This is a genomic window from Stenotrophomonas sp. 01N47 (genome assembly GCF_056399165.1).
Map to the genome: position 1 here is coordinate 1 of NZ_JBFTQU010000014.1, position 55,149 is coordinate 55,149.

A 55,149-nucleotide genomic window follows, 5' to 3' on the forward strand; every position below is an offset into this window, starting at 1 on the left:
GCCGAATCGACGGCAATGGCAACAGCAACAGCAACAGCAACAGCAACAGCAACAGCAACAGCAACAGCAACAGCAACAGCGGGCATACCGTGGGATGGCGGGGTGGGTCCGGTTGCGGGGGACGCCGTAAACCCATCCTTGGGGGCTTGGCCGCGGCATCCATGCCGCGGACACCCCGCAATCCGACACCGCCCCGCCTTCGACAGGTTCCCGGTGACGGTTGGATTTGTTCCGGTAGATCCACGCCATGCGTGGATGGATCTCATTCGAAGTCGAATATTTCGACAATTGAACGAAGAGCATCCACGCGTGGCGTGGATCTACGTGTCGACCAAGGTCGACACCCACCAGGAGCAGGCCATGCCATTCCGACAGATCGCGGAAACCTGTCGAAGGCGGGGTGGGTCCGGTTGCGGGGGTGTCCGCGGCATGGATGCCGCGACCGAGCTTACATGGACGTACTTGCAGCGGCCCCTGCAACCGGACCCACCCCGCCATCCCACGGTATGCCCGCTGTTGCTGTTGCTGTTGCTGTTGCCATTGCCGTCGATTCGGCGGGTGCAGGGCGCAGCCCTGCCGACCCCCCAACCTGAACAGCCTGTTTTGCGTCAGGTCTCATCCTTCCGCTAGACTATGTGGGTCTGCAGCGGCCGTCCGTTTCCCTCCGGGATCGCCGGCGACCGGGGTTCGCCCCATCGCCCGCCCCCACTCCGACGCCGTTCGTCACGCATTCCAGCCTGCGCTTCGCGCCGGCTGCACCCAATTCTCGCAGCGCGGTTCACGGGAACGCTCCGAGTCAGCCGATCAGTTTGATCTGCCCCCGTCTGTCCGTTCGGACAGGCGTTAACTGTACTTGGAGCAATCTCGATGTCTTTTGAATCCCTGGGCCTTGCGCCCTTCCTGCTGCGTGCGCTCGCCGAGCAGGGCTACGAAACCCCGACCCCGATCCAGCAGCAGGCGATCCCGCTGGTGCTGGCCGGTCGCGACCTGCTGGCCGGCGCACAGACCGGCACCGGCAAGACCGCCGCGTTCGGCCTGCCGCTGCTGCAGCACCTGGGCACCGCTTCGCAGGAAGTGCGCACCGGCCCGCGCAAGCCGCGCGCGCTGATCCTGGCACCGACCCGCGAACTGGCCACCCAGGTGCATGACAGCCTGCGCGGTTACAGCAAGTACCTGCGCATCCCCAGCGCCTGCATCTACGGCGGTGTCGGCATGGGCAACCAGCTGGACATCCTGCGTCGCGGCGTGGACCTGCTGGTGGCGTGCCCGGGCCGCCTGATCGACCACCTGGAGCGTCGCAGCATCGACCTGTCCGGCATTGAACTGCTGGTGCTGGACGAAGCCGACCGCATGCTGGACATGGGCTTCCTGCCCTCGATCAAGCGCATCCTGGCCAAGCTGCCCAAGCAGAACCGCCAGACCCTGCTGTTCTCGGCCACCTTCGAGGACAACATCCGGCAGTTGGCGCTGGAGTTCATGCGCAACCCGGAACAGATCCAGGTCACGCCGAAGAACACCGTGGCCGAGACCATCACCCACAAGGTGCATCCGGTCGATGCCAGCCGCAAGCGCGACCTGCTGCTGCACCTGTTGGCGCAGGACAGCCGCGAGCAGACCCTGGTCTTTGCCCGCACCAAGCATGGCAGCGACAAGCTGGCTGCGTTCCTGGAAAAGTCCGGCATCAAGACCGCGGCGATCCACGGCAACAAGAGCCAGGGCCAGCGCCTGCGTGCGCTCGGCGACTTCAAGGCTGGCCGTGTCACCGTGCTGGTGGCCACCGACATCGCCGCGCGCGGCATCGACATCAACGAGCTGCCGAAGGTGATCAACTTCGATCTGCCGATGGTGGCCGAAGACTACGTGCACCGCATTGGCCGTACCGGCCGCAACGGTGCAACCGGCGAAGCCATTTCGCTGGTTGCGCAGGATGAAGTGAAGCTGCTGCGCGCGATCGTGCGCCTGCTCGGCCGCGACATGGACATCCGCGATGTGCCGGGCTTCGAGCTGCAGACGCCGATCCGCTGGGGCAACAGTGCTCCGGGCAAGGCCGAGGCCGATACCGGCGAGCGCGTGCCGCGCAAGACCCATGCGCGCCGTCCGCACGGCGATGCGCCGCGTCATGCCCATGCAGGCCCTAAGAAGGCCGGCGGTGGCCGCCGCGAAGGCGGTGGCAACGGCCAGCAGCGCGCAGGCGCAGGTGCCGGTCAGGGCCAGCGTCGCGGTGGCGGTGCCAATACGGGTGGCGGTCGTGGCCGCGGCCAGGGTGGCGGTGGCGGTCGCGCCAGCTGATCCCAGCTGACAGGGATGGCGTCTCCCGCTGCGCGGGGGCTGCTTATCGGGGGACGACGCTTACGCGTCGTCCCTTTTTTGTTGCGGGCTACCGGATGGTTTGAAAGCTGGCGGTGGGTTGCGTCGAGGGCGGATGGGCGTAGGGGCAGCGCAAAACACGCCGTAAACCCATCCATGGGGGCTCGATCGGCGCATCCATGCGCCTCACGGTTTTGCGCTGCCCCTACGCCCATCCGCTTCAATCATCACCAGCGCCTTCTTGTACCGCCGGGTAGCCAGGAGAAGAAGGATCAAATTCAAAGACAAAAGCAAAAGCCGGAATTGCAGCCTTTGCTTTTGCTTTCGCCCTTGCTCCCGCCTTGGGTTTGATGCGTCCGCGCCCGCGGGAAACCATCGAGGGGAGGCCGGGCGGGGTGCGCAGGACCGTTGGCGCCATGGATGGCGCCATCGAGCCCCCAGGGACGGGTTTACGGCGTGTCCTGCGCAGCCCGCCCGGCCTCCCCCACACGCATCAATCGAAGCGCGTAATGCCTCAACCCCGCGCTTTCGCCGGATTCACCAGATTCCCGAAGAAGATCGCGTTGATCAGCATCCGATCAGTGCCATGCCAGTACTTGCGATGCGCCGGATCATCAGCAAACAGGATCACATTGCCCTGCCCCTGCGCCGACACCAGCAGCCACGCACTGCCAGCCACGCGACTGCGGTTGCGCTCGGACAGATACCCGTTCACGCGCGGCGTGTCGTCGATCCGCACCACCGTGGAAAACCCGTTCGTGCTCGGCTGCAGGATGACCGTGTTCTCCTTGTTGATCGCCAGTTGCCGGCGCGGCACGCCGAACGCCAGGGGATGGCTGGGGTCGACGTCGGCACTGAGGATGTTGCCGCTGACACGCTCGATCGCGGCGATATCGCGCTGGTCACCGAAGGCGCGGCGCGCGGTGTCTGTTGCTTCCTCGTCCTTGCCCAGCTTCTCGCCGTCGGCAAGTTTCTGTTCGATCGCCCACTTCGATGCGCTGCCATAGGTGACCAGCGACCCGCCGGCCTGGATCCAGCGCTTCAATGCCGCTACCGCGGTCGCGTCGATGCCCGTATAGGTGCCGCCGGACAGCACGATCGTGGTGTAGCGATCCAGCGATACCTTGCCCAGCTGCTGCGGGTCCAACTTGCTGGCCGGCAGGCGCAGCTGCTGGTCGAGCAGGAACCAGGCCGAACCGATTTCGGTGGCGGCCACGCCCTCGCCCATCACCAGCGCGACGGAGGGCTTGCGCAGTGCCTTGACGCCATCACTGCCAAGATCGATGCCATCGCGGCTGCGGCCACTGGACAGCGCATGCACCTGCACGCCAGCGACGCGCGCGGCGGCGGCGACCGCCTCCTGCAACGCCGCGCCCTGCAGCGGCTGCCCGGCCACCGGTACCACGATGCTGCCGCCGGCAAAGGCCACGTCTCCCTGCGCAGTGCTGGCGGTGAACGGCTGGAAGGTGGCACGCGTGGACAAGCCCTTGGCCTGCAGGCCCGCCAGTGCGCGGCCCGCGTTGTAGTCGCGCCAGTCGATCACGTAGGCAAAGCCCGCCTCACCGCCAATCACCCCGCCCTGTACTGCGGGAACCTCGACTACGCGGGCGCCGCCATCGATGCGGCTGCGGCTGCCGGCAAAGGCCACGCCGTAGGCAGGGGCGATCGCGTAGCTGGTGCTGCCGTAGAACACGTCGCCCTTGATCGGCGGGGTCTCGGCGAAGATCGAATGGACCAGGCGGAACTGCGCCTGCTGCACCGGCACCACGTAGGCGCTGCCCGCTTCGAAACGCTGGCCATCTACGCTGACGGCGCGGTCCAGTGCATGCACTTCAATCCTGTGCAGCAACAGCAGTTCCAGCAGGCGTCGGGTCAATGCCGGATCATGCGCGTCGCCGAACACGAAGCTCTTCACCGGCTGTTGTGCGGCCTGCTTCAGCGCGCTCTGGAAGAAACTCTTCTGCAGATCGAACAGGGCGCTGCGCTCGGTCACCGCACCGCGCACCGTGCCCAAGCCGGTGGCAACCTGGTTGCGGATGGTGAACGGGAACGTCAGCAGGCCATTCACCGATTCCTGCACGCGACCGCGCGAGCTGGCCTGCTCCACGGTGACGCCGACCGCGCCGTGGAAATCCGGATAGGTCGAGCCGTACACGGGCGAGAAATTGTCGAAATTCTCACCGGTGTAGTACAGAGAACCCAGCGCATCGAGCGCCTGGGCGTGGTACTTGGCCAGGGTCTTGTTGAACTCGTACGACGCTGCCGGGATCAACGGACTATGCATGCTCTTCGGCGATGGCTCGAAGTAGTACGTGCTGTCCTTGCCCATCTCGTGGAAGTCGATCTGCACGTTCGGGTACCACTGGTGGAACTGCGCCACCTTCGGCTGCGAATCCTGCTGCGTCAGTGCCAGCCAATCGCGGTTGAGATCGGTGAAGTAGTGGTTGGTACGGCCCTGCGGGAACGGTTCGACGTGTTCCTTGTCGGCCGGATCGGCCGAGGCCGGATCGGACGCCCAGGCGTTGTGCCAGTTGGCGGCGCGATCGCGGCCGTCGGGATTCTGCGCCGGGTCGAACAGCACCACTGCCTGCTGCAGCCACTGCTGCGTTTCCGCGCTGCGGTTGGCCACCAGGTAGTAGGCGGTCAGCATCGCCGCTTCGCCACTGGAAGTCTCGTTGCCGTGCACGCTGTAGCCCAGCCACACCACCACCGGGCTGTCACCGGCAGCGCTGCGCGGCTGCGCCGGGTCGGCCAGGGTCGCGTGCTGCTGGCGGATCTGTTCCAGCCGCGCGTGGTTGCCTGCAGCAGTGACCGTGGCGATCAGCAGCGGTCGGCCCTCATAGCTGCGGCCGATCTCGCGCACGCTGATCTTGTCCGAGTGCTTGGCCAGCTCCTGGAAGTAAGCGACCAGCTGGTCATGGCGGGTGTAGCGGCTGCCGATCGGATAGCCGAGGAACTGCTCCGGCGTGGGAATGGCGGTATCGAATGTCGCGGCATCGGTGGTCTGCGGGAAGAAATAGGCGCTCTGCGCATGTACCGCAGGCGGCAACGATACGGCGGTGGCGACGGCGAGCAACAACGGGAAAACGGCACGGCGGTGGAAGGACACGGTGACTCCCCTGGAACATGGCAACACGGCCGGCCACACAGGGTGGCCGGCCGCGGCGGGTGGATCAGAAGCGGTAGTCGAAGCCCAGCGTGAAGTAGCGGCCACGCAGGTCGTACTGGCTGAAGTCGTACGGCGCGCGGATGCCCGGGAACGAGGCGTCGTACGGCGGCGTCTTGTCACCCAGGTTCTGCACCTTGGCGTACACGGTCAGGTTCTCGATGCCGGTGTAGCCCAGGTAGAGATCGAACTGGTTGTAGGCGTCGACGCGGCTCTGCACCGCAGCTGCAGCGGTGCTGGCCTTCTGGTCGTAGCCACTGGTGTAGTACCAGGTCACCGCGGCGGTGTAGTCGCTGTACTTCCAGTCCAGGGTGGTGGTGGCCTTGTTCTTCGGCAGGGTGGCGCCGAGGTTGCTGCCGGCATAGTCCACCAGCGGGCCACCGACCACGGTCGGGCGCCGGTAGTCGCGCACGTGGGTGTAGGCCGAGGTCACGGTGAAGTCACCGAAGGCGGTGGTCGGGATGCGCTGGCGCAGCTCGACGTCGATGCCCGAGGTCTTCAGCTCGCTCAGGTTCTGGTAGCGGTTGTAGACCGCCTGCAGCTTGCCGCGCTCATCGCGCTGCACGGCACCGGCGACGTTGTCGTTGACCAGGGTCTGGGTGTTGTTGGTACCGACCAGGTTGTCCAGCTGGATACGGTAGTAGTCGATGCTCAGGTTGGTGTTCGCCCACGGCGACAGCACCACGCCGAAGTTCACGCTCTTGGTGCGCTCCGGCTTCAGGTCGCTGTTGCCGACGGTGAAGAAGGTCGGGTTCTGCCGCGAGCCCGGCACGTCCGGATCACGCGGGTCGACCACGCTGCCGTAGGCGATGCTGGTGCTGTTGGAGTTCTCCGACAGCGACGGGGCACGGAAGCCCTTCGACGCCGAGGCACGCACCAGCAGGAAATCCAGCGGCTGCCAGCGCAGGCCGAGCTTGGGTGAGAACGCGTCGCCGAAATCATCGTAATGATCGGCGCGGGCGGCGGCGGACAGTTCCAGGGTCGAGGCCAGCGGCACGTTGACCTCGGCGTAGGCGGCGCTGACCTTGCGCTCGCCATGCACTTCGGCGATTGCCGGGCGCACCTGCAGGCCGGCATCGATCTGCCACGGGTTGTTCGAATCAAGCTTCTCGCGGCGCCATTCGGCACCGGCGGCGAAACCGATGTCGCCGGCCCAGGTGTGGCCGAGACTGCCGGAGATCTTCGCATCGATGCCCTGCAGCACCGACTCGGCCGGACGCAGGGTGGCGATGTTGATCGAATCGCGCACCGACTGCGGCGTCGCGGCCGGGTTCAGCAGGTTGTAGCTGCCGGTGGCCAGTGCATTGGCCAGTGCCCAGCGGTTGGCGAAGCCGCCGGAGACGGTTTCGCGCTCGCTGCTGCGCGCGCCGAACGCGGCCACTTCCCAGTCCCACTTCTCGGTGTTGCCACGCAGCCCGAACACACCGCGATAGGCGGTGGACCGGTTGGTCTTGATGGTGCCGCCGAGGTCGAAGAAGGTGTATTCGATGGGGATCGCGCGGCCGTACGGGTTGTACGGGTTGCTGGCCGGCAGGTTGGACGACACCGGCTCGGCCAGGCCGGTCTGCGCGTTCAGCGCGAAGCGACCGCTTTCCAGGGTGAAGAACGGGCTGCTGCCGAACCAGGCAGCACTCTTGATCTGGCTGTACAGCACTTCGCCGAACGCTTCGACGTTGTCGCCGAGGCGGAACGTGCCGTTGGCGTAGGCCTGGTAGCGCTTGGTGGACGGAATCAGGGTGGTGTACGGGGCCTGGTTGAAGCCGCAGGTATCACCGGCCAGACCGTCGATCGGCGCGCTGGCCACGCGGGTGGTGCCGGTGGGGCAGTTGCCGTTGGCATCGAGCATCGGCACGGAGGTGCCATTGACCAGATAGCGTGCGCCCTTGGCCGACCAGCCGTTCCAGCGGCCGCCGGGCTGGTCGCTGTAGATACCGCTCTTGGTCAGGTTGCGCTCGTCCTGGTCCAGTCGCTCACGGTTGTAGGCCTGCAGGCTGAAGAGGATGTTGTAGCCGTCCTTGTCGATGTCGCCCAGGCCACCAACGAACTTCAGGTTCTGCTCGTGCAGGCCGCCCTGGTCGGCGCCGCCGAAGCTGCCGCCGATCTCGGCGCCTTCGAAGTTCTGCCGGGTGATGATGTTGACCACGCCGGCCACCGCATCGCTGCCGTACACCGCCGATGCACCGTCCTTGAGCACTTCGATGCGTTCGACGGCCACCAGCGGCAGCGCGTTGAGATCGACGAAGGTGTCCGACAGGCCGCCGGCCGGGAAGCCGTAGTTGGCCAGGCGGCGGCCGTTGAGCAGCACCAGCGTGTTCTTCTGCGAAAGACCGCGCAGGCCGATGCCGGCCGAGCCCGAGGCCCAACCGTTGTTGGTGGTCTCGTTGCTGGCATTGCCGGTGTTGGCCGAGATCGAACGCAGCACATCGGCCACGGTGGCCTTGCCGGTCTGTTCCAGCTGCTGGCGGCCGATCACCTGCACCGGGTTGGAGGCTTCGGTATCGGCGCGTTTGATGTTGGAACCGGTGACGCGCACGGCAGCCAGGGTGCTGGCTTCGCCGCTGGCGTCGGCGGGGGTTTCGGCGGCGGCAGACAAAGGCGCGGCCAGAGCGACGGCCAGGGCCGCCACGAGCAGAGTGTGCTGGGGCATGACGATGTGGGGGAGGTAGTGGAAGGACGAGGTAAGTTCCGCAGTAATCCATGCCTGGCCGGGGTGCGGCCAATAACATCTCTTCATACGGATATAAGAGAAACTATCATCTCTTCATCCGGATGGAAAGAATTTCTTCACAGGAAGGCAACGCAAAGCCGGGCTGATCGGCCGCCCGCGGCGTACAATCGCGCCATGGAAATCTTCAAAGTCTTCATGCTCGAGGCGGCGCACCGCCTCCCCAACGTGCCGCCGGGGCACAAGTGCGCGCGCCTGCACGGCCACTCCTTCCGGGTGGAACTGAAAGTCGAGGGCGAGCCGGGCGCGCAGACCGGCTGGATCATGGATTTCGGTGACGTGAAGGCGGCTTTCCAGCCGATCTACGACCGCCTGGACCACCATTACCTCAATGACATCCCCGGCCTGGAGAACCCGACCAGCGAGAATCTGGCCGTGTGGATCTGGAACGAGCTCAAGCCCACCCTGCCGGCATTGAGCGAGATCACCGTGCACGAAACCTGCACCTCGGGCTGCCGTTACCGCGGCCCTGCCGCCTGATCAACCCATTGATCTGAAAGGCCTCAAGGCGCCGGAGACGGTGCCTTCGTGATTTTTGTTGCATTGCCGCATGATCGGCGTATGCTGCATTGCATCAATACAAATGCACGGCGGATGCGACTGGCAGGCAACAGCCACCGGCGCGACGCCCACGCTCATTGCATGGGTCCCTCCCCCCATGCAATCCGGACCCGGCAGATCCCTCCCTCTGCCGGGTCTTTTTTTGCCTGGCGTCTGGATTCCAGAGCGCTCCTTCGTCTGGAAGCTCTGCGAACTGATGGGCCCCGCCGGGGCAGGTAGGGGTTTGGGCAAATGTCCCCCGGCGCCGGCCGTTGGCCGCCACCTCCTCCTTTACTTTGCCCAGACCCCTACCTGCCCCGACGAGGCTCGGCTTGCGGCACCAGATGCGCAGATCGCTGCTTTCCTGAGGCCACCGAAGATCTCCCCACGCAGGGCGGAGGCCCTTGCGTGCGAAGTAAAGGGGGAGGCGGTGGCCGCAGGCCGGCGCCGGAGGACATTCGCACGCAAGGGCCTCCGCCCTGCGCCGCGCAGATGTGCCGCGCAGAATCGATCGGCCACGCAAGGAGCGCTCAGCGCCCGCGGTTGCCGTGCCAGTGCTGGTACCACGCCTGGAACATCAACACGTTCCACAGGTGCGTATGCCATTTGCGCTCGCCGCGCAGGAACGCCTCCCAGATCGCGCGCACGCGTACTGCATCGAAGCACCCCTGGTTGCGCAGCAGCTGCGGGTCGAGCAAGGCTTCCGCCCAGTCGCGCAGCGGGCCGGCCAGCCAGCGTGCCATCGGTGGGCCGAAACCGCGCTTGGGGCGATAGACCAGCGGCGCGGGCAGATAGCGCGCCAGCAGATGCTTGAGGATCCGCTTGTGCTCACCGTCGTGGTACTTCAGGTGCTGCGGCAGGCGCCAGGCCAGGCGTATGACCTCCATGTCCAGCAACGGCGAGCGCGTCTCCACGCCGGCCGCCATGCCGGCACGGTCAACCTTGGCAAGAATCCCCTCGGCCAGGTCCATGCGGAAATCCAGCAGCTGGATGCGCGCTTCTGCCGGCAGTGCGGTGTCCTGCTGCTGGAAGATCGTCGCTGGCTCGCGTGCGCCCAGTACCACCTGGGTCGGCTGCCGCCAGCGGGTGACGCGCTGCAGGTAATGCCCCTCCACGTCGTTGGCGGCCACCTCGGCCACCAGTGCCCGCCAACCGCCAAGCCGACCACGCTCGACGTTCAAGCGGCTGCTGCCACGCCGTGCAAGATCACGTACCCAGTCCGGCAGGCCACCGCACAGGCGCGCATTGCGCAGTGCGCGGCCATAGCTGGGGTGGCCGAAGAACAGCTCGTCGCCGCCGTCGCCGGTCAACGCCACCGGCTTGCGCGCGCCGAGCAGCTCGCTGGCCAGCAGGGTGGGCAGCTGCGAGGCATCGGCGAACGGTTCGCACCAGACCTGCGGCAAGCGCTGCAGCAGATCCAGGCCCTGCCGGCTGTCCATCCTGTGCAGGTGGTGATGCACGCCCAGGTGGCGGGCCACCTGCGAGGCCCAGTCGCTCTCGTCGTGACCGGGGTCGTCGAAACCTACCGTCCATGCTTCTACCGGCAACGCCGACTGGGCCTGCATCATCGCCACCACCAGCGACGAATCGGTGCCACCGGACAGGAACGCACCGCAGGCCACGGGTGAATGCATGCGCGTGGCGATCGCCTGCTGCAGCACCACCTCCAACTGGTCGGTGGCCTGCTCCAAGCTGGGCGCCGGCTGCAACGGCTGCTGCAGCGCGGATTGCATCGCATCGCGCGCGCACCAGTAGCGCAGGCCGCCCTGCGTGGCCTGCGTTGATCCGCCGGCGGCATGATCGTTGAGGTCCACGCGCAGCATCGCCCCGGCCACCAGCTTGTGGATGCCGCGATAGATGGTGTGCGGCGCCGGCACATAGTCATGGCGCAGCAGCAGGCTCAATGCATCCTGGTCGATGCTGGGAGCGAATCCGGCAAAGGCCTGCAGCGCCTTCAACTCCGAGGCAAACAGGAACTGGCCCTGGTACCAGCCGTAATACAGCGGCCGTTCGCCGACCGGGTCGCGCGCCAGCCAGAGCTCGTGCGCGTGGCGGTCCCAGACGCTGAACGCAAATGCCCCTTCGATGCGCGACAGCGCACGCTGCACGCCCCACTCGACGATGGCCTGCAGCAACAGGCGTGCATCGGTGCAGCTGCGTGGCAGGTCGCGCAGCTGCGACTGCAGGGCCGCCCGGTTGTAGATGCGGCCATCCAGGCACAGCACGTAGCGCCCGCAGCTGGAGCTGAGCGGCTGCAACGGCATGGCGGTCGGCGCACGGCAATGACCGAGGGCCAGCCCTGCGTCGGCATCGGTCCAGTACCCGATGCGACCACGGCCGCGCTGCTGCAGCGCCCGCAGCATCGGCGCCAGCTGCTGCAGCAACTGCTCATCATCGGCAGGCGGCAGCCAGGCCCCGACCACGCCGCTCATCGCTGGCCTCCATGGCAAGGGCAATCAAGGAAAAGCGCGGGACAGGAGGCGGACGGCATGAGGGCGGCACGCGGATGGGGAGAGCTGCCATGCTCGGCCCCGCCGAGCGCCACGTCAGTCGTAGCGCTGTCAGCGACCGTCACCGCAGGCGCGGCTTACGTAACGTTTTGTAACAACGCGATTGCTACCGTGCAGCCAAGTCGTTGCCCGGCCTGAGGCCCGGCCCGTGCGCCAGCAACCCCGGCTGAATGGCGCCCGCTCCCTGGACCCGAGCGGCCCGACAGCTGGGATAGCATCGCCGCGCTCGTGCCACGGCGGTACGGAAGCACCCCGGAGGCCTTGTAGATGCTGGATATCGTACTGGTTGAAGACGACGCTCGGCTGGGCACGATGGTCAGCGACTACCTGAAGCGCCACGGTTACCAGGTCGCCCACGAACGCTGCGGCCAGCGCGCGATCGCCCGGATCCTCAGCGAGAAGCCGGCGCTGGTCCTGCTCGACATCGGCCTGCCGGGCCAGGATGGTTTCGAAGTGTGTCGGCAGATCCGGCCCCACTATGACGGGATCATCTGCGTGCTGAGCGCCCGTACCGACAACATCGACCAGGTGCTGGGGCTGGAACTGGGCGCCGACGATTACATCGGCAAGCCGATCGAACCACGGGTGCTGCTGGCGCGGCTGCGCGCCCACCTGCGCCGCCACCGCCGGGTCGAGCCACGCGATGGCGCCCTGCGTTTCGGTGAATTGAGCATCGACCCGTCCACACGCAACGTGCACCTGCAGGGCCGCCTGCTGGAGCTGACCACTGCCGAGTTCGACCTGCTGTTCCTGCTGGCCGGCAACGCGGGCCAGATCCTCGACCGCGATGCGCTGCTGCGTGGCCTGCGCGGCATCGCCTTCGATGGCCTGGACCGCTCGATCGACGCACGCATCTCGCGCCTGCGGCGCAAGCTCGGCGACAACCCGGAACAGCCCGAGCGTATCAAGACCGTGCGCGGCCGTGGTTACCTGTTCAGCCGATCGGCATGGGGATGAAGCATCCGTCGTCGGCCATGCGTGGCCATGCCTTCCACTTCCTGCGCTACGGCATCGGTTTCCTCACCGCCCATCTGCTGCTGATCGTGCTCGGGCTGTGGGCCTGGGATGCGCTGCTGGAAGACCGCACCGAGGCCAGCCTGCAGGCGGAAATGCGCGGCCCGCACGCCATGCTGCAACATCGCTTCGCCGAAACGCCGCCGGCGCAATGGCCAGCCCTGGCACAACAGTTGGACAGCGATTTCGCCTATCCGCTGCAGCTGATGCCGCTGACCGAGGCTGCCGCGATACTGCCGGCGAAACAGCGCAAGGGCTTGCTCAACGGACACGTGCAGATCGAGCTGGACAGCATGCGCAGCCTGCAGCGCGTCGGCAACAGCAGCAGTGCGCTGATCCTGGGGCCGCTGGACCAGGCCCTGCCCGAAGAAGGCTGGCAGGACAGCGAAGCGTCCGGCGTGGCCATCATCCTGCTGATCCTGATGGTGGCGGTGGCATTGCCGATGTACGTGATGGTCTACCGGTTGTGGCGCGATGTCTCGCAGCTGGCGCAGACCGCACGACGGATGCGCGATGGCCAGCTCGACAGCCGGGCGCCACGCGCCGGTACCGCGCTGGTGCGGCCATTGGCCAAGGCGTTCAACCACATGGCCGAACAGCTGCAGCTGCTGCTGGACAGCCAGCGCGTGCTGGCCCAGGCGGTGGCGCACGAAGTACGCACACCGCTGGCACGCATGCGCTTCGGCCTGGCCGACCTGGAAGACACCGGACTGGACGACGCCCAGCGCGATGCGCTGTCCGGCCTGCGCATCGACATCGACCGGTTGCAGCACCTGACCGATGCGGGTGTCGAGTACGCCGCGCTCGGCCGCTGCCATCAGGTCACCCGCCAGCGCCTGCAACTGGCCGCGCTGGTACGCGGTGTGGTCGAGCAGTTCGCACCACTGACGATACCGGTGCAGCAGGACCTGTCACCGGCAGGGCTGGTCAACGTCAACCGGCACATGCTGGAACTGGCGCTGCGCAATCTGCTGGGCAACGCGCTGCGCTATGCGCGCCGGCAGATCCGCATCGTCAGCACGCTCAACGAGGGATGGCTATGCCTGCAGGTGGAGGACGACGGGCCCGGCATCGCCGTCGAACTGCGCAGCCAGGTGCTGCAGCCCTACGTGCGGCTGGACCTGGCCAGCCCGGGCTTCGGGCTGGGCCTGGCGCTGGTGCAGGTGGTGGCGGACAAGCACCGCGGCCACGTGGAAGTGGCCGATTCGGTGCTCGGCGGTGCCTGCATCCGGCTGCTGCTGCCGATGGAAAGCGGTGTTCCGCCACCGGCAGACAACGTCTAGTTCGCCTCGGCATCGGCACGCGGCAAGGCGAACACGAACAGCGCGCCCTGTTCGCTGTCGCGCAGTTCGATACGGCGGCCATGCAACTGCACGATGCGCTGCACGATCAGCAGGCCGAGCCCGCCGTTTTCGCCACGCCGCGCGCCCAGTGCCGCCGGCGCCTGGAACAGTTGCCCACGCAGCGCTGGCGGCACTCCGGGACCATCGTCCTGCACCGCCACCTGCACACTGTCGGGCAGCGCCGACAGCTGCACCTGCACGCGGCCCCCGTCCGGCGCATGCCGCAGCGCGTTGTCCAGCAGATTGGTCAGCACGCGCTCCACAAGACCCAGGTCGGCGCGCACCAGCGGCAGGCCCGGCGGGAAATCAGCGTGCAGGCGCTGCCCACGTGCCTGCGCGGCCAGCTCGAACTTCTGCAGTACGTCCTGCAGCAGTTCCGGCAGCGCGAACACTTCCCACTCCAGCCGCACTTCACCGTGCTCCAGCCGCGCCAGTTCGAACAGTGCCCGGGCCAGACGGCCGACCTTGGCGCTCTGCGCCAGCGCGATACCGAGATAGCGACGACGCTCCTGCGGCGACAGCGTGGCTTCTTTCAGCGCCAGCGTTTCCAGGTAACCGTGCAGCGAGGACAACGGCGTGCGCAGGTCGTGCGAGATGTTGGCCACCAGTTCGCGGCGCTGCAGGTCCTGCTGGCGAAGCTGCTGCCACTGCTCGCCCAGCCGTTGCGCCATCTGCGAATGGGCATGTTCGAGGATCTTCAGTTCATCGCGCTCGCCCGCGCGCAGCGGTACCGGCGCTGGCAGTGGCGTCGGTGCGTCGATGTCGAAGGCCTGTATGCGCCGGGTGACCTGGCGCAGGGGCCGGGTCACCCAGTAGAAGGCCACCAGGCCGGCAAGCAGGCCCAGCCCGCCGATCAGCAGCACCGACCACAGCGTGGTGTGCCATTGGCTGCCGGCGGCCAGATCGTCGGCCAGCATCTGCCGGTGTTCGCCCACCAGCACCACGTATACGTAACCCGCCTGCCGCCCCTGCACCACCAGCGGCGCGACACTGAACACCTTGCGGCCATCGGCACTGCGGGGATCGTCACCGAGGATCGGCAGCGGTGCACCGGACAGCAGGCGCCGCAGCGGTGCCACGTCCACCCGGCTGCGCACCAGGTGGCCGCTGGGCGCATCGTGGCCGAGGATGCGACCCTGCTCATCCAGCAGGTACACCTCGACACTGGGGTTGACCGCCATCAGCTGGCCGAACAATGCGCGCACCGCCGCATCGCGCATGCCGCTGGTGTCCATCAGCTCGCTGCGCTGGGCGATGTGCTCGGCCAACCCAAGCGACAGGCGCTGCACCACTTCCTGCTCATGCCGGGTATTGGTGCGCATCTGCCAGGCCAGCAGCGCCATGCAGCACGTCAGCATCAGCGCCGACATCACCAGCGCCAGTTTCTGCCACAGGTTCGGCTTGATCATGTGGCCGCCCCGGCCGGGTCGACCAGTTTGTAACCGCGCCCCCACACCGTCAGCAGGCGCCGCGGGTTGCCCGGGTCGGTCTCGATCTTGCTGCGCAGGCGGTTGATGTGGGTGTTGACCGTGTGCTCGTAACCGTCGTGCTGGTAGCCCCAGACCTGGTTGAGCAGTTCCATCCGCGCAAACACCTGGTCCGGGTGGCGGGCAAAGAACAGCAGCAGTTCGAACTCACGCGGGGTCAGTTCCAGTGCATTGCCATCGACGGCGGCAGTACGGGCGACCGGGTCCAGCCGCAGCCCCCCGAGTTCGATCGCCCCGGCATCGATGCGCGCGTTCTGTGCCATCGCCTCGGCGCGGCGCAGCAGCGCACGCACGCGCGCCACCAGCTCCGGCATCGAGAACGGCTTGGCCAGGTAGTCGTCCGCGCCCAGTTCCAGGCCGACGATGCGCTGGGTTTCACTGCCACGCGCACTGATGATGATGATCGGAACGTAGCGCGCCATCGCCCGTGCGCGCTGGCAGACCTGCAGACCGTCCACGCCCGGCAGCATCACGTCCAGTACCAGTGCATCCCACGGACCTTCCTGTTCGATCAGGCGCAGGCCGGCATCGCCGCTGGCGGCGTGTGCGACTTCATAGCCCTCATCACCCAGGTGCATGCGCAGCAGGTCGGCGATATGGGCATCGTCTTCAACGATCAGGACACGTTTGGCGGACATCGGCAGCTTCGGGCCAGTGGGGAGGCTGCCGGCATTGTGGCGCGGGAGCGGCGTGGATACCTCACGAAAAATTGAATCCTGCGTGAGGATTCGTTGACCGGAGGGGGCGCAGCATGGCCCCGTCGCCCCTTCCCGGAGTCCACCATGACCCTCACCCGCCGCCATCTGCTGGGCCTGGGCGGTGCTGTCACCGCCGCCGGCCTGCTGGGCTTGGGCGCGTGCAGCCGCGCGGCGCCAGCCGTTGCCGAGGCACGGCCTTCGCGACAGTTCGAGGTGGTCCGCAGCGATGCCGAGTGGCGCCGGCTGCTGAGCCCGGCGCAGTACGCCGTGCTGCGCCAGCAGGCCACCGAGCGCCCCTGGAGCAGCCCGCTGAACAAGGAACATCGGCAGGGCACGTTCGCCTGTGTCGGCTGTGCGTTGCCGCTGTTCTCTTCGTCCACCAAGTTCGAAAGCCACACCGGCTGGCCCAGCTTCTGGGCGCCGCTGCACAACGCCATCGGCGAGGACCGTGACACCACCTTCGGCATGTTGCGGGTGGAAGCACATTGCCGCCGCTGTGGCGGCCATCTCGGCCATGTGTTCAACGACGGCCCGCGGCCGACCGGACTGCGCTACTGCATGAACGGCGCCGCGATGGCGTTCATGCCCGGGACTGCGCATCAGAACGCCGCTGGCGGCTGGCGCGTGCCGGTCGGTTCTTCCCCTGCTTCTGGAGCCTGATGATGCTGCTGTTGCTGCTTGCCTATCTCGGCGGCGTGCTGACCCTGCTCAGCCCGTGCATCCTGCCGGTGCTGCCGTTCGTGTTCGCACGCGCTGATCGTCCTTTCCTGCGCAGCACCCTGCCGCTGCTGCTGGGCATGGCACTGACCTTCACCGTGGTCGCCAGTCTGGCGGCGGTCGGCAGCCAGTGGGTGGCGCAGGCCAACCAGGTCGGCCGCTGGGTGGCATTGGTACTGATGGCGGTGTTCGCCATCGCGCTGCTGTGGCCGACCCTGGCCGACCACCTGCTGGCGCCGTTCCAGCGCATCGGCGCGCGCCTGAGCGCACGTGCCGACGCCGCGGATGCGGCTGGCCGTGGCGGCGCCTGGACCTCGCTGCTGATCGGCATCGCCACTGGCCTGCTGTGGGCCCCCTGCGCCGGTCCGATTCTCGGTCTGGTGCTGACCGGTGCCGCCCTGAACGGCGCCAGTGTCGGCACCAGTTCGCTGTTGCTGGCCTACGCGCTGGGCGCCGTCACCGCGCTGGCGCTGGCGGTGTGGGTGGGCGGCCGTGTGTTCCGCGCACTGCAGGCCCGGCTCGGCCTGGGTAATGTGGTGCGCCGGGTGCTGGGCGTGGCCGCGTTGCTGGCGGTTGTGGCGATCGGCCTGGGCTGGGACACCGGCCTGCTGACCCGCCTGTCCGCGGTCAGTACCGCACGCATCGAACAGGGCCTGCTCGATGCCGTGCCCGGCACGCAGCCGGCAGCACCACCGATGATGATGATGGCAGCCGGCCAGGCAGGCGCGCCGCTGCCGGTGGAAGGAACGCTACCCACGCTGGACGGCGCCACCGGGTGGCTCAACAGCCCGCCGCTGAGCCGCGAGCAGCTGCATGGCAAGGTCGTGCTGATCGACTTCTGGACCTATTCCTGCATCAACTGCCTGCGTGCGATGCCGTTCGTGCACGAGTGGGCGCAGCGCTACCGCAACCATGGCCTGGTGGTGATCGGCGTGCACACCCCGGAATTCGCGTTCGAGCGCGACCCGCGCAACGTGGTGAAGGCCGTGCAGCAGCTGAAGGTCGAGTACCCGGTCGCACTCGACAACCAGTATGCGATCTGGCGCGCGTTCAACAACCGCTACTGGCCGGCGCACTACTTCGTCGATGCGCAGGGCAACATCCGCGGGCATCAGTTCGGCGAGGGCAACTACGCGCACTCCGAACAGGTGATCCGCCGCCTGCTGGTGGAAGCCGGGCAGACCGAGCTGCCGCCGCCTGCTGATCCGGCCGCGGCTGACCTGCAGGGCGTGGCCACGCAGGCCGACATGGGCAACCTGCGCTCGCCGGAAACCTACCTGGGCCACGCACGTGCCGAGCAGTTCGCCTCGCCGGGCGGGCAGCGCGCCGACGCAGCATTCGGCTACACGCTGCCGTCCACCCTGGCGCTGAACCAATGGGGCCTGTCCGGACAGTGGCGGGTTAACGATGAGGCTGCACAACTGCAGCAGGCCGGCGGCCGCATCGCGTTCCAGTTCCACGCCCGCGACCTGCATCTGGTGCTGGCACCGGGCGAGGACGGCAAGCCGGTGCGCTTCCGCGTGCTGCTCGATGGCAAGCCACTGCCTGCGGCCGATGCCGGCGCCGACGTGGCCGCCGATGGCACCGGCACCGTCAACGAGCACCGCCTGTACCAGCTGATCCGCCAGCGCGGCACGATCGGTCCGCATCGTTTCGAGATCGAATTCCTCGACGCAGGCGTGCGGGCCTACGCCTTCACCTTCGGTTGAACCGGGAGCACACGATGAAACTCTCCTTCGAACAGGGCATTGCCGCCGGCGTCGCCGGCCTGGTCGCCACCGCGCTGGTCGCGGGTGTGCTGCTGGTGGACCACAGCGCGATCGCCGCCCCGGCCGAGCCCACCGCACAGCTGCAGGCCCTGCCTGCGCCCAGCGGTGATGCGGCGTTCCGCGATGACGCCAGCCACGCCAGCGTGGTCTTCGCCGGCGGTTGTTTCTGGGGCGTGCAGGGCGTGTTCCAGCACGTCAAAGGGGTGAGCAACGCGGTGTCCGGTTACATCGGAGGCAGTGCCGCCGACGCCCGCTATGAACGCGTCAGCGGTGGCCGCACCGGCCACGCCGAAGCGGTGAAGGTGGACTACGACCCGCGCCAGGTCAGCTATGGACAGTTGATGCAGGTGTTCTTCTCGGTGGTGCACGACCCGACCCAGCTCAACCGCCAGGGGCCCGATCATGGCAGCCAGTACCGCTCGGCGATCTTCGTCGAAGACGCGCGCCAGCAGGCAGCAAGCCGTGCGTACATCGGCCAGCTCGGCCAGGCGGGGAGCTACCGCGCGCCGATCGTGACCCAGGTGAGCAGCGGCCAGCGCTTCTACCCGGCCGAGAGTTACCACCAGAACTACATGAGCAACTACCCGCAGGCCGCGTACATCCGCTACTACGACGCGCCCAAGCTGACCGCGCTGGGCAAGCAGTTCCCGGCGCTGTACCGCCGCGATCCCGCGTTGGTGCCGATGCGGTGACACCCCGGGTAGTGCCGGCCGCCGGCCGGCAACCGCACCCTTCCGCAGCCGGGGATTTCCGGCCAGCGGCCGGCACCACCAAGGCATGAAAAAAGACGCACGGCCACAGGGCCGTGCGCTTGGGAAGTATCGACCCGGCCCCGATCAGGCCCGGCCGACAACGACATGCTAGGCTCGTCGGCATCATGGGTACAGAACCAGATGCGGGTCGAGTCGATGGATACAGAAGACACCACCACGATGATCCCACCCCGCTACCAGCGGCTGTCGGACGAGCTGGCTGAAGCCATCCACGGCGGGCGCCTGCCGGTCGGCAGCCGGTTGCCGTCGCTGCGGCAGATGGCATCGCAGCGCCAGCTCAGCCTGAACACCGTGATCGCGGCCTACCGTCAGCTGGAAGACGCCGGTCTGGTCATTCCGCGGCCGAAGGCGGGCTTCGAAGTGGCGCCGCGACTGTCGGTTCCGCAGCGCTCGCTACGTGATGCGCCGTCCGCGCCCACCGCCCCGCTGCAGCAGGTGCTGATGGCGCGGGTGCTGGAAGCGCAGCGGCGCCCCGGCGTGATCGACCTCGCCTTTGCCGGCCCGCGTGGGCGCCAGTTCTACCCGGGTGCGCAGCTGGCCCGGCACACCGCGCAGGTACTGCGCCATGGCCAGCAGACCGTGGAAACCTACGCCCGCCCCAATGGTTCGCCACGCTTGCTGGCGCAGATCGTGCGGCGTGGCCCGCGGATGGGCCTGCATACCCACCCCGAACGCCTGCTGCTGACCCATGGTGCGATGGAAGCACTGCAACTGGCACTGCGCGCGGTCACCCAGCCCGGCGATGCGGTCGGCATCGAAGCACCCTCGTACTTCAACCTGTATCCCCTGCTGACCACGCTGGGCCTGCAGCCGATCGAACTGCCCACCCATCCGCAGCGCGGCCTGGACGTGGATGCGCTGGAAGCGCTGCTGCAGCACACCCCTCTTGCGGCGCTGGTAGTGATGCCGACCGTGCACAACCCGCTGGGCTGCACGATGCCGATCGCCGACAAGCAGCGCTTGGCCGAACTGGTCAATGCACGCGAGTTGCCGCTGATCGAAGACGCGGTGTATGCGGAACTGCAGTTCAGCGAGCCACCGGCGCCCTTGCTGAAAGCGTTCGACCGCAACGGTTGGGTGATGGTGGTCGGTGGCTTTTCGAAGACACTGGCACCGGACTACCGCATCGGCTGGCTCGATGGCGGCCGCTTCGCCGAACGCATCGCGCTGCTCAAATTCCAGTCCACCGGCGGCGAACCGCAGCTGCTCGGTGATGCGGTGGCGGCCTACCTGGAAGCCGGCAGCTACGAGCACCACCTGCATCGCATGCGCCGGTTGTACCGCGAACAGGTCGGTCGCCTGCGGCAGCTGGTGGCCGAACATTTTCCGGCCGGCACCTGCGCCACCGAGCCGCAGGGAGGGTTCCTGCTGTGGCTGGAGTTGCCTGGCGTGGACACCCGGGAGCTGTTCGAGCGCGCGCTGGCAGAGGACATCGTGTTCATGCCGGGCCAGGTGTATTCGCGCGGTGCGCGCTACCGGCATTGCCTGCGGTTGTCGTGCTGCCAGACCCTGGACGCGCGCTTCATCGCTGCGGTGGAACGGTTGGGTGCGATCGCACGGGAGCTGGTGGCGGCAACACGGTAGTGCCGGCCAGCGGCCGGCGACCTCGAGGTAGTGAGTGCGTGCAGTTGCCGGCCAGCGGCCGGCACTACCCGTGGTCGTCGTGCAGGTGCGCGCTCAACGCTTCACCATCGGCGCCCGGCAGATACGGCATCCGGCCCCAGCAGGGCATCGGCAGGCGCTGCTGCAAGGTCGCGAAATTCTCATCCTGGCGCTGCATCGAAGGATCGATGTGGTTGCCGATCCAGCCCAGGCACTCCACGCCACTGGCCTGCAGCGAGTGTGCGGTCAACCGCGCGTGGTTGACGCAGCCCAGGCGCATGCCGACCACCAGCACCACCGGCAGCCGCAGCGCACGTACCAGGTCAAGCTGGTCCAGCTGCGCCGACAACGGCGCCAGCCAGCCGCCCACGCCCTCGACCACCACCACGTCGGCCTGTGCGCGCAGGCGTTCGAAGGCCGCCAGGATCGGGGACAGTTCGATGCGCACGCCATCTTCTGCGACCGCCAGCTCGGGCGCCAACGGCTGGCGCAATGCGTAGGGGTTCAGATCGGCATAGTCCGGCATCGGCAGGCTGGCGGCCTGCAGTGCCAGCGCGTCGTCGTTGCGCAGCCCCTGCCCCGCGTCGTGGCTGCCGCTGGCCACCGGCTTCATGCCCACCGCGCGCAGGCCGCGCCGGCGCAGCGCGTGCAGCAGCGCGGTACTGGTGGCGGTCTTGCCGATCTCGGTATCGGTACCGGTGACGAACAGGGCCGTCGGCAACGTGGCAGGGAGGGACATCACAGGCTCCAGCAGGGCAACAGAGCCCCCATTATCGCTGGCCCGGCACGCTTGCTAGACTGCGGCCATGTTCGCCAACGCCTCGCTCACCGGCAGCAAGCCGGAACAATACGCCCAGCTGCTGGAACAGGCCCGTGGCCTGGTCTACGGCGAGTCCGACCGCATCGCCAATGCGGCCAACCTCGCTGCACTGGTCTACCACGCCCTGACCGACCTGAACTGGGTGGGCTTCTACCTGTACGACGGCAAGGAACTTGTGGTCGGTCCGTTCCAGGGCCTGCCGGCCTGCGTGCGCATTCCGCTGGACAAGGGCGTGTGCGGTGCGGCCGCCAGCCAGCGCGTCACCCAGCGGATCGAAGACGTGGACGCCTTCCCCGGCCATATCGCCTGCGATGCCGCATCGCGCTCGGAACTGGTGGTGCCGTTGCTCCGCGGTGAGGAGCTGATCGGCGTGTTCGATATCGACAGCCCGGTCGTCGGCCGCTTCGATGCCGAGGACCAGGCCGGCCTGGAAGCCATCGCCGAGGTGTTCGTCGGGGCGTTGGCGTGAGCGCGGTCAAGCTGCGCAACATCGGCCCGAAGAGTGCGGCATGGCTGCGCCAGGTAGGCCTGCGCAGCCGCGAGGACCTGGTCGCGATCGGTGCAGTCGGTGCCTTCGTCAAGGTCAAGCGTGCCGGCTTCAAGCCCAGCCTCAACCTGCTGTATTCGCTGGAAGGTGCGCTGCTGGACTGCCACTGGCAGGAACTGAGCGAACCGCAGCGCACAGCGCTGGTGCAGGACTACGAAGCACGTATCGCAGTGCATCCGTTGAAGGCGGCAGGCCCAGCATCGGGCCCGGTGCATGAGCAGCGCTTCGACGCCGAGGATGATGGCGAAGAAAGCACGGCCGAAAGCGCCGGCGAGGATTGACTGTTTGGTAGTGCCGGCCGCTGGCCGGCAAGCTCAGGAACGTTGCGAAGATCGTGCAGTTGCCGGCCAGCGGCCGGCACTACCGTCCGATCAGGGCTGCTGCAGCTCCAGCAGCTCGCCCACCAGCCCCGCTTCACCGCGCTCGACCCACACGCGCAGGCGCGTGCCGTGGTCGATGCGCAGCGCCCAGCACAGCGACATCGGCAGACCACACACCTGCGACAGCACCATGCGCAGCGGGCCGCCGTGGCTGACCACGACCGTCGGCGGAGGGTCGTCGTCATCCAGCAGTCGATCCAGCGCGCGTGCGATGCGCCGTTCGAAGTGGCCCCAGCTCTCGCCATGCGGCGGCGGGAATGCGTGCGGATCTGCGTGGAACGCGGCCAACGCCTCTTCCGGCAGGTCGAACAACGATTGGCCGTCCCAGTCGCCGAAATCCAGCTCTTCCCACTCCTCGTCCGCCTCCACGTCCAGCGCGCGCGGTGTGGCCAATGCCATCGCCGTATGCAACGAGCGCAGGCGCGGCGAACTGATCACCCGTTCCCACGATTGTCCGGCATAGGCATCGACCAGTTCCTGCGGCAGGCGGGCCAGCTGCGGCGGATCGCTGCGGCCATCGAGGAACTCATCACGACCGTTGCCGGCATGGCGGACCAGGTCGAGGATCATGCGCGTGCCCAGTCAGGGCGGCGCGGGAACAGCGGAAAACAGACGGACATCGGCAACGGCACCACGATAATTCGAACTGCATTCTAGGCGCTGGCGCAGGTCTGCTGCACCGTGCAGGTGCATCCGCGCCTGCTCAGTCGTGCAGGTTCGACGCTACGGGCCGGCCGCGATGCCGTAGACTGCGCGCACTTCCAGGTGACCTGCGGCCCTGCCGGCAGGTTGAAACGGGAAGCCGGTGACGCGTGACAACACGCCATGCCGGCGCTGCCCCCGCAACGGTAAGCACGTCAGTTCCAGGCAACCCGCCACTGTGCCGCAGGCATGGGAAGGCGCCTGGACGGTGGCCTCGGGCCACCCGGCGGCGAGCCCGGAGACCGGCCCGGAAGCCTCAGGTCGCGATGCGGTGGGCATGGCGCTGGTTGTCCGCGGCGATGGCCGCGGCATCGGCGCGTGCCTGCCTGTCGTGACTCCTCCCCTTCGCTGCGCGGGCGTGCGCGGCACCTGGAGTCCCCCGATGAAACTGCAGTCCCGAATGCTGTCCCTGGCCGTGCTGGCCGCGCTTCCTGCATTGGCCCTGGCCGATGATGGCGCCGCCGACCTCGACCAGGTGCTGGTCACCGCTACCCGTACTCCGATCGCCCTGCAGGACAGCATTGCGCCTGCGCAGGTGATCGACCGCGCGCAGATCGAATCCAGCCAGGCCACCTCCCTGCAGGAACTGCTGCAGGGCCGCGCCGGCATCAACCTGACCAACGCCGGTGGCCTGGGCAAGCAGAGCTCGCTGTTCCTGCGTGGCACCAATTCCTCGCACACCGTGGTGCTGGTCGATGGCGTGCGCATCAACAGCGCCGACCTTGGCCTGGCGATGTACCAGGATCTGCCGCTGGCACAGATCGAGCGCGTGGAAATCGTGCGCGGCCCGCAGTCCAGCCTGTACGGTGCCGACGCCATCGGCGGTGTGATCCAGATTTTCACCCGCCGCAACCAGGGCGATTTCGCTCCGCACTTCCAGCTGGGCGGCGGCAGCAATGGCCTGCGTGAAGCCAGCGGCGGCATCGGTGGCGGCACCGAACGCGGCTGGTTCGGCGCCGACATCGCCTACCAGCATTCGGACGGCATCGATGCCTGCCGCGGTTCGGCTACGCTGTTCACCGGCTGCTTTGCCGATGAACCCGACCGCGATGGCTACCGCAACCTGTCCAAGAGCCTGCGCGGTGGTTACAACCTGAGCGACCAGTGGACCGTGGAAGGCAGCGCCCTGCGTGCCGACGGCAAGAACCACTACGACGGCTACTACAACTACTCCGAGACCCGCCAGCAGGTGCTGGCCGGCAAGGTGCGCTACACCCCGTCCGAGCAGTTGACGCTGACCGCCAACGTCGGCCGCAGCGACAACGAGTCCGACAACTTCGGTGATTTCGGTGCACGCGGCAGCGCACAGACGCACCGCGACAGCGCTTCGCTGCAGGCCGACATCGGTATTGCCGAAGGCCAGCTGCTCAGCGCCGGCGTGGACTGGAGCGAGGACAACCTGGATGGCAGCAGCGCCGGTTACCTGGTCGACAGCCGCCGCAACACCGGCGTATTCCTGCAGTACCAGGCGCGCTTCGGCCGTCACCAGCTGCAGGCCAGCGCACGCAATGATGACAACCAGCAGTTCGGCAACCACGCCACCGGCAGCCTCGGCTGGGCGATGGAGCTGGGCCACGGCCTGCGCGTCAACGCCAGCTATGGCACCGCGTTCAAGGCACCGACCTTCAGCGACCTGTATGACCCGTGGAGCGGCGTGCCGACGCTGGACCCGGAGAAGTCCAAGAGTGCCAACCTCGGTATCTCGCAGCAGGGCCAGGGCTGGCGCTGGGGCCTGGACGTGTACGAAACCCGCATCGATGACCTGATCACCTACGACGCGGCCACCTTCCGCATGCAGCAGGTCGAAAAGGCACGCATCCGCGGTGCCGAACTGACCGGCGGCGCCACCGTGGCCGGCTTCGACATCAACGCGCAGCTGAGCTTCACCGACCCGCGCAACCGCACCAACGGCAGCGCGCAGTTCGACAACTGGCTGGCCCGCCGTGCGCAGCAGACCGCGCGCCTGGACATCGACCGCCGTTTCGGTGATTTCCGCACCGGCCTGACCGTGCAGGGCGCGGGCAAGCGCTATGACGATGCCGCCAACGCGGTGAAGGTCGGCGGCTACGGCGCGCTGGATCTGCGCGCCGAATACGCACTGACCCCGGCATGGTCGGTGCTGGCGCGGGTGGCCAATGTGTTCGACCGCGAGTACGAAACCGTGGCGTGGTTCAACCAGCCAGGCCGCGAGTATCAGCTGAGCGTGCGTTACCAGCCGAAGTGACCGCAGCGGTCACGGTGGTGCCGGCCGCTGGCCGGCAACATCATGACCTTCGGCAGCGCGTCACGGGGTGCCGGCCAACGGCCGGCACTACCGTTGCGTCAGCCCTGCAGCCCCGGCAGCTCGCGCAGGTCGTCAATCACCGCTACCGCGTGCGCCTTTTCCAGGTCCAGTCCTCGCGGATAGCCGTAGCGCACCAGCGCGATCGGCATGCCGGCGTCCTCGGCAGCACGATAGTCGGTGAGCGAATCGCCAACCATCAGGCACGCATCGACGGGCACTTCGAAGTGCGCGGCGATATGCCGCAACGGCTCACCACTGGGCTTGCGCTGCGGCAGCGAATCACCACCCAGCACCAGCGCAAAGGCATCGGCGATACCCAGGTGCTGCAGCAACGGCGGCACCAGCGCGGCCGGCTTGTTGGTGCAGATGGCCAGCGGCACCTTCAACGCACGCAACTGCGCCAGCGCGTCCACTACGCCAGCGAACAGCTGCGGGCTGCGCAGCAGGCATTCGCGGTAATGGACCATGAAGGTCGGCATCACCGCTGCCAGATCGATCTGACGCCCGGCGGCCTGCACGGCCTGTTCGACCAGCCGGCGCACGCCATCGCCGATCCAGCCCAGCACGGTGGCTTCGGGTACGCGCGCCAGGCCGATGTCTTCCAGCGTGCGGTTCAGTGCTTCGGCGATATCGGCGGCGCTGTCGACCAGCGTGCCATCGAGGTCGAACACGACCAGCGGATAGGGATACGACAAGGGACGGCTCACTCGTGCAACGTGGGGCCGTCCATTGTACGCCCGCGTCTTCAGCCGATCCGGCGTGCGCGGGTGGCCAGGAAGGTCGGCAGGTAACGGTCGATCAGGAAGCGCGGCTGCGGCTGCCAGTCTTCCATGAAGCGGTCGATGACGAACCCGGCATCCAGCTGCCCGGCGATCAGATCCCCCAGGCTGTGGCCGAATGTCAGCGCTTCGCCACGGGCCAGCTTGGCCTCGCGCGCGGCGGGCTCCAGGTCTTCCAGGTCGGAATAGGGAATCGCGTACTGCGGGCGGATCAGGCCCTGCTCGCTCAGCTGTGCATCACGCGCAGCAACGAACACCACCGGATTGTAGAAGCTGGCCATCAGCAGGCCATCGCGTGCCAGCACCCGGCGGCACTCGGCCCACACCGGACGCACGTCGGGCACGTACAGGTTCGAGATGGGATGGAACACCACGTCGAAGCTGTCGTTGGCAAAGGCCTGCAGATCACGCATGTCACCCTGCACGGTGCGCAGCGACAGACCGTCGCGGTCGGCGACGGCGCGGTCCTGCGCCAGCTGCCCGTCGGAAAGATCGAACACGGTCACCTCAGCGCCCGCCGCGGCAAGCACGGGTGCCTGTTGGCCACCGGCCGAAGCCAGGCACAGGATGCGCCTGCCACGCACATCGCCCAGCCAATCCAGCGGCAACGCACGCGGCGTCAGGTGTACCTGCCAGCGTCCTTCGCGTGCGGCGGCAATCGTTTCGGCATCCACCGGTCGCGACCACTCGCGCACCTCGCTGGCCTGGCGGTCCCAGGCAGCACGGTTGTGGTCGATCAACGCCTGTCCATGGTTCATGTGTTCTCCTTGCCCGAAGGGCGCCAGTCCAGATCCTGGAAGGCCGGGCTGGCGAAGCACTCGGCGAGGAAATCCAGGAATCGCCGCATGATAACGGGCTGTTGCCGGCGCGAGGCGTACACGGCATGAATGCCCAGCTCGTCCAGGCTGTACTCGGGCAGCAGTTCGATCAGTTCGCCACTGCGCAGCAACGGTGCGACCTGGTAGGTCGGCAACATGGCAATACCGGCATTGGCGCGCACCGCCTCCAGCAACAGCGATGCTTCATTGGCACTGATGTTGCCGCCCACCGCCACCGACAACGAGCGTCCTTCGCGATGCAGCTGCCACAGGCTTTTGCCGACGTAGTGATGGGTCAGGCAATTGTGCGCGGCGAGATGTTCGGGCGCGGTCGGCGTGCCACGCGCCTGCAGGTAGGCCGGCGTCGCGCACAGCACCGAACGGCAGATCGCCAAACGACGTGCGATCAGGCTGGGGTCGATCTGCCGCGCGATGCGCACAGCCAGGTCGACGCGCTCCTCCACCAGGTTGACCATACGGTCGACCAGCAGCAGTTCGATGCGTGCGGCCGGATGGCGCTGCACGAAGGCGGCCACCGCACGCGCCAGATGGCTCTGCCCGAACGACACGCTGGCGGTGATGCGCAGCGTGCCGTGTGGCTCGGGATCGTCGCTGGCCAGCTCCCCCTGCAGTTCCTCGCCGATCGCCAGCATCTGCCGGAAACGCGCCAGCGCGGCTTCACCGGCCCCGGTCAGGCTCACCCGCCGCGTGGTCCGGTGCAGCAGCCGCGCACCCAGCCAGCCCTCCACCTCGGCCAGGTAGCGGCTGACCATGGCCCTGGACATGTCCAGCACCTCGGCGGCGGCGGTCAGGCTGCCGCGCTCGGCAACTTCGACGAATACGGTCATGGCGGTCAATCGGTCCATCTGCTCGATCCATGCAACAAACAAGCGCGTTATACGCTGTTTTTCGAGCGAATGCAGCGACCTACAGTGGCCCCATTCCCAACCACCACCCCCACGGAGTCCTGCCATGAAGATCGCCCTCGTCGGTGCCACCGGCAACATCGGCCGCCAGATCGCCCGCCACGCGCTGGCCAACGGCCATCAACTGACCGTCATCGTGCGCAGCGCGCAGGACCTGCCGGCCGAGCTGGCAGGCGCCCATCCGGTCATCGCCTCGCTGGATGACCAGGACGCCCTGGTCGCCGCCATCACCGGCCACGATGTGCTGGCCAGCGCCTACGGCCCGCGCCCGGGCGACGACATCGGTCGCGTCGGCGAGGTTGCCGCACAGCTGGCCAACGCCGCCCGCAAGGCCAACGTGCCGCGCCTGGTCGTGGTCGGCGGCGCCGGCAGCTTGGAAGTCGCCCCCGGCGTGCAGCTGGTCGACACCCCCACCTTCCCGGAGGCCTACAAGCCCTACGCGCTTGCCCACCGTGAAGCGTTCAACCGCCTGCAGGCGGTGGATGACCTGGACTGGACCTTCTTCTCGCCGGCGGCCGAAATCGGCCCGGGTGAAGAGCGTGGGCAGTACCGCGTGCAGCCCAAGGCGTTCCTCGCCGATGCCAACGGCCACAGCCGCATCAGCTACGCCGACTACGGCGCCGCGTTCGTCGCCGAACTGGAAGCGCGCAAGTACCCGAAGCAGATCATCACAGCGGCGTACTGATCACGCACTCGCCGGCCTGACCGCCCGCCGGGCATGGCCCGGCATTACCCACCTGTAAAGCCGAAGGCAACGGCAGGAGCCGTTGCCAACGTCGCTTGCGACGGCCCGTAGGGGGCCGGGCAAGGACGCCCGGCATAGCCAACGCTCGGCTCGACACCCCAAGGACACCTCCCATGCGTACTGCTGCCCTGCTGCTTCCCCTCGCGCTGGCTGCCAGCTTCACCAGCGCCCCGCTGCTGGCCGCACCGGCCGCGCCTGCACCCGCCAGCGCTGCCAAATCCCAGCTGCGCCTGCAGACCTTCCATCCCGGCCCGCAGGCAATGTTCTCGGTGTCCTCGGTGCTGATCGAAGGGCGCAACGACGCGATCCTGGTCAACGCGCAGTTTGCTGCCGGCGATGCACGCCGGCTGGTCGAGCAGATCCGTGCCAGCGGCAAGCGGCTGACCACCATCTACATCAGCCATGGCGATCCGGACTATTACTTCGGCCTGGCCACCGTGCAGGATGCGTTCCCGCAGGCGCGCATCGTCGCCACCGCGCAGACCGTGGCGCACATCCGTGAATCCCAGGCCGGCAAGCTGGCGTACTGGGGGCCGAAGATGGGTGCCGACGCTCCCGCACGCATCGTGGTGCCCGCAGTACTGGAAGGCGATGCACTGCAGTTGGAAGGCCAGCGCCTGCCGTTGATCGGCCTGGATGGCCCGACGCCGGACCGCAGCGTGCTGTGGGTGCCGTCGCTGCGCGCGATCGTCGGTGGCATTCCGGTGGTGGCCGGCGAGCATGTGTGGATGGCCGATACGCAGACGCCGCAGTCGCATGCCGATTGGCTGCGCACGCTGCAGCAGCTGCAGGCGCTGAAGCCGAAGGTGGTGGTGCCCGGTCATTACGCGGAGGGTGCGGCACTGGATGCCAGTGCGTTGCGCTTCACCGCGGATTACATCCGTGCCTTCGATGTTGAAACCGCCAAGGCCAGGGACAGCGCTGCGTTGGTGAAGGCGATGCAGGCGCGCTATCCGCAGCTGGCGGGTGTGGCGTCGCTGGAGTTGAGTGCGAAGGTGGCCAAGGGCGAGATTCAGTGGCCGTAAGGTAGGGGGTTTCTTTTGCAGGGCTGCGCCCTGCACCCGCCGAATCGACGGCAACGGCAACAGCAAAAGCGGGCATTCCGGGGGATGGCGGGATGGGTCCGGTTGCGGGGGACGCTGCAAGTACGTCCATGTAAGCTCGGTCGCCGCATCCATGCGGCTCACGCCCCCGCAACCGGACCCACCCCGCCTTCGACAGGTTCCCGCTGCTGTTGGTGGGTGCTGACCGTTGGTCGGCACGCGGCTGTTGGTAGGTGTCGACCTTGGTCGACACAGGTATCAGGTCCGTGGGGAATCGTTCGTTGCGTGCTCGAACAATTCGCCCTGCACCACGGCTTCCTTTTCACGGAAACCGCCGAGGCCGACGCCGACCAGGCGGTAGCGGGTGTCGGCGGGGAGATCTACGCGGGCGCGCAATGAAAGTGCGATGTCGCGCAGTTCTTCCATCGACTCGGGCGGGCGTTCCGGGGTGAAGCTGCGGGTGAGGATGCGGAACTGCGCGGTCTTCAGTTTCAGCACCACGGTGTGGCCGATGCGTTCGGTCTTGCGCGTGGCCTGCCAGGTCTTCTCGGCCAGCTGCACGATCGCTTCGCCCAGGTCTTCCAGCAGCAGGTCCTCGGCGAAGGTGTCTTCAGAGGAGATCGACTGCACCTGCTGGTCAGGCTCCACCGGTCGCTCGTCGACACCGCGGGCGCGGTTGTACAGGCTGCGGCCGAAGCTGCCGAAGGCGTCTTCCAGGTCCGGCAGCGTCCACTGCCGCAGGTCGCCGCAGGTGACGATGCCACGCGCCGCCAGCTTGCCTTCCATCACCTTGCCCACGCCGGGCACGCGATTCACCGGCAGCGGCAGCAGGAATGCGTCCACCCGCTGCGGCGGAATCACGAACTGGCCGTCGGGCTTGCGCCAGTCCGAGGCGATCTTGGCCAGGAACTTGTTCGGCGCGATCCCGGCTGAAGCGGTCAGGTTGGTTTCCTCGCGGATCTGCGCGCGGATGGTGCGGGCGATGTCGGTGGCCAGTTCGATGCCACTCTTCGGCTCGGTCACGTCCAGGTAGGCCTCGTCCAAGGACAGCGGCTCGACCAGGTCGGTATGGCGCAGGAAGATCTCGCGCACGTGGCGCGACACCGCCTTATAACGTGCGAAGTCCGGCGGCACGAAGATCGCGTCCGGGCACAGGCGCTCGGCGCGCAGGGCCGGCATCGCCGAACGCACGCCGAACACGCGCGCCTCGTACGAGGCGGCGCACACCACTGAACGCGCGCCGCGCCATGCCACAACCACCGGCTTGCCGCGCAGTGACGGATCGTCGCGCTGCTCCACCGACGCGTAGAAGGCGTCCATGTCGACGTGGATGATCTTGCGCAGTGCGTTCATGGTTGGCCCACATGATACCTGCACCGTACCCGTCCAGACGCCGAAGTATGGTCGTTGTGCATCAACGGGATGCGTGGTTTCAGCTGAAAACACTACGCACGCGTACGGAGACGCGGTTTGATATCCGCCTGATCCGTCGTGCATCCTCGGGAACTCGTTGCCTTGTTTTCGCTTCCAGGATTGCGCTTTCCATGACTCGTCTCCACGCGTTCAACCGCGACCAGCTGCTGGCCAGCGCACGCGGTGAACTGTTCGGCGCTGCCGCCGGCCGGTTGCCCAACGACCCGATGCTGATGTTCGACCGCATCACCGAAATCCGCGAGGACGGCGGACCGCATGGCAAGGGCATGGTACGCGCCGAACTGGATATCCGTCCGGACCTGTGGTTCTTCGGCTGCCACTTCATCGGCGACCCGGTGATGCCCGGCTGCCTGGGCCTGGATGCCATGTGGCAGCTGACCGGCTTCTTCCTGACCTGGCTGGGTGCGCCCGGCAAGGGCCGCGCCCTGGGCTGCGGCGAAGTGAAGTTCACCGGCCAGGTGTTGCCCGATGCCAAGCTGGTGCGCTACGAGATCGACATCAGCCGCGTCATCAACCGCAAGCTGGTGATGGCCCAGTCCGACGCGCGCATGTACGTGGACGACCGCGAGATCTACAACGCCCGCGACCTGCGCGTGGGCCTGTTCACTGAAACCGGGAGCTTCTGATGCGTCGCGTCGTCATCACCGGCATGGGCATCACGTCCTGCCTCGGCAATGATCTGGATACCGTTTCAGCCGCCCTGCGCGAGAGCCGCGCCGGCATCACCGCGCTGGCCGACCACGCCGAAGCCGGCCTGCGCAGCCAGGTCGGCGGTCGCGTCGACCTCGACCTGGACGCGCTGATCGACCGCAAACAGAAGCGCTTCATGAGCGATGCCGCCGCCTTCGCCTATCTGGCGATGGCCGATGCCATCACCGATGCGGGCCTGACCCCGGAGCAGGTCAGCGGCCTGCGCACCGGCCTGATCGCCGGTTCCGGTGGTGGCTCCAGCGAATGGCAGGTGGGTGCGGTCGATCTGCTGCGCAGCCGCGGCGTGCGCAAGGTCGGTCCGTACATGGTGCCGCGCACGATGTGCTCGACCGTGTCGGCCTGCCTGGCCACCGCATTCCAGATCAAGGGCGTCAGCTACTCGCTGTCGGCCGCCTGCGCGACCTCGGCGCATTGCATCGGCGCGGCTGCCGACCTCATCCGCCACGGCGCGCAGGACATCATGTTCGCCGGCGGCGGTGAAGACCTGCACTGGTCGATGAGCGTGATGTTCGATGCGATGGGCGCCCTGTCCACCAGCTTCAACGACACCCCCGCCAGCGCCTCGCGCCCGTACGACAAGGACCGCGATGGCTTCGTCATCGCCGGTGGTGGCGGCATGCTGGTGCTGGAGGATTACGACCACGCGGTGGCGCGTGGCGCACACATCCATGCCGAGCTGATCGGCTATGGCGTGACCTCCGATGGTGCCGACATGGTCGCGCCGTCCGGTGAAGGCGCCGTGCGCTGCATGAAGATGGCGCTGCAGAACGTGGACCGTCCGCTGGATTACCTCAACACCCACGGCACCTCGACCCCGCTGGGCGATGTGACCGAGCTGGGTGCGATCCGCGAGGTGTTCGGCGATACGATTCCGCCGCTGTCCTCGACCAAGGCGCTGTCGGGCCATTCGCTGGGCGCTGCCAGCGTGCATGAAGCGATCTACTGCCTGCTGATGATGCGCGATGGCTTCGTGGCCGGCTCGGCCAACATCGGCGAGCTGGACCCGAGGGTGGAAGGCTTCCCGATCCTGCGCGAAAGCCGCGAGCAGAAGCTGGATACGGTGATGTCCAATAGCTTCGGCTTCGGTGGCACCAACGCGGCTCTGGTGTTCGGCAGGGTGTGATCTGAAAGCGTGCCAACCAAGGTTGGCACCTGCCAGGGCGGTAGCGCCGGACCATGCCCGGCGAGAGCGGTGAAGCGTGCCGACCAACGGTCGGCACCCACCGGGTTCAAGGTTGGCACCTGCCAGAGCGGTGGCGCCGGGCCATGCCCGGCGAGAGCGGTGAGGCGTGCCGACCAACGGTCGGCACCCACCCGGTTCAAGGCATGCCAACCAGGGTTGGCACCTACCTCGGCAGTAGCGGCAGCAGCAAGGCGTGCGCGTCCACCAGCGAGCCGACGATGCGGTGGCCCAGCGCGCGCAGTTCTTCATCGGGATGCACCAGGTCCGGTACCTGGATCACGGTCATGCCTGCGGCCAGCGCGGCTCGTGTGCCGGCCGGCGAATCCTCCAGCGCCAGGCAACGTTCCGGCGCCTTTCCCAGCCGCTGCGCGGCCAGCAGGTAGATGTCCGGCGCCGGCTTCGGCCGCGCTACATCGCCACTGGTGATCACCGCATCGAAGTATGGCAGCAGCCCGGCTGCAGCCAGCTTGCGGTTGGCCCGCGGCTGCCGCGTGGTGGTCGCTACCGCACGCGGCACCGCGTGCGACTTCAACAACTCAAGCAGTTCCAGGATGCCCGGCCGCAGCGGCAGCCCGGTCTGGGTGCGCTCCTCGTACAGATCATGGCAACGCGCGGCCATGGCCTCGATCATGCTGTCTTCGATGCCCTGCTGGCGCAGCAGCGCCTGGCTGTCGCGGTCGCCAAGGCCGACCATGCGGACGAAGAAGCTGGCATCCAGGGGCAAGCCGAACTCCTCCGCCGCCTCGCTCCAGCATGCAAGCGACACACGCTCGCTGTCGATCATCAGGCCGTCCATGTCGAAGATGACGGCGTCGGGCAGGAATGGCAGCGCAGCGATGGAGGTCATGGAGCGAACAACGTATCCAGATCGGTGGAGGTCAGCAGCCGCCATTCCCCTTCGGCCAGTCCCTGCAGGTCCAGGCCACCAACACGGCTGCGATGCAGTGCCTGCACATGGTTGCCTGCGGCAGCGAACATGCGGCGTACCTGATGGTAGCGGCCTTCGTGCAGTACCAGGCGCGCCTTGCGCGGCCCGAGCACCTGCAGTTCAGCCGGCAGCAGGGGCGTCTTCTCCGCTTCCAGCATCAGCGTGCCGCTGGCAAACAGCGCCACCTCGTCACCACGCAGGTCTTCGGCCAGCTCCACTTCGTAGACCTTGGGCAGCTTCGACTTCGGCGAGATGATCCGGTGCAGCAGGTTGCCGTCGTCGGTCAGCAGCAACAGGCCGCTGGTCTCACGGTCGAGGCGGCCGACGGTGGACAGCACCGGGTCGCGGTCGCGGAAGCGCGGCGGCAGCAGGTCGTAGATCAGGCGGCCCTTGTCCTTGGTCGAGCACGTGTAGCCGGCCGGCTTGTACATCGCCAGCGACAGGCCCACCGGCGGGTCCAGCGGCTCGCCGTCCACCCGCACCGCTTCATGCGGCACCTGGTCGTCGGCGTAGAGCACCTCGCCGTCGGCGTCGGTGACGCGGCCTTCGCGGAACATCCACTGCACCTGCTTGCGGCTGCCGTAGCCGAGGTTGGCGATGTGCTTGACCAGCTTCACCGGCCCTTCCCCTTGCCCTTCACCGCTTCGACCAGCTTGAAGCCATCGCGCTCGGCAACCACGCGCACCGCGCCGAAGCTCTCGTTGAGCGTGTACTCGTAGGGCAGGTGGCGGTTGGCCACCACGTACAGGCGCCCACCCGGGCGCAGCGCCTGTGCGGCCACGGCGATGAAGCGCTGGCCGATATCCGGGCGATCCGCACGCGAGGGCGTGTGGAACGGCGGGTTGCTGATGATGACGTCGTAGTCCGGCTCGATACCGGCGGTGACGTCGCGCCACAGGAAGCGCAGCGGCACGGGGCGCGGTGGCGGTGCCAGATTGAGTTCGGCCAGGTCCAGCGCGCGCTTCTCGGCCTCGTACAGGTCCAGCGCGGTGATCTTCGGGCAGCGCTCCAGCAGTTCACGCGACAGGTAGCCGTAACCGGCACCGAGGTCAGCTGCACGCCCGGCAAGGTCGGCCGGCAGATGCTCGGCCAGCAGGGCCGACGCCGGGTCGATGCGGTCCCAGGCGAACACGCCAGGACGGCTGAGGAAACGGCCGCCGACGATCGGCCGCACCGCGTCCAGCGCGCCCCAGCGCTTGGCCACGTCCACATCGTGCTGGCCCTGCAGCGGAGCGGTCCAGAACACGCGGCAATGGTTCTTGGTCAGGCTGCCGCCGAGGCCGGCCAACTGCTTGAGGTCGCCTTCGCCGGAGCGGGCACCTTCGTTGTTGTGCTGGCAGGCCACGATGCGGCCACCCTCGGCGACCAGCGCCAGGGCGCGGGCGAACAGCGCACGGGCTTCCTCTCGCTGGCGCGGCGGCAGCACCAGCACCAGCGGGTAACGGCCGCGGCCGGCAGCATCATCCAGCTCCCCGCTGACGGTCCAGCCAGCGGCCTGCTGCAGCGGCTGCGCGAACGGGGCGAAGCTCTGCTCGCAGTCGACTTCGCGGCCGCCGGCCTGCTCGCGCAGTGGCCAGCCGTCACGGGCGCGCAGGAAGGCCACCGGACCCTCCGGCCAGCGCAGGGCGCCGCTGGAGAACGGCAGGAACAGGGTCTGCAGGGGGGCGTCGTCGCTGGATGCCATCGGCGCGGGTACTGGAAGCGTGAGGGCCGTCCATTGTACCGGCTTGTCCGGCCCGGCCCCGGCCACCGCTTTGCGAAACTTCAACGTTGCCTTGATGCCGCAGCAACATGCCAGCGTTCAGGGTAGAAGCTCCCCCGCAACCCCTGGAGATCCTGCATGCGTGCCTTGTTCGTCGGAGGTGTCGTCGACAACAGTGAAATGGACCTGGAAGGCAGCCATCCCCCCGTGCATTACCCGGAGGACACCGGCGGCGGCCATTCCCGCTACCGCCTGCACCAGGTTGGCCACGGCGCCGATGGCAGCGTGGCCTACGCCGTCTATGGCGCGCCGGATCTGGCAGACGATGAAGTGACCCGGGTAGCCGAGGAGCGCGCGTATGCGCGCAGGTTCGAAGCGACGGCAACGCTGTTCGAACATTGATCATCGCAGCCACCTATGGCGTGGCTCTACTGTTCGAATGTTGACCATCGCGGCCACGCATGGCGTGGCTCTACACCTGTTCCAACGTTGGCCATCGCGGCCACGCGTGGCGTGGCTTTGCAGTAGATCCACGCCATGCGTGGATGCGCTATCCGCAGTTGCCGTCAGAGCCTCGGCGGGAGTCTGCGGATGCTGGCGATCTCATCCAGCCACACGTGATGCTGCTGCACCGGCGTATCGAGATCGTCCAACCGCAGCTGGCCATTGCTGCCTTCGTCGCCGGCGTCGTTGCGGTACTGCTGCAGCGTCGGCTGCACCGCAACCGTGCCCAGCAGGCGCCGGCCATCGTGCAGGGTCAGCTGCACCTCGGTTTCCCCCTGCAACTGCGGCAGAAGGGCTTCCAGGCGCGCGATCTGCGCGGAATCAGTATGGATACGGGGAGCAATACGGGACATCGGCGACCTCCTGAACTGCAGGGTCGCCGATCGTCCGTGAATGCTCAGTGCAGCAGGCTGTCCCCGCGCGTGGCCTGCACGCGCCGCACCACGCCCACCAGCTGGGCCACCGAATACGGCTTGGCCACATGCTCCTGGAAGCCCGAGGCCAACGCACGGCGACGGTCATCGGCACGCGCCAGCGCGGTCACCGCCACCGCCGGCAGTGCTGCCGCATCCACGCCCAGGTCCTCGCGCAGCGTGCTCACCAGGCCATAGCCATCCATGCCCGGCATGCCGATGTCGGTCAGCAGCACGTGGTACTGCAGGTGGCCATTGTCGGCCAGCAATGCCAGCGCCTCGCCCGCAGAACTGGCCGCAGATACGCTGGCACCCTGCTCTTCCAGCATCCGCCGCAGGTACTCCAGCACTTCTGGCTGGTCTTCCACCGCCAGCACATGCAGGCCGCGCAGCGGGTACGGCTCGACCACCATCGGTTCCAGGATAGGACCGCTGACGACCTCACGCAGCGGACGCCGTTCGGCATCGGGCAGGTGCTGTGGCAGGCGCACGGTGAAGGTGGAACCATGACCGTGGCCATCGCTGGCCGCGCTGACCGAACCGCCATGCAGTTCGACCAGCTGCTGCACGATGGCCAGGCCCAGGCCCAGACCGCCATGGCGGCGGGTGGTGGTGCCGTCGGCCTGGCGGAAGCGGCTGAACAGATGGTTCAGGAACTCCGGCGCGATGCCGTCACCGGTATCGCGCACGGTGATCGTCCAATAGTTGCCATCAGCCTGCAGCTGCACGTCGATGCGGCCTTCGGCCGGGGTGAACTTGATCGCGTTGGACAACAGGTTCCAGAACACCTGCTGCAGCCGGGTGGCATCGCCCAGCACCTGGCAGGGCTGTGCCGGCAGCTGCAGGGTGACGTCCAGTGCCTTGCCCTCGGCCACCAGTTCCTGTGCGCCCATCGCTTCGTTCAACTGGTCGCGCAGGTCCAGCACTTCCACTTCCAGCTGCACCTTGCCCAGCAGCATGCTGCTGAGGTCGAGCATGTCCGAGATCAACCGCTTCTGCGCGGTGGCGCTGTTGGCGATCACGCCCAGGCCCTTGTACAGCGGGCTGGTGGAATCCACGCGTTGCAGCAGCAGTTCGCTCCAGCCCAGGATCGTGGTCAGCGGCGTGCGCAGCTCGTGCGACAGCGTGGCCAGGAATTCATCCTTCAGCCGCGCCATGTTTTCCGCCGCACTGCGCGCGGCACGCTCGGACTGCAGCAGCTCCTCGCGCGCCAGTTCGATCTCGCGACGCTCGGTGACATCCGGGCTGCTGCCGGCCAGGCCGATGAAGCGGCCCATCCGCGAGAAGCGCGGACGTGCGTTCATTTCCAGCCAGCGCCACTGCCCATCGGCGCGGCGGGCGCGCACCAGCGCATGCATCGAACGCTGCGCTTTCAGCGCTTCCTGCAGTTCGTACTCGAACACCGACGCATCGTCGGGATGCACCAGGCCGCGCCAGACATCTTCGGGCACACGGTTCTCGTCGCCGCCGAAGAACTCGCTGAAGGCACTGTTGACGAAGCGGGCATGGCCGCGCTCGTCCAGTACCCACACCGGCATCGGCAGGCCATCGGCCAACGCACTGAAACGCGCCTCGCTCTCACCCAGTTCCACTTCCATCTGCTTGCGCGCGGTCACATCGAAGAACAGCACGCCCACCTTGTCATCGCCCGCCCGGCCAACACGCACCGCATCCACGGCGAACGTGCGCCCCAGGGCACGGGCATCCATTTCGAACTGGGCCGGTCGCCCGGTCCGCGCCACTTCGCCGTAAATACGGAACCAGTCGCCTTCGTGCTGTGGCTCCAGCGTGCTCATGCGCTTGCCGCAGGCATCCTTCAGGCCGGTGTGGCGCTCGAAGGCATCGTTGACCTCGAGGAAGCGGTAGTCGATCGCCTCGTCGCCATCAAACAGCACCTGGATCACACAGAAACCTGCGTGGATGCGCTCAAGCACGCCATGGTGCAGGTCGGGTTCGGGCGTCGGCACCATCAAGGGTGAGCGCTCCACGAGGGGCGGCAATGTGGACAAGGGCGTGGGGAGGAAAAGACCGGATGGAGGTACAGCATCTTCCAGACCGCGTATTCACAGCGTCAAGCGCCGTCAGTCAGGGTTGACGACCATGAATTGGCGGCAACTGTTGACGCATTTGACGCTACTGGCCATTGCTGCGGCCCCGCGGCGGGATCACACTCGATCCGAGATCATCATCCTCCCCGCTTCGGGGACGCAGGAGACTGCCATGAAAGGTTCGCTTTCAACCGCCCTGCTGCTGGCCGGCATGCTTGCCGTGGGCAGCGTGGCTGCCGCGCCGCGGACGGTAACCGCGCCCGATGCGCCGCGCGCACTGCAGGCCGATGGCCCGGTCAGCGTGCAGTGGAATGATCCGGCGAAATTCACCGAGATCCGCCAGAGCACCAACCGCTTCGAGGCCGAACGCGGGGACTGGGTGCAGCAGCTGGCACGCTACGTGCAGACCAGCGCCGCCAAGCCCCTGCAGGCCGGGCAGACGCTGGACGTGACCCTGGTCGATATCAAGCGCGCGGGCGACTATGAGCCCTGGCACGGCCCGCGCGGCAGCGACATCCGGATCATGCGCGACATCTACCCGCCGCGGATCACCCTGCAGTACACACTGAAGGACGCCAGCGGGCGCATCATCGATGAAGGCGACGCCCGCCTGAGCGACAGCGGCTATCTGCACAACATCGGCCTGAGGAGCGATACCGATCCGCTGCGCTATGAAAAGCGCCTGATCGATGATTGGGTGAAGCGCCAGCTGACCTCGCGCGTTACCGCTGCCCGGTAGGTGTCGACCTTGGTCGACACGCATTCACAGCGCCGACCAAGGTCGGCAGCTACCAGAGCCGGTCAATCCTGGTAGACGCGTGCCACGCGCTTGACGCCGCACGGCAGCTGGTAGGCACTGACACCGCAGCGCGGCGCCAGCTCGGACAGGGTCGGCGCCGTACCCCACAGTTCCACCACGCTGCCGACGCCGGCCTGCGCATGCGCGGTCAGGTCCACGGTCAACATGTCCATCGACACGCGGCCGATCAGCCCACCGGGTTGGCCATCGATCAGCACCGGGGTGCCATTGGGCGCGAACTGCGGATAACCATCGGCATAGCCCAGTGCGACCACGCCCACGCGTGTGCGCGCCTTGGCCACGAAGCGCGCACCGTAGCCGACCGGCTCGCCAGCTTCGATCCAGCGCTCGGCGAACACCTTGGACTGCATCGTCATCACCGGGCGCAGGCGCGCGGTGAGTTCACTGTTGTCCGGCAGCGGATTGGCGCCGTACAGCATCAGGCCCGGGCGCACCCAGTCACTGCGCACGTCCGGCCAGCCCAGCAGCGCCGGCGAATTGCAGATGCTGGTCTCGCCTTCAAGACCATCGATGGCCTCGACGAAGGTCGCGGCCTGCTCATGGGTACGCTCGCTGTCCAGTTCATCGGCGCGTGCCAGGTGGGTCATCATCACGATGCGCGCCACCTGCGGCAGTGCAGACAAACGTGCGTGCGCGGCGCGGAAACCGGGAACGTCCAGGCCCAGCCGGTGCATGCCGCTGTCCAGCTTCAGCCACACCGTCAGCGGGCGCGGGCTGTCGAACGCGGCCAGCGCTTCCAGCTGCCACGGCGAACCGACCGAGAACCACAGGTCATGCTCGGCCACCAGCGCCATTTCGCTGGGCTCGAAGATGCCTTCCAGCAGCAGGATCGGCGCACGGATGCCGGCCTGGCGCAGTTCCAGCGCTTCTTCGATGGTGGCCACGCCAAAGCCGTCGGCCTCGCCTTCCAGTGCCTGCGCACAGCGCACCGCACCGTGGCCATAGGCATCGGCCTTGAGGATCGCCAGCGCCTTGCCACCGCCCAGTTCACGGGCCAGGCGATAGTTGCTGCGCAGTGCGCCCAGGTCGATCAGCGCGCGGGCAGGACGCATGTGCGGTTCTCATGTTGCGGGGCGTGGCGGTACTGGCCGTAGCGGAAGATATCGAGGCCTTCGGTGCTGATCTGCGGCTGGCGCGCGCTCATCAGGTCGGCCAGGTAGCGGCCGGAGCCGCAGGCCATGGTCCAGCCCAGCGTGCCGTGGCCGGTGTTGAGGAACAGGTTGCGGAACGGCGTGGCGCCGATCACCGGTGTGCCGTCCGGCGTGGCCGGGCGCAGGCCGGTCCAGAACTCGGCCTTGGCCAGGTCACCGCCCTTCGGGTACAGGTCGCGCACCACCAGCTCCAGCGTCTCGCGGCGACGCGGCGACAGCGACAGGTCGAAACCGGCCACCTCGGCCATGCCACCGACGCGGATGCGGTTGTCGAAGCGGGTCACCGCCACCTTGTAGCTCTCATCGAGGATGGTCGAAGTGGGTGCCATCGCCGGGTCGGTGATCGGCAGGGTCAGCGAGTAGCCCTTCAGCGGATACACCGGCAGGCGCATGCCCAGCGGCGCGACCAGTCCCGGCGAATAGCTGCCCAGCGCGACCACGAAGCGGTCCGCGGTTTCCAGCTTGCCGCCGATGCGCACGCCGGTGATGCGGTCGCCGTCGAATTCCACGCCGGTGATGTCCTGGTCGTAACGGAACTCGACCCCCGCTTCGGCCGCCATCTGCGCCAGGCGGCGGGTGAACAGCTGGCAATCGCCGGTCTGGTCGCGCGGCAGGCGCAGCGCACCCACCAGGCCATCGACGTGGGCCAGCGCAGGCTCGGCCTTGATGATGCCGGCGCGATCCAGCACTTCGTACGGCACACCGTACTGGGCCAGGATCTCGATGTCCTGCGCCGATGCATCCAGCTGCTGCTGGGTGCGGAACAGCTGGGTGGTGCCCAGGTCGCGCCCTTCGAAATCGATGCCGATCTGCGCACGCAGCTCGTTCAGGCAGTCGCGGCTGTACTCGGACATGCGCACCATGCGCGCCTTGTTGATCGCGTAGCGCTCGTGGGTGCAGTTGCGCAGCATCTGCCACAGCCAGCGGTACTGGGCCAGGTCCATGCCCGGCTTGATCGCCAGCGGTGCGTGCTTTTCGAACAACCAGCCGATGGCCTTCTTCGGCACGCCCGGGGCAGCCCACGGCGAGGTGTAGCCGAAGGACAGCTGGCCGGCATTGGCGAAGCTGGTTTCCAGCGCGGGACCGGGCTGGCGGTCGACGACCGTGACTTCAAACCCGGCCTGTCGCAGGTACCAGGCACTGGTGGTGCCGATCACGCCGCTGCCGAGGACTAGGACTCGCATGGGAATTCTCCAACCCGATCATTCCCTGCATTTGCATGCGCAGGGGCCATAATCGGGGAAGTATATTCTTCCATACCCAGATGATTTGCCTGATTTCAGCAATGCAGTCAGGATATTTCCCTGTGATTCATTCCCCGAGCTTGACGCCCATGGCCACCCGTCCCCGCGAGCTGGACAAGATCGACCGCAAGATCCTGCGCATCCTGCAGGCCGAAGGCCGCATTTCCTTCACCGAGCTGGGCGAACGGGTCGGCCTGTCGACCACCCCGTGCACCGAGCGCGTGCGCCGGCTGGAGCGCGAAGCGGTGATCACCGGCTACCACGCGCACCTGGACCCCAACGCGCTGAAAGCGAGCCTGCTGGTGTTCGTGGAGATCAGCCTGGCCTACAAGTCCGGCGACATCTTCGAGGAGTTCCGGCGTTCGGCGCTGAAGCTGCCCAACGTGCTGGAATGCCATCTGGTGTCGGGCGATTTCGATTACCTGCTGAAGGCACGGATCAGCGAGATGGCGTCCTATCGCAAGCTGCTGGGCAGCACCCTGCTGACCCTGCCGCATGTGCGTGAGTCGAAGAGCTACATCGTGATGGAAGAGGTCAAGGAGACCTGGGCGCTGCCGATTCCGGATTGAACCGACCGGCGGCAGCGGGACCAGACCCCGCAACGCGGGCTCTGGCCCCTGGCTGCATCAGCGCTGCTGCGGGTTCTTCATGGAACCCTGTTGCGGATTCTTCTTCTGCTGCTCGTTCGGCTGCTGTTGCTGTTGCTGCTGGCGCTGCTGTTCCTGCGGTGTTTTGCCCTGCTGTTCCTTGCCGGGATGACGGTTCTGCTGGTTGGCCATGATCGTATTCCAAGGGGACGAGGGAAGCGCGACGACAGGGATGCCGGCGCAGGTCCACCGTGGTCCTGGGGCGGTTAATCGCAGGCGAAAAACGGGTGATGCGGGGTGTGCAGGGCGGGGGCTGTTTTCCGGCGTTCATGTGGGTGGGTTTCCTGCCAACGGCTGGGCCCCTCGTGGCTGGGCAGACTTCCAGCATTGCGGGTGAGGCCGGGCGGGTGGGCTGTGCAGGGGGCGCTGCAAGTACGTCCCTGTATGCTCGGTCGCCGCATCCATGCGGCTCACGCCCCTGCACAGCCCACCCGCCCGGCCTCTGACAGGTTCATGCGGGCGCCAGCCACGGAAAAAGAAAAAAAAAGAGCAACAGCGGGTCGCTGCGCTCTCTTTGGGTTAGGCGATCGGTTGCGGGCGCTGGGGTCAGCGCTTGATCTGCTGGCCGTCGCCGGTCGGTACGCTGTCGTAGTAGCGGCCGGTGCGCGAGTCGAACACGCGGTTGGGGCCGACCGGTTTGACGCCGGGAACGATGCGGCCGTTGCGGTCGTAGACCTTGTCCGGCAGCGCCGGCGCGGGCGTGGGGGTCACTTGGGCCGGGCCGGTCGAGCGGATCGGCTGGGCCGGCTGCGGCGAGGGCAGCACCTGCGGCTGCGGGCGCGACGCCTGCGGTGGCGGGGCCACAGGCGGCGGCGCCACCGTCGAGCTGCTGCGGGTGGCGGTCGGACTGCCGGTGGGAACCTGCGCCTGGGCGAGCAGAGGCAAGAGGGCCGACAGCAACAGGACAAGGCGGGGTTTCATCGCGCGCTCCAGGGTGGGCCACCCTTACCCTGCGCCTGCCCCTGTGTGCCGGCCATGAACGGCCATCACACTTGCAAGCGTGTGCCGACACCCCCACGTCTGCTGGCATCCCAGGCCACAACCCCACGGAGAGCCGGCATGAGCGCTTTCGATCTGACGCCCCCCACCGCCACGCAGACCGACGCCCTGGTCGCCGGGCTCAGCGCCGAGGAGCGCCGCGTGCTGCTGCAGCACGGCACCGAAGCGCCGTTCTGCGGGGTGTTCCTCGACAACAAGCGTGAGGGCGTCTACTGCTGCCGGCTGTGCGCACTGCCGCTGTTCCGCTCCAGCACCAAGTTCGATTCGGGCACCGGCTGGCCCAGTTTCTTCGCCCCGTTCGACCCGTCGCACGTGCGCGAGATCCGCGACACCAGCCATGGCATGGTCCGCACCGAGATCACCTGCGCCCGCTGTGGCAGCCATCTGGGCCACGTGTTCCCGGACGGTCCGCCGCCCACCTACGAGCGCCACTGCCTGAACTCTGTCTCACTTTCATTCACCGGCAACGGCGAGCCGTGGCCCGATCCGCTGCAGCGTGGCGGCGCGGAGGCCGGCGTGGCGGGCTGACACCGCCGCAATGCCCCGCTGACCGACTTCACAGAATTCCCTCTTCAGAAACACCGGTGTCAGGCCGACAAGGAGATATCCCCCCTCCTTGCGTCGCGCCATGCTCATCATCGTTGGATTCCTGGTCGTCATCATCAGCGTGCTGGGCGGCTACCTCGGCGCACACGGCCGCCTTGGGGCGCTGTGGCAGCCCTACGAACTGGTCATCATCGGCGGTGCCGCGCTGGGTGCATTCCTGGTCGGCACCCCGGCCAAGACGGTCAAGCAGACGCTGCAGGCCATGGTCGGCGTGTTCAAGGGCCCGCGCTACAAGCAGCAGGACTACATCGATGTCCTCAGCCTGGTCTACGAACTGCTCAACAAGGCCCGCCGTGAAGGCTTCATGGCACTGGAAGACCACGTCGAGCGCCCGGCCGAAAGCGCGCTGTTCGGCAACTACCCGAAGGTGCAGGCCGACCACCACCTGATCGACTTCATCACCGACTGCCTGCGCCTGATGATCGGCAGCAACATCGAGCCGCATGAGCTGGAGCCGCTGCTGGAGCTGGAGCTGGAAAAGCACCACGCCGAAGCGATGGCGCCGTCACAGGTGCTGACCAAGGTTGCCGACGGCCTGCCCGGTTTCGGCATCGTGGCGGCAGTGCTGGGCATCGTCATCACCATGGGCTCGATCGGTGGCGACATCGTCGAAGTGGGTGGCCATGTGGCCGGCGCGCTGGTCGGCACCTTCCTCGGCATCCTGCTGGGCTATGGCTTCGTCGGCCCGATGGCCTCGGCGATGGAAGCCCGTGCCGAGCAGGACAGCCGCATCTACGAGTCGGTGAAGACCGCCCTGCTGGCCTGCCTGCGCGGCTACAACCCGAAGATCGCGCTGGAGTTCGCCCGCAAGACGCTGCCGTCGAACGTGCGCCCGGCGTTCTCCGACTTCGAGCAGCACCTGAAGACGGTCAAGTAAGCCATGGCCGAGACCAAGCCCACCGTCATCGTCCGCCGGGTCAAGAAGGCCGGCCACGCCGCCCACCATGGCGGTTCGTGGAAGGTGGCCTATGCCGACTTCGTGACCGCGATGATGGCCTTTTTCCTGGTGCTGTGGCTGATGGCCAGCACCAGCAAGCCCGAGCGCGCAGCCATTTCCGAGTACTTCCGCAACCCCAGCCCGCTGGTCGGCTCCAGCGCGACGCCGGCGCCAGGCATGGCCGGGCCGGGCGGTGCCAGCACCTCGATGATCAAGCTCGGCGGCGCCACCGATGTTTCGCGCGGCAACAGCAACGATCCCTTCCAGAACCAGCAGAAGTCGATACCGCAGCCGGTGGACGAGCAGCAGCGCGACAAGCAGCAGCTGGAAGCGCTGATGAAGGAACTGCAGGAAGCGATCAGCCGCAGCCAGGCGCTGGAACCGTTCAAGGACCAGCTGCTGCTGGACCTGACCCCGGAAGGCCTGCGCATCCAGATCGTGGACAAGCAGAACCGGCCGATGTTCGACCTCGGCAGCGCCACCCTGAAGCCGTACACCCAGCAGATCCTGCACGAGCTGGCCGAGTACCTGAACCACGTGCCGAACCGGATCAGCCTGACCGGCCACACCGACATCACCGCCTATTCGGCCGCACGCGGTTACGGCAACTGGGAACTGAGCGCCGACCGCGCCAATGCCGCGCGCCGCGCGCTGATCGATGGCGGCCTGGAAGACAGCAAGATCACCCGCGTGGTCGGCTTGTCTTCGTCGGTGCTGTTTGACAAGGCCGATCCGCAGAACCCGATCAACCGCCGCATCAGCATCGTGGTGATGACCAAGGCCGCCGAGGAAGCTGCGCTGGCCGGCGCCGGGCCGCAGGTAGGCCTGTCGGCAACCACCGTGGACCCGGACGTGCAGGCCGCGCAGGGGTCAGGAAAGTAATCCGTGGGTGCGGACCCTTGTCCGCACAGCGCTGAACCGGGGTCAGATCCCTTTCCCATGGAAAGGGATCTGACCCCACCTACGCGCGGCCGCTACAATGGCGGTCTTTCCGACTCCAGGTGATCACACCCCCATGTCCCAGTCTTCCAAGGCCAAGCGCGACAAGCGCAAGAAGCAGCAGGCCAAGCGCCCGTTCCTCCGTCTGAACGCCCAGCAGCAGGTGCAGAACCATGCCGTGCTGGTGAACGAGGACGGCCAGGCCGTGGCCGCCATCGGCCTGCAGGGCCGTGAGTGGCTGCTGGCCATCGGTGGCCAGACCATGGGCAACGCCGACAACCCGGTTCCGATGCTGGCCATGCTCAAGCACCTGTCCAACGTGCAGGAAGCCGAAGGCCGCAAGGTCACCCTGGAATATTCCGAGCTGATGCAGAAGCTGCTCGACACCCTGGCCGAAGAAGCGGGCCAGACCGCCGAGGAGTACCTGGACAAGCTGGTGGCCGAGTTCGCCAGCGAGCAGGCTGAAGACGCAGCCGCTGAAGGCGAAGCGTCCGATGAAGCGGCTACGGACACTGCCGGCGCCGAAGGCGCTGCCGACGCCGAGGCCACTCCGGCCGCCGACGCCGACGGCAAGCCGCAGGCCTGATCCGGCGGCGGCGGTGTCGGTCTACGTCGATGACGCGGTGCATCCCTGGCGCGGTCAGCGCTGGGCGCACCTGATGGCCGATACCCTGGCCGAGCTGCACGCGATGGCGGCGCAGCTCGGCATTCCCCCACGAGCCTTCCAGAACAAGGCCAGCGGGGCGCATTACGATGTCACCGCCGAGCTGCGTGCGCAGGCACTCGCGCTGGGCGCGGTAGCCATTTCCCGGCACGCGGATCGCGCACAGGTGAAAGCGGTGATCGCCAACGCCAGGGCGCAGTACCGGCCGTAGGCGGGCACGGGTAGCGCTGGGCCATGCCCGTAGTGGGTGCGGACCTTGGTCCGCACGGTGACTCTCAGAACGGGTCGCTGCCCAGCCGCACTTCCACGTTCAGCAGCGAGCACAGCGCCAGCAAGGCGTCGTCATCGCGGGTCAGCGCCATCCAGCCACTGAAGCCGTCGTTGCCGGCATCCACGCTCCACAGCGTGTAGTTGTGCTCGCGCAGGCGGTCGAAGGCGGTGCTCATCAGCTGCACGCCATCCAGGTCCGCGGCGAAATCCTCGTCGTCCAGGTCGCCACCCCAGTCCAGCTGCAGGTTGAAGCGCGCCGACAGCTCGTTCACCGCCGACTGCAGCGAATCGAAGTCATCACGCTCGACTTCGAAGCCGGACTGCCAGGCGATGGCCGTGAACAGCGCCGGCAGCCAGTCGCTGTCGGCTTCCAGCGGCTGGCCGTCCTCGGACAGATGCTCGCGCCAGCGGTTGAACTGCTGCAGGGCCAGCTCTTCGTCGCCCGGGTTGATCAGCACGAGCAGGTTCCAGACCCGCGCCTCGAAGTCGTCCTCGTCGAAATCGTGGGCGTCTTCCTCGAAGTCGAAATAGTCGCTGTTGTCAGGCATGGCGGAACGTCCTCGGGAGCAGGGGGGCATTCTACGGTTTATCCTGTACTGCTGAAGCCGGCCGTGGTGGCCGTCACTGTGAATGAAGCGATGAGCGATACCCCTCCCGACCACCTGGCGATCAACCCGGCCAGCCCCTTCCACGATGCGCAGGCCCTGGAACGCGGCGTCGGCGTGCGCTTCAACGATGTCGAGCGCGACAACGTCGAGGAATACTCGGTCAGCGAAGGCTGGATCCGCGTGCAGGCCGGCAAGGCTCGTGACCGTCGCGGCAACCCGATGACCATCAAGGTCAAGGGCAAGGTCGAGGCGTATTTCCTGGAACAGAAGCCGGAGTAACCGGCCGTCCCGGGGCGGGGTCAGATCCCTTTCCTGCGGAAAGGGATCTGACCCCGATCGGCATACCGGTCACTCGCGCTTGCGCGATTCCAGCAGGTCGAGGTTGCGGATCAGCCGCCGTGCGATCTCGTCCGACACCACGCCGCGGCGGGTCAGCCGGAACAGTTCCTCGCGTTCGGCATTCAGCCCGGCGCTGCGCAGCTGGCGATAGCCCATCTCCATCCGGTTCACCTTTTCCGGGTCCACGTCCGGGTTGTCGCGGTCCAGATGCCGCTGATACAGCAGGCTCACCCGCGATGCGGCGTCGTTGTACAGCTGCACGTTCTCGGTATTCTGGTTCAGCACCAGCTGCTGGCGCATGCGCTCCACGCCCGCCAACGCAGCCTTCGAGGACAGCTTGCGGGCCAGATCCTCTTCCTTGCGCTCACCCGAATCGGCCGGCAGCTGCAGGCCCTTCAACAGCTGCGGCAGCGCCACGCTGGCGCCGACCAGCGAGCACAGGATCACCGCAGCAGCCAGGAAGATCACCAAGTCGCGTGCCGGGAACGGGCTGCCATCGGGCAGGAACAATGGCAGCGTCAACACGCCAGCCAGGGTGATCGCACCACGCACACCCGCCACCGAGGTGGCCACCACGATGCGCCAGTTCGGTGCCTCGCCACGCTCCAGGCCGCGGCGACGCGCGCGCAGCAGGTTCCAGCGCAGTGACAGCCACACCCACAGCAGGCGCAGCGCGATCAACGTTGCGTTGATCACCAGCACGTACACCAGCAGCCACCACGCGCTCTGGTGGCCGCTCTCGTTCATGGTGGTGGTGGCGCGTTCGACGATGCCCGGCAGCTGCTCGCCCAGCAGCACGAACATGATGCCGTTGAAGCTGAACTGCAGCATGTTCCAGACGCCGGCACGCTGCACGCGCATGCTGCCGGAGACACGGCCGGTCATTTCCACGTAGCTCATCGAAATACCCGCTGCGACCGCAGCGAGGATGCCCGAAGCATTGATCTCTTCGGCCAGCAGGTACGCCGCGAACGGGATCAGCAGGTTGACCAGCATCGCCGCGCCCGGCTCTTCGCCGAAGCGGCGCCACAGCCAGCGCTGGAACGTGGACACACCCAGGGTGACCGCCACGCCGACGGCCAGGCCGGCCACCGCCACCCACACGAAGGTCAGCGAGGCGGTCGCCAACGAGAAGGTACCGGTCATCACTGCCGCTACCGCGAAGCGGAAGCAGACCAGGCCCGAGGCATCGTTGAGCAGCGACTCGCCTTCCAGGATGTGCATCAGGCGCTTGGGAATCGGTGCCTTGGCAGCGATCGCGCCGACCGCCACCGGGTCGGTCGGTGACACGATCGCGGCCAGCGCGAAGCACACCGCCAGCGGCATCACCGGAATCATCCAGTGGATCAGCAGGCCCGCGCCGATCACGGTGAACACCACCAGCCCAAACGCCAGTTCGAGGATCGCGCCCTTGTCGCGGAACAGGCCCTGCTTGGGAATGCGCCAACCATCGAGGAACAGCAGCGGCGGCAGGAACAGCAGGAAGAACACTTCCGGTTCCAGCGCATGACCGCGGTTGAATACCCCGGCGATCACCGCGCCGAGGCCGATCTGCACCAGCGGCAGCGGCAACGAGAATGGCAGGACGCGAACCAGGTAACCGCTGGCGACAACGGCCACCAGCATCGCCAGGACGACTTCGATGGTGTGCATGCTTCTTCCACAGGAGCGGCGCGTGGGGCCGGAAAAACCGGAGTGCGCCGGGGGACGGGAAAAAACTTAACACAGCAGGCCGCCACTGCGGCCAGCCATCTGAATGCGCGTCAGGACCGCGACAGCAAGCGCGGGCCGGTCGAGGCCGGCGTGCTGGCCACGTCGTCATGCAGCACTGTCAACTGGCCCTGCACGTGTCCTTGTGCAGGGCGTTCCAGCCCTGGCAGCAGCGGCGGGGTCATGCCGCGTCCTGAGCGCGGTCGGCACCATCAAAGCGGTAGAGATCCATCGCCAGGAAGCCGGCATCGACACCCGCATCGATGCGCTTGGCACCGAAGCCACCCTCACCCGCCGCACCCATCGCAAAGTACAGCGGCAGCAGATGCTCATCGGTGGGATGCGCACGCTCGGCGAACGGTGCCTGTCGGCGGTAGTCGAACAGGGCATCGCGGTCATTGGCGGCCAGCCGCTGCTCCACCCAGTCGATGAAGGGGCGCACGTAGGGCGCTTGCTTGCCGTCCTGGTAGTGGCCCCAGTCGTGCAGGTTGTGGGTGATGCTGCCCGAACCGATCAGCAGCACGCCCTGTTCGCGCAGCGGCGCCAGCGCACGGCCCAGCGCGAACTGATGCTGCGGGCCCAGCATCGGCTGGACCGAGACCGGCACCACCGGGATGTCGGCCTGCGGGTGCAGCAGGCGCAGCGGCACCCACGCGCCATGGTCGAGGCCACGTTGCGGATCGAGTGCCACCGGCAGGCCTGCGGCGGCGATGCGGCCCGCCACGTCTTCAGCCAACGCCGGATCACCGGGCGCCGGGTACTGCAGCGCGAACAGTTCGCGTGGGAAGCCGCCGAAATCGTGGAGGGTGGGCGGCTGCGGATGGTTGCCGACCAGCGGCTGCCGGGCCAGCCAATGCGCCGAGGCGATGACGATCGCGCGCGGGGTCGGCAGGTCGCGGGCCAGCTCGGCCAGCCGCACGCCGACCTGGCCCGGATGCAGGGCGGTCATCGGCGAGCCGTGGGAGATGTACAGCGAAGGCAGGCGGGACATGATCTTCTCCAATGACAGGAACCAACAGCGGGCCGGGGGACGTTCAGCGCGAACGCAGGGTCCAGCGGCCATCGCCAAGCAGGAACAGCACGACCAGGGCCAGCGCCCAGAACGCCGGGTATTCCCAACCACCGCCAGCGTTGGCGAAGCTGAAACCATTGGCGCCGTGCACCGTCACGATGGTGCCCAGCAACAGCGGCACACCGAGCAGGCCGATCCAGCGCGCGTAGATGCCGAGCAGCAGGGCTGCGGAAATCGCCAGTTCAATGGCGATGGTGAGGTAGCCCAACACTACGGGCAGGCCCAGCGACTCGAAGAAGGCCGCGGTACCTGCCGGAGTGAACACCAGCAGCTTGGTCAGCGCATGGACCAGGAACAACACGCCCAGGGCCAGCCGCAGCAGGGTCGCGGCATACGGGGCGAGCGGAGACAGGGGGGCGGCGGTAGCGTTCATGGGATACCTCGGTAGGGACAGGGCACAGGTTATTGCGCCCTCCATTGCCGATAAATACGATGGATCGACCGTATTTATTTCAGAAGGCGCAACAATGGACACCCTGGATGCCATGCGCGTGTTCGTCGCGGTGGTCGAACGCAACGGCTTCAGCGCCGCCGCACAGGCGCTGGACATGTCCACGGCCGGTGTCACCCGCCAGGTCGCCGCGCTGGAAAAGCGCCTGTCCACCCGCCTGCTCCACCGCACCACCCGCCGGGTCAGCCCGACCAGCGCCGGCGCCGCCTACTACGCGCAGTGCGTGCGCCTGCTGGCCGAGTTCGATGCGCTTGAGGCCAGCATCGGCGCACAGGCGCTGGAGCCGTCCGGCACGCTGCGCATCAACGCACCGGTCAGCTGGGGCATCGCCCGCCTCGGCCCTTTGCTGGCCGGCTACCGCGAGCGCTTCCCGCAGGTCGAGCTGGACCTGGCGCTGTCCGACCGCCTGGTGGACATGGTCGAAGAAGGCTACGACGTGGCCATCCGCATCACCCGCGAACCGGGCCCGAGCCTGATCGCGCGGCGCCTGGGCCAATCGCGGATCAGCCTGTGTGCCGCACCGGCCTACCTGGCCGCACACGGAACACCGCAGGCACCAGAGGATCTGCAGACCCACGCCTGCCTCGGCTACAGCTACTGGGCCGCCGGCGACCACTGGCCACTGCAGGGACCGGGTGGCGAAGTGAAGGTTGCAGTGACCACCCTGCTGCGCGCCAACAATGGCGACGTCCTGCGCGAAGCCGCGATTGCCGGCATGGGCGTGATCCTGCAGCCGGACTTCCTGTTGCACGAGGCGCTGGCCGATGGCCGCCTGGTGCGCATCCTGCCCGGATGGGAAGCTGAGCCGATCGGCATCTTCGCCGTCTACACCAGCCGCAGCCATCTCGCACCGAAGGTGCGCAGCTTCATCGACTACCTGGTGGAAACCGGGGTGTAGGGGATTCGCGCGACTTCCGGTAGTGCCGGCCGCTGGCCGGCATCCGCATGACATCGATTGCCCTCGGCTGCCAGCCAGCGGCCGGCACTACCGGTCAAACGACAACCTCATCCAGCTGCGCGATGATCTTTTCCAGCGGTGCCGGCCGCCCCAGCAGGTAGCCCTGCACCTGGTCGCAACCATGCGCGGCCAGCCAGTCCAGCTGTCCCGGCGTTTCCACGCCCTCGGCGATGATCGTCAGCCCCATGCTGTGGCCCAGCGACAGCAGTGCCCGGCAGATCGACGCGTTGCGGGGATTGGTTTCCACGTCGGCCACAAAACTGCGATCGATCTTCAGGACGTCCAGCGGCAGGTGCTGCAGGTAGGACATGCTCGAGTAGCCGGTACCGAAATCGTCCAGCGACACGCGGATGCCCTGCTCGTGCAGGCGCTGCATGGTCTGCATCGCCTGTGCCGGCTTGCGCATCAGGCTGCTCTCGGTCAGTTCCACGTGCAGTGCACCACGGGCCAGGCCGAAATCCTGCTGCGCGCGGGCAAACTCGGCCACAAGATCGCTGTTGAAGAACTGCACCGCCGACACGTTGACTGCGATCGACAGCTCGCCCCAGCCGGCTTCGACCAGACGCCGCTGCGCCTGTGCCGCTGCGCGGATCACCCAGCGTCCCAACGCCAGGATCAGGCCGGTGTCCTCGCACAACTGGATGAACTCGCTGGGCGGGATGAAGCTGCCATCGGCCTGCGGCCAGCGCAGCAGCGCCTCCAGCGACGCCGGGCTGCCATCGCTGGCGTGCCGGATCGGCTGGAAGTACAGCTGGAATTCGTTGTCGATCGCCGCGTGGATGCGCCCGGCCAGGCGCAGGCGGTCGGCCAGGCGGATGGTCACCGCCGCATCGAACCAGGCCACGACGTTGCCTTCGGCGCGGGCCGCGTGTGCTGCCTGTGCGGCCATGCCGATCGCCTGTTCCGCACTGTGGCCTGCATCGGCGTCACGTACCGCCACACCAATGCGGGGTTCGAACTGGTGCAGCGAATCCTGGCCGCGCATCGGTGCCGAGACGATCTGCAGCAGATCGTCCAGCACGCGCTGGGTATTGTGTTCCGGCGCGATGGCCAGCACGAAATCCTCCGCCGGCTGGAACGCCAGCAGGCCGAAGCGCGCGCCCAGCCCGCCCAGGCGCGAGGCCATCGACTGCAGTACCGCGTCGCCGATCTCACGACCCAGCGTATCGGCCACCAGCTGCAGACCGCGCAGCTGCACATAGGCGATGGTGTAGGCGCCAGCCTGCTCGTCCAGCTGTTCGCTCAGTGCGCGCACGTTGAGCAGGCCGGTGGCCGGGTTGTGCCGTGCGTGATAGGCCAGGTCGCGCTCGTAGGCCAGGCGCTCGCTGACATCCTCGGCCAGCACCAGGCACGCGGGCTGGCCATCGAAATCCAGCTGCGACAGGTGCACGCGCACTTCGAACACACTGCCATCCTTGCGCTGGTGCAGGCGCACCGCAGCGTCCTGCAGTTCACCACTGCGCACCTGCGCGATCGCGCCCTTGACCTCGTCCCAGCCCTCGCGTGGGCGGATGTCGAGGATACTCATCGCCAGGAATTCGTCGCGGCTGTAGCCGTACTGCTGCACGGCCGCCTCGTTGACCTCGATGAAGCGCAAGGTGTCCGGATCGAACACCCAGAACGGCGCGGGGTTGCGATCGAACAGCAGGCGGAAGCGGCGTTCCACCTGGCGCATCTGTTCGCGTGCCTGGTAGCGCTCGCTGAGGTCGGTCAGTGCGCCGATCATGCGCCGCTGCCGATCGACCACCGCTACCCGCTGGCCACGCGCGGCAACCCAGCGCACGGCACCGCCGGGCAGCACCAGACGGAATTCTTCGTCGAGTACAGCGTTGCCGGCGAAGGCCTGATCGAAGGCCTGCTGCATGCGTGCGCTGTCATCGTGGTGCACGCGGGCGAAGAATTCGGCCACCGGCAGCGCATCGGTCTGCACACCGAAGATCTCGCGCGCCAGCGGTGACCAGCGCAGCAGCGCAGCGTCTTCGTCGACATACCAGGTGCATACGCGGCCCACCTGATGGGCCAGGCGCAGCTCGGCGTGGCCGGTGCGCAGCTCTTCGGCCATCGACTGCTGCCGGTGCGTGCTGCGGCGCACCGCGTACAGCAGCACCAGCAGCAGCACCACGTAGGCCAGCATGATGGCGATCGCCGCCTGCAGATACGGCCACCACGGCTTCAGCACATCTTCGTTTGCCAGGCCGACCTGCACCGCCAGTGGACTGCGCTCAAGGGTGCTGATGGTGGAGATGCGCGGTATCTGGTCCACCGCTCCGGGAATGCTGCCCAGCTCGACCACTGCCTGCCGGCCCAGCAGCGTGCGTGCCGGCAGCGTGTAACGGCGGCCGACGGTGCCGTGCGGATCGGGGACACGGGCCAGCATGTAGCCATCGGCGTCGCTGATCGAGGCCAGGCCACTGGGCCCCACATCCAGACCACCCACGATCCGCTGCAGTTCGCCGCAGCGCAGCCGTGCCAGCAGCCAGCGATCGCCAGCCATCGGCAGCGCCAGCGGCACCACCCAGCCACCATCGCTGGCACGCTGCGGCGGCCCGATGTACAGCGCACTTCCCTGCCCCCGTCGCTGCGGATCGGTCCACAGTGGCAGCTGCAGGTCGCCCTTGCCGGCGGTCAGGGCGCGGCCATAAGTATCGAGCACGACGATGCTGTGCAGTTCAGCGTGCCGGCGCAGCACGCCGGCTATGGCGGCGTCCAGCAGCCCAGGCGCCTGCGCAGGCACCGTGCGGAACAGCTCGGCCGCATCGGCGGCGATGCCGGCCATCGCCCGTTCCAGGTTGCGCAGCTCCAGTGCCAGCAGGCGCTCGCTGCCTATCGCCAGCGCCCGGCTCTGCCGCTGCGCGGCTTCCAGCCGGCGCTGGTAATCGTTGGCCAGCATCGCGGCCAGGCCTGCCGCCAGCAGCACGCCCAGCACCACGCCGCCCCAGGTAATGGCACGCAACGGCCGGGCCAGCGCGTGTCTCAGCGCCGGCATCGGTCGGTCTTCCCTGTGCAGTCGGCTGGCTTCATGCGCGAACGATTCCTCCACATCCCCGACCTCAACGGCCGGCGGACGCCATTCTTGACGCCTCGACCCGTCCTGCATGCGCCCTCCCCCGGGTGCT

The 55,149-nt window shown here is 67.4% G+C and carries 52 protein-coding genes and 1 riboswitch; of the genes, 25 read left to right on the forward strand and 27 right to left on the reverse strand.

From position 1 onward, the window contains the following. The first annotated feature begins 867 nt into the window (after window positions 1-867). Window positions 868-2,289 carry a DEAD/DEAH box helicase gene (locus tag AC1DKR_RS19735; RefSeq protein ID WP_394198627.1) on the forward strand — a complete coding sequence of 474 codons (1,422 nt, stop codon included), beginning with the start codon at window positions 868-870 and terminating at the stop codon, window positions 2,287-2,289. 238 nt (window positions 2,290-2,527) lie between these two features. Here the strand turns inward: AC1DKR_RS19735 and AC1DKR_RS19740 are convergent, their stop codons facing one another. The 3 genes from AC1DKR_RS19740 to AC1DKR_RS19750 form a co-directional block, all read right to left on the reverse strand. Beyond that, window positions 2,528-2,725 (reverse strand): hypothetical protein, encoded by a 198-nt coding sequence (locus AC1DKR_RS19740; protein ID WP_394198625.1) that lies wholly within the window; start codon window positions 2,723-2,725, stop codon window positions 2,528-2,530. Between the two features lie 96 nt (window positions 2,726-2,821). Beyond that, window positions 2,822-5,416: a M14 family zinc carboxypeptidase gene (locus AC1DKR_RS19745; RefSeq protein WP_478034648.1), complete on the reverse strand. Its 2,595-nt coding sequence runs from the start codon at window positions 5,414-5,416 to the stop codon at window positions 2,822-2,824. A 64-nt stretch (window positions 5,417-5,480) separates the two neighbouring features. After that, the gene (locus AC1DKR_RS19750; protein WP_336024441.1) at window positions 5,481-8,120 is read right to left on the reverse strand and encodes a TonB-dependent receptor plug domain-containing protein; all 2,640 of its coding nucleotides are present in this window, start codon (window positions 8,118-8,120) and stop codon (window positions 5,481-5,483) included. 195 nt (window positions 8,121-8,315) lie between these two features. Here AC1DKR_RS19750 and queD point away from each other — a divergent pair, with 195 nt between their 5' ends. Then, entirely contained in the window at window positions 8,316-8,678 is a 363-nt protein-coding gene (queD, locus tag AC1DKR_RS19755) for a 6-carboxytetrahydropterin synthase QueD (protein WP_025878441.1), read from the forward strand. A gap of 590 nt (window positions 8,679-9,268) precedes the next feature. On the opposite strand, the gene asnB is transcribed toward queD, so the two are convergent. Continuing rightward, window positions 9,269-11,170 carry an asparagine synthase (glutamine-hydrolyzing) gene (asnB, locus tag AC1DKR_RS19760; protein WP_478034650.1) on the reverse strand — a complete coding sequence of 634 codons (1,902 nt, stop codon included), beginning with the start codon at window positions 11,168-11,170 and terminating at the stop codon, window positions 9,269-9,271. A gap of 345 nt (window positions 11,171-11,515) precedes the next feature. Between asnB and AC1DKR_RS19765 the strand changes: the two genes are divergently transcribed. Both AC1DKR_RS19765 and AC1DKR_RS19770 read left to right on the forward strand, forming a co-directional pair. Next, a complete protein-coding gene (locus AC1DKR_RS19765; protein ID WP_025878439.1) occupies window positions 11,516-12,205 on the forward strand; it encodes a winged helix-turn-helix domain-containing protein in 690 nt (229 codons plus the stop codon). Then, the gene (locus AC1DKR_RS19770) at window positions 12,202-13,545 is read left to right on the forward strand and encodes an ATP-binding protein (RefSeq protein ID WP_099841841.1); all 1,344 of its coding nucleotides are present in this window, start codon (window positions 12,202-12,204) and stop codon (window positions 13,543-13,545) included. Before AC1DKR_RS19765 ends, AC1DKR_RS19770 begins: the two co-directional genes overlap by 4 nt. Here AC1DKR_RS19770 and AC1DKR_RS19775 read toward each other — a convergent pair. Together AC1DKR_RS19775 and AC1DKR_RS19780 are read right to left on the reverse strand one after the other, a co-directional pair. Next, a complete protein-coding gene (locus AC1DKR_RS19775; RefSeq protein WP_049466079.1) occupies window positions 13,542-15,014 on the reverse strand; it encodes a sensor histidine kinase in 1,473 nt (490 codons plus the stop codon). The two genes, AC1DKR_RS19770 and AC1DKR_RS19775, sit on opposite strands and share 4 nt — an antisense overlap. Beyond that, window positions 15,011-15,730, reverse strand: a complete 720-nt coding sequence (locus tag AC1DKR_RS19780) for a response regulator transcription factor (RefSeq protein ID WP_032976390.1) — start codon at window positions 15,728-15,730, stop codon at window positions 15,011-15,013. Before AC1DKR_RS19780 ends, AC1DKR_RS19775 begins: the two co-directional genes overlap by 4 nt. A 144-nt stretch (window positions 15,731-15,874) precedes the next feature. Here AC1DKR_RS19780 and msrB (AC1DKR_RS19785) point away from each other — a divergent pair, with 144 nt between their 5' ends. The 4 genes from msrB (AC1DKR_RS19785) (at window position 15,875) to AC1DKR_RS19800 (ending at window position 20,633) form a co-directional block, all read left to right on the forward strand. After that, window positions 15,875-16,450, forward strand: a complete 576-nt coding sequence (msrB, locus tag AC1DKR_RS19785; protein WP_478034655.1) for a peptide-methionine (R)-S-oxide reductase MsrB — start codon at window positions 15,875-15,877, stop codon at window positions 16,448-16,450. A gap of 2 nt (window positions 16,451-16,452) precedes the next feature. Next, the gene (locus AC1DKR_RS19790) at window positions 16,453-18,216 is read left to right on the forward strand and encodes a cytochrome c biogenesis protein DipZ (protein WP_478034658.1); all 1,764 of its coding nucleotides are present in this window, start codon (window positions 16,453-16,455) and stop codon (window positions 18,214-18,216) included. A 14-nt stretch (window positions 18,217-18,230) separates the two neighbouring features. Then, window positions 18,231-18,968 (forward strand): peptide-methionine (S)-S-oxide reductase MsrA, encoded by a 738-nt coding sequence (gene msrA / locus AC1DKR_RS19795; protein ID WP_059065885.1) that lies wholly within the window; start codon window positions 18,231-18,233, stop codon window positions 18,966-18,968. 216 nt (window positions 18,969-19,184) lie between these two features. After that, window positions 19,185-20,633 (forward strand): aminotransferase-like domain-containing protein, encoded by a 1,449-nt coding sequence (locus AC1DKR_RS19800; protein WP_312112665.1) that lies wholly within the window; start codon window positions 19,185-19,187, stop codon window positions 20,631-20,633. A 64-nt stretch (window positions 20,634-20,697) separates the two neighbouring features. On the opposite strand, the gene bioD is transcribed toward AC1DKR_RS19800, so the two are convergent. After that, on the reverse strand, window positions 20,698-21,390 hold the full coding sequence (gene bioD, locus AC1DKR_RS19805; protein ID WP_478034660.1) for a dethiobiotin synthase: 693 nt from the start codon (window positions 21,388-21,390) through the stop codon (window positions 20,698-20,700). A 67-nt stretch (window positions 21,391-21,457) separates the two neighbouring features. Here bioD and AC1DKR_RS19810 point away from each other — a divergent pair, with 67 nt between their 5' ends. Then, window positions 21,458-21,940 carry a GAF domain-containing protein gene (locus AC1DKR_RS19810; protein WP_478034663.1) on the forward strand — a complete coding sequence of 161 codons (483 nt, stop codon included), beginning with the start codon at window positions 21,458-21,460 and terminating at the stop codon, window positions 21,938-21,940. Then, a complete protein-coding gene (locus AC1DKR_RS19815; protein ID WP_478034666.1) occupies window positions 21,937-22,299 on the forward strand; it encodes a TfoX/Sxy family protein in 363 nt (120 codons plus the stop codon). Before AC1DKR_RS19810 ends, AC1DKR_RS19815 begins: the two co-directional genes overlap by 4 nt. A gap of 90 nt (window positions 22,300-22,389) precedes the next feature. On the opposite strand, the gene AC1DKR_RS19820 is transcribed toward AC1DKR_RS19815, so the two are convergent. Beyond that, window positions 22,390-22,968 (reverse strand): histidine phosphatase family protein, encoded by a 579-nt coding sequence (locus tag AC1DKR_RS19820; RefSeq protein ID WP_117309440.1) that lies wholly within the window; start codon window positions 22,966-22,968, stop codon window positions 22,390-22,392. 176 nt (window positions 22,969-23,144) lie between these two features. After that, window positions 23,145-23,365, forward strand: a riboswitch (cobalamin riboswitch). 117 nt (window positions 23,366-23,482) lie between these two features. On the opposite strand from AC1DKR_RS19820, the gene btuB reads away from it, so the two are divergent. Next, window positions 23,483-25,324, forward strand: a complete 1,842-nt coding sequence (btuB, locus tag AC1DKR_RS19825; RefSeq protein ID WP_478034674.1) for a TonB-dependent vitamin B12 receptor — start codon at window positions 23,483-23,485, stop codon at window positions 25,322-25,324. 98 nt (window positions 25,325-25,422) lie between these two features. Here the strand turns inward: btuB and gph are convergent, their stop codons facing one another. Genes gph through AC1DKR_RS19840 form a run of 3 tightly spaced genes read right to left on the reverse strand, consistent with a single transcriptional unit; the run spans window position 25,423 to window position 27,847 of the window. Then, window positions 25,423-26,079, reverse strand: coding sequence for a phosphoglycolate phosphatase (gene gph, locus AC1DKR_RS19830; protein ID WP_478034730.1), 657 nt, complete (start codon window positions 26,077-26,079; stop codon window positions 25,423-25,425). Between the two features lie 50 nt (window positions 26,080-26,129). Beyond that, window positions 26,130-26,921 (reverse strand): class I SAM-dependent methyltransferase, encoded by a 792-nt coding sequence (locus AC1DKR_RS19835; protein ID WP_312111296.1) that lies wholly within the window; start codon window positions 26,919-26,921, stop codon window positions 26,130-26,132. After that, window positions 26,918-27,847, reverse strand: coding sequence for a LysR family transcriptional regulator (locus AC1DKR_RS19840; RefSeq protein WP_394198609.1), 930 nt, complete (start codon window positions 27,845-27,847; stop codon window positions 26,918-26,920). Before AC1DKR_RS19840 ends, AC1DKR_RS19835 begins: the two co-directional genes overlap by 4 nt. 106 nt (window positions 27,848-27,953) lie before the next feature. Between AC1DKR_RS19840 and AC1DKR_RS19845 the strand changes: the two genes are divergently transcribed. Beyond that, window positions 27,954-28,592: an NAD(P)-dependent oxidoreductase gene (locus tag AC1DKR_RS19845; RefSeq protein WP_478034677.1), complete on the forward strand. Its 639-nt coding sequence runs from the start codon at window positions 27,954-27,956 to the stop codon at window positions 28,590-28,592. Window positions 28,593-28,765: 173 nt separating this feature from the next. Then, the gene (locus AC1DKR_RS19850) at window positions 28,766-29,677 is read left to right on the forward strand and encodes an MBL fold metallo-hydrolase (protein WP_478034680.1); all 912 of its coding nucleotides are present in this window, start codon (window positions 28,766-28,768) and stop codon (window positions 29,675-29,677) included. A 276-nt stretch (window positions 29,678-29,953) separates the two neighbouring features. Here the strand turns inward: AC1DKR_RS19850 and dinB are convergent, their stop codons facing one another. Next, window positions 29,954-31,048, reverse strand: a complete 1,095-nt coding sequence (gene dinB / locus AC1DKR_RS19855; protein WP_478034682.1) for a DNA polymerase IV — start codon at window positions 31,046-31,048, stop codon at window positions 29,954-29,956. 191 nt (window positions 31,049-31,239) lie between these two features. Between dinB and fabA the strand changes: the two genes are divergently transcribed. After that, the gene (gene fabA, locus AC1DKR_RS19860; RefSeq protein WP_025878420.1) at window positions 31,240-31,755 is read left to right on the forward strand and encodes a 3-hydroxyacyl-[acyl-carrier-protein] dehydratase FabA; all 516 of its coding nucleotides are present in this window, start codon (window positions 31,240-31,242) and stop codon (window positions 31,753-31,755) included. Next, complete coding sequence (gene fabB / locus AC1DKR_RS19865; RefSeq protein ID WP_447944566.1) at window positions 31,755-32,963, forward strand: beta-ketoacyl-ACP synthase I; 1,209 nt, start codon at window positions 31,755-31,757, stop codon at window positions 32,961-32,963. Before fabA ends, fabB begins: the two co-directional genes overlap by 1 nt. Window positions 32,964-33,186: 223 nt before the next feature. Here the strand turns inward: fabB and AC1DKR_RS19870 are convergent, their stop codons facing one another. From AC1DKR_RS19870 to AC1DKR_RS19880, 3 genes are read right to left on the reverse strand one after another with little or no spacing between them, the layout of a single operon-like run. Further along, window positions 33,187-33,870 (reverse strand): HAD family hydrolase, encoded by a 684-nt coding sequence (locus tag AC1DKR_RS19870; RefSeq protein ID WP_223494128.1) that lies wholly within the window; start codon window positions 33,868-33,870, stop codon window positions 33,187-33,189. Beyond that, window positions 33,867-34,568 (reverse strand): pseudouridine synthase, encoded by a 702-nt coding sequence (locus AC1DKR_RS19875; protein WP_312787121.1) that lies wholly within the window; start codon window positions 34,566-34,568, stop codon window positions 33,867-33,869. The genes AC1DKR_RS19870 and AC1DKR_RS19875 overlap by 4 nt, the downstream gene beginning before the upstream one ends. Continuing rightward, the gene (locus tag AC1DKR_RS19880; RefSeq protein WP_478034690.1) at window positions 34,565-35,635 is read right to left on the reverse strand and encodes a class I SAM-dependent methyltransferase; all 1,071 of its coding nucleotides are present in this window, start codon (window positions 35,633-35,635) and stop codon (window positions 34,565-34,567) included. The genes AC1DKR_RS19875 and AC1DKR_RS19880 overlap by 4 nt, the downstream gene beginning before the upstream one ends. 156 nt (window positions 35,636-35,791) lie before the next feature. On the opposite strand from AC1DKR_RS19880, the gene AC1DKR_RS19885 reads away from it, so the two are divergent. Then, complete coding sequence (locus tag AC1DKR_RS19885) at window positions 35,792-36,055, forward strand: hypothetical protein (RefSeq protein WP_025878415.1); 264 nt, start codon at window positions 35,792-35,794, stop codon at window positions 36,053-36,055. Between the two features lie 164 nt (window positions 36,056-36,219). On the opposite strand, the gene AC1DKR_RS19890 is transcribed toward AC1DKR_RS19885, so the two are convergent. Beyond that, a complete protein-coding gene (locus tag AC1DKR_RS19890) occupies window positions 36,220-36,510 on the reverse strand; it encodes a DUF3247 family protein (RefSeq protein ID WP_312787046.1) in 291 nt (96 codons plus the stop codon). A 44-nt stretch (window positions 36,511-36,554) separates the two neighbouring features. Beyond that, on the reverse strand, window positions 36,555-38,540 hold the full coding sequence (locus tag AC1DKR_RS19895) for a hybrid sensor histidine kinase/response regulator (RefSeq protein ID WP_312787045.1): 1,986 nt from the start codon (window positions 38,538-38,540) through the stop codon (window positions 36,555-36,557). 250 nt (window positions 38,541-38,790) lie between these two features. On the opposite strand from AC1DKR_RS19895, the gene AC1DKR_RS19900 reads away from it, so the two are divergent. Next, complete coding sequence (locus AC1DKR_RS19900; RefSeq protein ID WP_312110015.1) at window positions 38,791-39,357, forward strand: DUF3016 domain-containing protein; 567 nt, start codon at window positions 38,791-38,793, stop codon at window positions 39,355-39,357. A gap of 62 nt (window positions 39,358-39,419) precedes the next feature. On the opposite strand, the gene alr is transcribed toward AC1DKR_RS19900, so the two are convergent. Together alr and AC1DKR_RS19910 are read right to left on the reverse strand one after the other, a co-directional pair. Then, window positions 39,420-40,490, reverse strand: coding sequence for an alanine racemase (alr, locus tag AC1DKR_RS19905; protein WP_223494127.1), 1,071 nt, complete (start codon window positions 40,488-40,490; stop codon window positions 39,420-39,422). Continuing rightward, complete coding sequence (locus AC1DKR_RS19910; protein WP_025878410.1) at window positions 40,469-41,773, reverse strand: D-amino acid dehydrogenase; 1,305 nt, start codon at window positions 41,771-41,773, stop codon at window positions 40,469-40,471. Before AC1DKR_RS19910 ends, alr begins: the two co-directional genes overlap by 22 nt. A 149-nt stretch (window positions 41,774-41,922) precedes the next feature. Between AC1DKR_RS19910 and AC1DKR_RS19915 the strand changes: the two genes are divergently transcribed. Continuing rightward, window positions 41,923-42,402 carry an AsnC family transcriptional regulator gene (locus AC1DKR_RS19915; protein ID WP_478034699.1) on the forward strand — a complete coding sequence of 160 codons (480 nt, stop codon included), beginning with the start codon at window positions 41,923-41,925 and terminating at the stop codon, window positions 42,400-42,402. A gap of 57 nt (window positions 42,403-42,459) precedes the next feature. Here the strand turns inward: AC1DKR_RS19915 and AC1DKR_RS19920 are convergent, their stop codons facing one another. After that, complete coding sequence (locus AC1DKR_RS19920) at window positions 42,460-42,612, reverse strand: hypothetical protein (protein WP_025878408.1); 153 nt, start codon at window positions 42,610-42,612, stop codon at window positions 42,460-42,462. 414 nt (window positions 42,613-43,026) lie between these two features. Further along, window positions 43,027-43,401 (reverse strand): hypothetical protein, encoded by a 375-nt coding sequence (locus AC1DKR_RS19925; protein ID WP_033830254.1) that lies wholly within the window; start codon window positions 43,399-43,401, stop codon window positions 43,027-43,029. 138 nt (window positions 43,402-43,539) lie between these two features. Between AC1DKR_RS19925 and msrB (AC1DKR_RS19930) the strand changes: the two genes are divergently transcribed. From msrB (AC1DKR_RS19930) to AC1DKR_RS19950, 5 genes are all read left to right on the forward strand, one after another. Further along, entirely contained in the window at window positions 43,540-44,007 is a 468-nt protein-coding gene (gene msrB, locus AC1DKR_RS19930) for a peptide-methionine (R)-S-oxide reductase MsrB (protein ID WP_025878406.1), read from the forward strand. 100 nt (window positions 44,008-44,107) lie between these two features. Continuing rightward, window positions 44,108-44,962, forward strand: coding sequence for a flagellar motor stator protein MotA (motA, locus tag AC1DKR_RS19935; RefSeq protein ID WP_012509934.1), 855 nt, complete (start codon window positions 44,108-44,110; stop codon window positions 44,960-44,962). Window positions 44,963-44,965: 3 nt separating this feature from the next. Then, window positions 44,966-45,904, forward strand: a complete 939-nt coding sequence (motB, locus tag AC1DKR_RS19940; RefSeq protein ID WP_059065863.1) for a flagellar motor protein MotB — start codon at window positions 44,966-44,968, stop codon at window positions 45,902-45,904. A 133-nt stretch (window positions 45,905-46,037) separates the two neighbouring features. Further along, the gene (locus AC1DKR_RS19945) at window positions 46,038-46,547 is read left to right on the forward strand and encodes a hypothetical protein (RefSeq protein ID WP_478034709.1); all 510 of its coding nucleotides are present in this window, start codon (window positions 46,038-46,040) and stop codon (window positions 46,545-46,547) included. A 13-nt stretch (window positions 46,548-46,560) separates the two neighbouring features. Beyond that, complete coding sequence (locus AC1DKR_RS19950) at window positions 46,561-46,836, forward strand: DUF4031 domain-containing protein (protein ID WP_223494123.1); 276 nt, start codon at window positions 46,561-46,563, stop codon at window positions 46,834-46,836. 64 nt (window positions 46,837-46,900) lie between these two features. Here AC1DKR_RS19950 and AC1DKR_RS19955 read toward each other — a convergent pair whose 3' ends face one another. Then, entirely contained in the window at window positions 46,901-47,443 is a 543-nt protein-coding gene (locus AC1DKR_RS19955; RefSeq protein WP_025878402.1) for a DUF6630 family protein, read from the reverse strand. Between the two features lie 90 nt (window positions 47,444-47,533). On the opposite strand from AC1DKR_RS19955, the gene AC1DKR_RS19960 reads away from it, so the two are divergent. Next, window positions 47,534-47,782 carry a DUF3297 family protein gene (locus AC1DKR_RS19960; protein ID WP_025878401.1) on the forward strand — a complete coding sequence of 83 codons (249 nt, stop codon included), beginning with the start codon at window positions 47,534-47,536 and terminating at the stop codon, window positions 47,780-47,782. Between the two features lie 69 nt (window positions 47,783-47,851). On the opposite strand, the gene AC1DKR_RS19965 is transcribed toward AC1DKR_RS19960, so the two are convergent. The 4 genes from AC1DKR_RS19965 to AC1DKR_RS19980 all read right to left on the reverse strand — a co-directional run bounded on the left by AC1DKR_RS19965 (window position 47,852) and on the right by AC1DKR_RS19980 (window position 50,997). After that, complete coding sequence (locus AC1DKR_RS19965) at window positions 47,852-49,495, reverse strand: Na+/H+ antiporter (RefSeq protein ID WP_025878400.1); 1,644 nt, start codon at window positions 49,493-49,495, stop codon at window positions 47,852-47,854. Window positions 49,496-49,605: 110 nt separating this feature from the next. Beyond that, on the reverse strand, window positions 49,606-49,737 hold the full coding sequence (locus tag AC1DKR_RS19970; protein WP_312787091.1) for a hypothetical protein: 132 nt from the start codon (window positions 49,735-49,737) through the stop codon (window positions 49,606-49,608). Further along, entirely contained in the window at window positions 49,734-50,543 is an 810-nt protein-coding gene (locus AC1DKR_RS19975) for a dioxygenase family protein (RefSeq protein WP_363729607.1), read from the reverse strand. Before AC1DKR_RS19975 ends, AC1DKR_RS19970 begins: the two co-directional genes overlap by 4 nt. Before the next feature lie 43 nt (window positions 50,544-50,586). Next, window positions 50,587-50,997 carry a DoxX family protein gene (locus AC1DKR_RS19980; RefSeq protein ID WP_478034716.1) on the reverse strand — a complete coding sequence of 137 codons (411 nt, stop codon included), beginning with the start codon at window positions 50,995-50,997 and terminating at the stop codon, window positions 50,587-50,589. Window positions 50,998-51,091: 94 nt separating this feature from the next. On the opposite strand from AC1DKR_RS19980, the gene AC1DKR_RS19985 reads away from it, so the two are divergent. Beyond that, window positions 51,092-51,973: a LysR family transcriptional regulator gene (locus tag AC1DKR_RS19985; protein ID WP_025878397.1), complete on the forward strand. Its 882-nt coding sequence runs from the start codon at window positions 51,092-51,094 to the stop codon at window positions 51,971-51,973. Window positions 51,974-52,067: 94 nt separating this feature from the next. Here AC1DKR_RS19985 and AC1DKR_RS19990 read toward each other — a convergent pair whose 3' ends face one another. Continuing rightward, on the reverse strand, window positions 52,068-55,130 hold the full coding sequence (locus AC1DKR_RS19990) for a bifunctional diguanylate cyclase/phosphodiesterase (protein ID WP_447944559.1): 3,063 nt from the start codon (window positions 55,128-55,130) through the stop codon (window positions 52,068-52,070). Between the last annotated feature and the right edge of the window lie 19 nt (window positions 55,131-55,149).

What these genes read in the sequence shown, in the direction of transcription:
- AC1DKR_RS19735 (WP_394198627.1), top strand. Translation starts at nt 868, where the DNA reads ATGTCTTTTGAATCCCTGGGCCTTGCGCCCTTCCTGCTGCGTGCGCTC.
- AC1DKR_RS19740 (WP_394198625.1), bottom strand. Translation starts at nt 2,725, where the DNA reads ATGGCGCCAACGGTCCTGCGCACCCCGCCCGGCCTCCCCTCGATGGTT.
- AC1DKR_RS19750 (WP_336024441.1), bottom strand. Translation starts at nt 8,120, where the DNA reads ATGCCCCAGCACACTCTGCTCGTGGCGGCCCTGGCCGTCGCTCTGGCC.
- queD (WP_025878441.1), top strand. Translation starts at nt 8,316, where the DNA reads ATGGAAATCTTCAAAGTCTTCATGCTCGAGGCGGCGCACCGCCTCCCC.
- asnB (WP_478034650.1), bottom strand. Translation starts at nt 11,170, where the DNA reads ATGAGCGGCGTGGTCGGGGCCTGGCTGCCGCCTGCCGATGATGAGCAG.
- AC1DKR_RS19765 (WP_025878439.1), top strand. Translation starts at nt 11,516, where the DNA reads ATGCTGGATATCGTACTGGTTGAAGACGACGCTCGGCTGGGCACGATG.
- AC1DKR_RS19770 (WP_099841841.1), top strand. Translation starts at nt 12,202, where the DNA reads ATGAAGCATCCGTCGTCGGCCATGCGTGGCCATGCCTTCCACTTCCTG.
- AC1DKR_RS19775 (WP_049466079.1), bottom strand. Translation starts at nt 15,014, where the DNA reads ATGATCAAGCCGAACCTGTGGCAGAAACTGGCGCTGGTGATGTCGGCG.
- AC1DKR_RS19780 (WP_032976390.1), bottom strand. Translation starts at nt 15,730, where the DNA reads ATGTCCGCCAAACGTGTCCTGATCGTTGAAGACGATGCCCATATCGCC.
- msrB (WP_478034655.1), top strand. Translation starts at nt 15,875, where the DNA reads ATGACCCTCACCCGCCGCCATCTGCTGGGCCTGGGCGGTGCTGTCACC.
- AC1DKR_RS19790 (WP_478034658.1), top strand. Translation starts at nt 16,453, where the DNA reads ATGCTGCTGTTGCTGCTTGCCTATCTCGGCGGCGTGCTGACCCTGCTC.
- msrA (WP_059065885.1), top strand. Translation starts at nt 18,231, where the DNA reads ATGAAACTCTCCTTCGAACAGGGCATTGCCGCCGGCGTCGCCGGCCTG.
- AC1DKR_RS19800 (WP_312112665.1), top strand. Translation starts at nt 19,185, where the DNA reads ATGGATACAGAAGACACCACCACGATGATCCCACCCCGCTACCAGCGG.
- bioD (WP_478034660.1), bottom strand. Translation starts at nt 21,390, where the DNA reads ATGTCCCTCCCTGCCACGTTGCCGACGGCCCTGTTCGTCACCGGTACC.
- AC1DKR_RS19810 (WP_478034663.1), top strand. Translation starts at nt 21,458, where the DNA reads ATGTTCGCCAACGCCTCGCTCACCGGCAGCAAGCCGGAACAATACGCC.
- AC1DKR_RS19820 (WP_117309440.1), bottom strand. Translation starts at nt 22,968, where the DNA reads ATGATCCTCGACCTGGTCCGCCATGCCGGCAACGGTCGTGATGAGTTC.
- btuB (WP_478034674.1), top strand. Translation starts at nt 23,483, where the DNA reads ATGAAACTGCAGTCCCGAATGCTGTCCCTGGCCGTGCTGGCCGCGCTT.
- AC1DKR_RS19835 (WP_312111296.1), bottom strand. Translation starts at nt 26,921, where the DNA reads ATGAACCATGGACAGGCGTTGATCGACCACAACCGTGCTGCCTGGGAC.
- AC1DKR_RS19840 (WP_394198609.1), bottom strand. Translation starts at nt 27,847, where the DNA reads ATGGACCGATTGACCGCCATGACCGTATTCGTCGAAGTTGCCGAGCGC.
- AC1DKR_RS19845 (WP_478034677.1), top strand. Translation starts at nt 27,954, where the DNA reads ATGAAGATCGCCCTCGTCGGTGCCACCGGCAACATCGGCCGCCAGATC.
- AC1DKR_RS19850 (WP_478034680.1), top strand. Translation starts at nt 28,766, where the DNA reads ATGCGTACTGCTGCCCTGCTGCTTCCCCTCGCGCTGGCTGCCAGCTTC.
- dinB (WP_478034682.1), bottom strand. Translation starts at nt 31,048, where the DNA reads ATGAACGCACTGCGCAAGATCATCCACGTCGACATGGACGCCTTCTAC.
- fabA (WP_025878420.1), top strand. Translation starts at nt 31,240, where the DNA reads ATGACTCGTCTCCACGCGTTCAACCGCGACCAGCTGCTGGCCAGCGCA.
- fabB (WP_447944566.1), top strand. Translation starts at nt 31,755, where the DNA reads ATGCGTCGCGTCGTCATCACCGGCATGGGCATCACGTCCTGCCTCGGC.
- AC1DKR_RS19870 (WP_223494128.1), bottom strand. Translation starts at nt 33,870, where the DNA reads ATGACCTCCATCGCTGCGCTGCCATTCCTGCCCGACGCCGTCATCTTC.
- AC1DKR_RS19880 (WP_478034690.1), bottom strand. Translation starts at nt 35,635, where the DNA reads ATGGCATCCAGCGACGACGCCCCCCTGCAGACCCTGTTCCTGCCGTTC.
- AC1DKR_RS19885 (WP_025878415.1), top strand. Translation starts at nt 35,792, where the DNA reads ATGCGTGCCTTGTTCGTCGGAGGTGTCGTCGACAACAGTGAAATGGAC.
- AC1DKR_RS19890 (WP_312787046.1), bottom strand. Translation starts at nt 36,510, where the DNA reads ATGTCCCGTATTGCTCCCCGTATCCATACTGATTCCGCGCAGATCGCG.
- AC1DKR_RS19895 (WP_312787045.1), bottom strand. Translation starts at nt 38,540, where the DNA reads ATGGTGCCGACGCCCGAACCCGACCTGCACCATGGCGTGCTTGAGCGC.
- AC1DKR_RS19900 (WP_312110015.1), top strand. Translation starts at nt 38,791, where the DNA reads ATGAAAGGTTCGCTTTCAACCGCCCTGCTGCTGGCCGGCATGCTTGCC.
- alr (WP_223494127.1), bottom strand. Translation starts at nt 40,490, where the DNA reads ATGCGTCCTGCCCGCGCGCTGATCGACCTGGGCGCACTGCGCAGCAAC.
- AC1DKR_RS19910 (WP_025878410.1), bottom strand. Translation starts at nt 41,773, where the DNA reads ATGCGAGTCCTAGTCCTCGGCAGCGGCGTGATCGGCACCACCAGTGCC.
- AC1DKR_RS19915 (WP_478034699.1), top strand. Translation starts at nt 41,923, where the DNA reads ATGGCCACCCGTCCCCGCGAGCTGGACAAGATCGACCGCAAGATCCTG.
- AC1DKR_RS19920 (WP_025878408.1), bottom strand. Translation starts at nt 42,612, where the DNA reads ATGGCCAACCAGCAGAACCGTCATCCCGGCAAGGAACAGCAGGGCAAA.
- AC1DKR_RS19925 (WP_033830254.1), bottom strand. Translation starts at nt 43,401, where the DNA reads ATGAAACCCCGCCTTGTCCTGTTGCTGTCGGCCCTCTTGCCTCTGCTC.
- msrB (WP_025878406.1), top strand. Translation starts at nt 43,540, where the DNA reads ATGAGCGCTTTCGATCTGACGCCCCCCACCGCCACGCAGACCGACGCC.
- motA (WP_012509934.1), top strand. Translation starts at nt 44,108, where the DNA reads ATGCTCATCATCGTTGGATTCCTGGTCGTCATCATCAGCGTGCTGGGC.
- motB (WP_059065863.1), top strand. Translation starts at nt 44,966, where the DNA reads ATGGCCGAGACCAAGCCCACCGTCATCGTCCGCCGGGTCAAGAAGGCC.
- AC1DKR_RS19945 (WP_478034709.1), top strand. Translation starts at nt 46,038, where the DNA reads ATGTCCCAGTCTTCCAAGGCCAAGCGCGACAAGCGCAAGAAGCAGCAG.
- AC1DKR_RS19955 (WP_025878402.1), bottom strand. Translation starts at nt 47,443, where the DNA reads ATGCCTGACAACAGCGACTATTTCGACTTCGAGGAAGACGCCCACGAT.
- AC1DKR_RS19960 (WP_025878401.1), top strand. Translation starts at nt 47,534, where the DNA reads ATGAGCGATACCCCTCCCGACCACCTGGCGATCAACCCGGCCAGCCCC.
- AC1DKR_RS19965 (WP_025878400.1), bottom strand. Translation starts at nt 49,495, where the DNA reads ATGCACACCATCGAAGTCGTCCTGGCGATGCTGGTGGCCGTTGTCGCC.
- AC1DKR_RS19970 (WP_312787091.1), bottom strand. Translation starts at nt 49,737, where the DNA reads ATGACCCCGCCGCTGCTGCCAGGGCTGGAACGCCCTGCACAAGGACAC.
- AC1DKR_RS19975 (WP_363729607.1), bottom strand. Translation starts at nt 50,543, where the DNA reads ATGTCCCGCCTGCCTTCGCTGTACATCTCCCACGGCTCGCCGATGACC.
- AC1DKR_RS19980 (WP_478034716.1), bottom strand. Translation starts at nt 50,997, where the DNA reads ATGAACGCTACCGCCGCCCCCCTGTCTCCGCTCGCCCCGTATGCCGCG.
- AC1DKR_RS19985 (WP_025878397.1), top strand. Translation starts at nt 51,092, where the DNA reads ATGGACACCCTGGATGCCATGCGCGTGTTCGTCGCGGTGGTCGAACGC.
- AC1DKR_RS19990 (WP_447944559.1), bottom strand. Translation starts at nt 55,130, where the DNA reads ATGCAGGACGGGTCGAGGCGTCAAGAATGGCGTCCGCCGGCCGTTGAG.